General features: G+C 41.4%; 54 protein-coding genes, 2 tRNA genes and 2 rRNA genes. 4 read left to right on the top strand and 54 right to left on the bottom strand.

Annotation, left to right across the window (positions count from 1 at the left end; translation table 11 throughout):
* From JOC78_RS15880 to spoIIE, 16 genes are all read right to left on the bottom strand, one after another.
* A 16S ribosomal RNA gene (locus tag JOC78_RS15880) occupies positions 1-74 on the bottom strand; the annotation flags it as partial.
* Between the two features lie 326 nt (positions 75-400).
* Positions 401-1,888: a lysine--tRNA ligase gene (lysS, locus tag JOC78_RS15885; RefSeq protein ID WP_204557862.1), complete on the bottom strand. Its 1,488-nt coding sequence runs from the start codon at positions 1,886-1,888 to the stop codon at positions 401-403.
* Positions 1,889-1,925: 37 nt separating this feature from the next.
* A complete protein-coding gene (dusB, locus tag JOC78_RS15890; protein ID WP_204557863.1) occupies positions 1,926-2,924 on the bottom strand; it encodes a tRNA dihydrouridine synthase DusB in 999 nt (332 codons plus the stop codon).
* Positions 2,925-2,929: 5 nt separating this feature from the next.
* Positions 2,930-3,151, bottom strand: a complete 222-nt coding sequence (locus tag JOC78_RS15895; protein ID WP_204557866.1) for a helix-turn-helix domain-containing protein — start codon at positions 3,149-3,151, stop codon at positions 2,930-2,932.
* Entirely contained in the window at positions 3,103-3,633 is a 531-nt protein-coding gene (gene folK / locus JOC78_RS15900; RefSeq protein ID WP_204557869.1) for a 2-amino-4-hydroxy-6-hydroxymethyldihydropteridine diphosphokinase, read from the bottom strand. The genes JOC78_RS15895 and folK overlap by 49 nt, the downstream gene beginning before the upstream one ends.
* On the bottom strand, positions 3,620-3,994 hold the full coding sequence (gene folB / locus JOC78_RS15905) for a dihydroneopterin aldolase (RefSeq protein WP_204557872.1): 375 nt from the start codon (positions 3,992-3,994) through the stop codon (positions 3,620-3,622). Before folB ends, folK begins: the two co-directional genes overlap by 14 nt.
* Positions 3,987-4,814: a dihydropteroate synthase gene (gene folP, locus JOC78_RS15910; protein ID WP_204557876.1), complete on the bottom strand. Its 828-nt coding sequence runs from the start codon at positions 4,812-4,814 to the stop codon at positions 3,987-3,989. The genes folB and folP overlap by 8 nt, the downstream gene beginning before the upstream one ends.
* A 109-nt stretch (positions 4,815-4,923) precedes the next feature.
* Positions 4,924-5,850, bottom strand: coding sequence for a cysteine synthase A (gene cysK, locus JOC78_RS15915; protein ID WP_204557879.1), 927 nt, complete (start codon positions 5,848-5,850; stop codon positions 4,924-4,926).
* 160 nt (positions 5,851-6,010) lie between these two features.
* The gene (hslO, locus tag JOC78_RS15920) at positions 6,011-6,898 is read right to left on the bottom strand and encodes an Hsp33 family molecular chaperone HslO (RefSeq protein ID WP_204557881.1); all 888 of its coding nucleotides are present in this window, start codon (positions 6,896-6,898) and stop codon (positions 6,011-6,013) included.
* 13 nt (positions 6,899-6,911) lie between these two features.
* Positions 6,912-7,679: a type III pantothenate kinase gene (locus JOC78_RS15925; RefSeq protein ID WP_204557884.1), complete on the bottom strand. Its 768-nt coding sequence runs from the start codon at positions 7,677-7,679 to the stop codon at positions 6,912-6,914.
* A gap of 297 nt (positions 7,680-7,976) precedes the next feature.
* On the bottom strand, positions 7,977-9,953 hold the full coding sequence (gene ftsH / locus JOC78_RS15930; RefSeq protein WP_204557890.1) for an ATP-dependent zinc metalloprotease FtsH: 1,977 nt from the start codon (positions 9,951-9,953) through the stop codon (positions 7,977-7,979).
* 117 nt (positions 9,954-10,070) lie between these two features.
* Positions 10,071-10,625, bottom strand: a complete 555-nt coding sequence (gene hpt, locus JOC78_RS15935; RefSeq protein WP_204557893.1) for a hypoxanthine phosphoribosyltransferase — start codon at positions 10,623-10,625, stop codon at positions 10,071-10,073.
* On the bottom strand, positions 10,619-12,019 hold the full coding sequence (gene tilS / locus JOC78_RS15940) for a tRNA lysidine(34) synthetase TilS (protein WP_204557899.1): 1,401 nt from the start codon (positions 12,017-12,019) through the stop codon (positions 10,619-10,621). Before tilS ends, hpt begins: the two co-directional genes overlap by 7 nt.
* A gap of 82 nt (positions 12,020-12,101) precedes the next feature.
* Positions 12,102-13,058: a protein kinase domain-containing protein gene (locus tag JOC78_RS15945; RefSeq protein ID WP_204557903.1), complete on the bottom strand. Its 957-nt coding sequence runs from the start codon at positions 13,056-13,058 to the stop codon at positions 12,102-12,104.
* The gene (locus JOC78_RS15950) at positions 13,030-13,767 is read right to left on the bottom strand and encodes a VWA domain-containing protein (protein WP_204557906.1); all 738 of its coding nucleotides are present in this window, start codon (positions 13,765-13,767) and stop codon (positions 13,030-13,032) included. The genes JOC78_RS15945 and JOC78_RS15950 overlap by 29 nt, the downstream gene beginning before the upstream one ends.
* 85 nt (positions 13,768-13,852) lie before the next feature.
* Complete coding sequence (gene spoIIE, locus JOC78_RS15955; protein ID WP_204557915.1) at positions 13,853-16,348, bottom strand: stage II sporulation protein E; 2,496 nt, start codon at positions 16,346-16,348, stop codon at positions 13,853-13,855.
* 253 nt (positions 16,349-16,601) lie between these two features.
* Here spoIIE and JOC78_RS15960 point away from each other — a divergent pair.
* Positions 16,602-16,678, top strand: a tRNA-Met gene (locus JOC78_RS15960).
* A gap of 8 nt (positions 16,679-16,686) precedes the next feature.
* Positions 16,687-16,758 (top strand) — tRNA-Glu (locus JOC78_RS15965).
* A gap of 238 nt (positions 16,759-16,996) precedes the next feature.
* Here the strand turns inward: JOC78_RS15965 and JOC78_RS15970 are convergent.
* From JOC78_RS15970 to metG, 26 genes are all read right to left on the bottom strand, one after another.
* Positions 16,997-17,434: a S1 domain-containing RNA-binding protein gene (locus JOC78_RS15970; RefSeq protein ID WP_204557918.1), complete on the bottom strand. Its 438-nt coding sequence runs from the start codon at positions 17,432-17,434 to the stop codon at positions 16,997-16,999.
* 85 nt (positions 17,435-17,519) lie between these two features.
* Positions 17,520-17,918, bottom strand: coding sequence for an FtsB family cell division protein (locus JOC78_RS15975; protein ID WP_204557921.1), 399 nt, complete (start codon positions 17,916-17,918; stop codon positions 17,520-17,522).
* A gap of 13 nt (positions 17,919-17,931) precedes the next feature.
* Positions 17,932-18,546, bottom strand: coding sequence for a spore cortex biosynthesis protein YabQ (gene yabQ, locus JOC78_RS15980; protein ID WP_204557924.1), 615 nt, complete (start codon positions 18,544-18,546; stop codon positions 17,932-17,934).
* On the bottom strand, positions 18,543-18,785 hold the full coding sequence (gene yabP, locus JOC78_RS15985; protein WP_204558014.1) for a sporulation protein YabP: 243 nt from the start codon (positions 18,783-18,785) through the stop codon (positions 18,543-18,545). The genes yabQ and yabP overlap by 4 nt, the downstream gene beginning before the upstream one ends.
* Positions 18,786-18,965: 180 nt before the next feature.
* Entirely contained in the window at positions 18,966-19,229 is a 264-nt protein-coding gene (locus JOC78_RS15990) for an RNA-binding S4 domain-containing protein (protein ID WP_204558016.1), read from the bottom strand.
* 22 nt (positions 19,230-19,251) lie between these two features.
* Complete coding sequence (gene yabN, locus JOC78_RS15995) at positions 19,252-20,715, bottom strand: bifunctional methyltransferase/pyrophosphohydrolase YabN (protein WP_204557936.1); 1,464 nt, start codon at positions 20,713-20,715, stop codon at positions 19,252-19,254.
* Positions 20,716-20,757: 42 nt separating this feature from the next.
* Positions 20,758-22,353, bottom strand: coding sequence for a putative polysaccharide biosynthesis protein (locus JOC78_RS16000; protein WP_239587233.1), 1,596 nt, complete (start codon positions 22,351-22,353; stop codon positions 20,758-20,760).
* A 94-nt stretch (positions 22,354-22,447) separates the two neighbouring features.
* A complete protein-coding gene (gene spoVT, locus JOC78_RS16005; protein WP_204557939.1) occupies positions 22,448-22,981 on the bottom strand; it encodes a stage V sporulation protein T in 534 nt (177 codons plus the stop codon).
* A gap of 261 nt (positions 22,982-23,242) precedes the next feature.
* Positions 23,243-26,758 carry a transcription-repair coupling factor gene (gene mfd, locus JOC78_RS16010; RefSeq protein WP_204557941.1) on the bottom strand — a complete coding sequence of 1,172 codons (3,516 nt, stop codon included), beginning with the start codon at positions 26,756-26,758 and terminating at the stop codon, positions 23,243-23,245.
* A gap of 129 nt (positions 26,759-26,887) precedes the next feature.
* A complete protein-coding gene (locus JOC78_RS16015; protein ID WP_204557943.1) occupies positions 26,888-27,118 on the bottom strand; it encodes an anti-sigma-F factor Fin in 231 nt (76 codons plus the stop codon).
* Positions 27,119-27,188: 70 nt separating this feature from the next.
* A complete protein-coding gene (pth, locus tag JOC78_RS16020; protein WP_204557945.1) occupies positions 27,189-27,749 on the bottom strand; it encodes an aminoacyl-tRNA hydrolase in 561 nt (186 codons plus the stop codon).
* Between the two features lie 162 nt (positions 27,750-27,911).
* Complete coding sequence (locus JOC78_RS16025) at positions 27,912-28,556, bottom strand: 50S ribosomal protein L25/general stress protein Ctc (protein WP_204557947.1); 645 nt, start codon at positions 28,554-28,556, stop codon at positions 27,912-27,914.
* 176 nt (positions 28,557-28,732) lie between these two features.
* A complete protein-coding gene (locus tag JOC78_RS16030) occupies positions 28,733-29,692 on the bottom strand; it encodes a ribose-phosphate diphosphokinase (protein WP_204557949.1) in 960 nt (319 codons plus the stop codon).
* A gap of 35 nt (positions 29,693-29,727) precedes the next feature.
* On the bottom strand, positions 29,728-31,101 hold the full coding sequence (glmU, locus tag JOC78_RS16035; RefSeq protein WP_204557951.1) for a bifunctional UDP-N-acetylglucosamine diphosphorylase/glucosamine-1-phosphate N-acetyltransferase GlmU: 1,374 nt from the start codon (positions 31,099-31,101) through the stop codon (positions 29,728-29,730).
* Between the two features lie 192 nt (positions 31,102-31,293).
* The gene (spoVG, locus tag JOC78_RS16040; protein WP_204558027.1) at positions 31,294-31,587 is read right to left on the bottom strand and encodes a septation regulator SpoVG; all 294 of its coding nucleotides are present in this window, start codon (positions 31,585-31,587) and stop codon (positions 31,294-31,296) included.
* A gap of 256 nt (positions 31,588-31,843) precedes the next feature.
* Positions 31,844-32,218, bottom strand: coding sequence for a RidA family protein (locus JOC78_RS16045; RefSeq protein ID WP_204557952.1), 375 nt, complete (start codon positions 32,216-32,218; stop codon positions 31,844-31,846).
* Positions 32,219-32,230: 12 nt separating this feature from the next.
* A complete protein-coding gene (purR, locus tag JOC78_RS16050; RefSeq protein WP_204557953.1) occupies positions 32,231-33,064 on the bottom strand; it encodes a pur operon repressor in 834 nt (277 codons plus the stop codon).
* Between the two features lie 67 nt (positions 33,065-33,131).
* A complete protein-coding gene (gene ispE, locus JOC78_RS16055) occupies positions 33,132-34,007 on the bottom strand; it encodes a 4-(cytidine 5'-diphospho)-2-C-methyl-D-erythritol kinase (RefSeq protein WP_204557955.1) in 876 nt (291 codons plus the stop codon).
* A gap of 279 nt (positions 34,008-34,286) precedes the next feature.
* A complete protein-coding gene (locus tag JOC78_RS16060; protein ID WP_204557957.1) occupies positions 34,287-34,463 on the bottom strand; it encodes a small, acid-soluble spore protein, alpha/beta type in 177 nt (58 codons plus the stop codon).
* Between the two features lie 127 nt (positions 34,464-34,590).
* Positions 34,591-34,845: a biofilm formation stimulator Veg gene (veg, locus tag JOC78_RS16065; protein ID WP_204557959.1), complete on the bottom strand. Its 255-nt coding sequence runs from the start codon at positions 34,843-34,845 to the stop codon at positions 34,591-34,593.
* 192 nt (positions 34,846-35,037) lie between these two features.
* A complete protein-coding gene (gene yabG / locus JOC78_RS16070; protein WP_420829955.1) occupies positions 35,038-35,925 on the bottom strand; it encodes a sporulation peptidase YabG in 888 nt (295 codons plus the stop codon).
* 116 nt (positions 35,926-36,041) lie between these two features.
* Complete coding sequence (gene rsmA, locus JOC78_RS16075; protein ID WP_204557976.1) at positions 36,042-36,920, bottom strand: 16S rRNA (adenine(1518)-N(6)/adenine(1519)-N(6))-dimethyltransferase RsmA; 879 nt, start codon at positions 36,918-36,920, stop codon at positions 36,042-36,044.
* The gene (gene rnmV, locus JOC78_RS16080; protein WP_204557979.1) at positions 36,917-37,474 is read right to left on the bottom strand and encodes a ribonuclease M5; all 558 of its coding nucleotides are present in this window, start codon (positions 37,472-37,474) and stop codon (positions 36,917-36,919) included. The genes rsmA and rnmV overlap by 4 nt, the downstream gene beginning before the upstream one ends.
* A gap of 159 nt (positions 37,475-37,633) precedes the next feature.
* On the bottom strand, positions 37,634-38,806 hold the full coding sequence (locus JOC78_RS16085; RefSeq protein ID WP_239587235.1) for a G5 and 3D domain-containing protein: 1,173 nt from the start codon (positions 38,804-38,806) through the stop codon (positions 37,634-37,636).
* 226 nt (positions 38,807-39,032) lie between these two features.
* Positions 39,033-39,797 carry a TatD family hydrolase gene (locus tag JOC78_RS16090; RefSeq protein ID WP_204557990.1) on the bottom strand — a complete coding sequence of 255 codons (765 nt, stop codon included), beginning with the start codon at positions 39,795-39,797 and terminating at the stop codon, positions 39,033-39,035.
* Positions 39,798-39,879: 82 nt separating this feature from the next.
* A complete protein-coding gene (metG, locus tag JOC78_RS16095) occupies positions 39,880-41,874 on the bottom strand; it encodes a methionine--tRNA ligase (RefSeq protein WP_204557993.1) in 1,995 nt (664 codons plus the stop codon).
* 505 nt (positions 41,875-42,379) lie between these two features.
* Between metG and JOC78_RS16100 the strand changes: the two genes are divergently transcribed.
* Entirely contained in the window at positions 42,380-42,664 is a 285-nt protein-coding gene (locus JOC78_RS16100; RefSeq protein WP_204557996.1) for an AbrB/MazE/SpoVT family DNA-binding domain-containing protein, read from the top strand.
* A gap of 46 nt (positions 42,665-42,710) precedes the next feature.
* Here JOC78_RS16100 and rsmI read toward each other — a convergent pair whose 3' ends face one another.
* From rsmI to JOC78_RS16155, 11 genes are all read right to left on the bottom strand, one after another.
* Positions 42,711-43,589 (bottom strand): 16S rRNA (cytidine(1402)-2'-O)-methyltransferase, encoded by an 879-nt coding sequence (gene rsmI / locus JOC78_RS16105; protein ID WP_204558031.1) that lies wholly within the window; start codon positions 43,587-43,589, stop codon positions 42,711-42,713.
* Positions 43,585-43,857, bottom strand: a complete 273-nt coding sequence (locus tag JOC78_RS16110; RefSeq protein ID WP_204557998.1) for a GIY-YIG nuclease family protein — start codon at positions 43,855-43,857, stop codon at positions 43,585-43,587. The genes rsmI and JOC78_RS16110 overlap by 5 nt, the downstream gene beginning before the upstream one ends.
* Positions 43,841-44,587 (bottom strand): tRNA1(Val) (adenine(37)-N6)-methyltransferase, encoded by a 747-nt coding sequence (locus JOC78_RS16115; RefSeq protein ID WP_204557999.1) that lies wholly within the window; start codon positions 44,585-44,587, stop codon positions 43,841-43,843. Before JOC78_RS16115 ends, JOC78_RS16110 begins: the two co-directional genes overlap by 17 nt.
* Before the next feature lie 182 nt (positions 44,588-44,769).
* Positions 44,770-45,135: a DNA replication initiation control protein YabA gene (gene yabA / locus JOC78_RS16120; protein WP_204558000.1), complete on the bottom strand. Its 366-nt coding sequence runs from the start codon at positions 45,133-45,135 to the stop codon at positions 44,770-44,772.
* Positions 45,136-45,148: 13 nt separating this feature from the next.
* Complete coding sequence (locus tag JOC78_RS16125; RefSeq protein ID WP_204558001.1) at positions 45,149-45,976, bottom strand: PSP1 domain-containing protein; 828 nt, start codon at positions 45,974-45,976, stop codon at positions 45,149-45,151.
* Positions 45,969-46,976, bottom strand: a complete 1,008-nt coding sequence (holB, locus tag JOC78_RS16130) for a DNA polymerase III subunit delta' (RefSeq protein WP_204558002.1) — start codon at positions 46,974-46,976, stop codon at positions 45,969-45,971. The genes JOC78_RS16125 and holB overlap by 8 nt, the downstream gene beginning before the upstream one ends.
* Positions 46,977-46,988: 12 nt before the next feature.
* On the bottom strand, positions 46,989-47,429 hold the full coding sequence (locus tag JOC78_RS16135) for a YaaR family protein (protein WP_204558003.1): 441 nt from the start codon (positions 47,427-47,429) through the stop codon (positions 46,989-46,991).
* A 15-nt stretch (positions 47,430-47,444) separates the two neighbouring features.
* On the bottom strand, positions 47,445-47,774 hold the full coding sequence (locus JOC78_RS16140; protein ID WP_204558004.1) for a cyclic-di-AMP receptor: 330 nt from the start codon (positions 47,772-47,774) through the stop codon (positions 47,445-47,447).
* Between the two features lie 155 nt (positions 47,775-47,929).
* Entirely contained in the window at positions 47,930-48,562 is a 633-nt protein-coding gene (gene tmk, locus JOC78_RS16145) for a dTMP kinase (protein ID WP_204558006.1), read from the bottom strand.
* Positions 48,563-48,604: 42 nt separating this feature from the next.
* The gene (locus JOC78_RS17675) at positions 48,605-50,023 is read right to left on the bottom strand and encodes an aminotransferase class I/II-fold pyridoxal phosphate-dependent enzyme (protein ID WP_275582042.1); all 1,419 of its coding nucleotides are present in this window, start codon (positions 50,021-50,023) and stop codon (positions 48,605-48,607) included.
* Between the two features lie 62 nt (positions 50,024-50,085).
* Positions 50,086-50,277 carry a sigma factor G inhibitor Gin gene (locus tag JOC78_RS16155; RefSeq protein WP_204558008.1) on the bottom strand — a complete coding sequence of 64 codons (192 nt, stop codon included), beginning with the start codon at positions 50,275-50,277 and terminating at the stop codon, positions 50,086-50,088.
* Positions 50,278-50,406: 129 nt separating this feature from the next.
* Here JOC78_RS16155 and JOC78_RS16160 point away from each other — a divergent pair, with 129 nt between their 5' ends.
* Positions 50,407-51,258 carry a phosphotransferase family protein gene (locus JOC78_RS16160; protein WP_204558011.1) on the top strand — a complete coding sequence of 284 codons (852 nt, stop codon included), beginning with the start codon at positions 50,407-50,409 and terminating at the stop codon, positions 51,256-51,258.
* Positions 51,259-51,442: 184 nt separating this feature from the next.
* Here the strand turns inward: JOC78_RS16160 and rrf are convergent.
* Positions 51,443-51,537: ribosomal RNA gene (gene rrf, locus JOC78_RS16165) — 5S ribosomal RNA — on the bottom strand; the annotation flags it as partial.

The following is a 51,537-nucleotide window of genomic DNA, read 5'->3' on the forward strand; positions in this document are numbered from 1 at the left end:
CAAGTCCGCTCGACTTGCATGTATTAGGCACGCCGCCAGCGTTCGTCCTGAGCCAGGATCAAACTCTCCAAAAAGATGTTTGATTGCTCATTTTGGCAATTAAATTGCCGGTTGTTTCATTTAAACGTTGACGTTTATTTTGTTCAGTTTTCAAGGATCAATTTCCTCTTTGCCTCATTGGCGACTAGAACATCTTATCATGTTTTGTTTCTCGTTGTCAACAACTTTTTTCAAATTTGTTTTTTGTCATTTGATGTCGTCGTTAGCAACGAATATAAATATACCATCTCTTAATCTCTTATGCAAGCTATATTTAAAAGTTTTTTAAAAAACATTTAATCATCCTGTAACATCAAAAAAGAAGCCGCCCCTATGGACAGCTTCTCTTCATTAAAAACTACTATTCTTTATGTCTCATTAGCGGGAAAAGCAATACGTCCCGGATGGAAGGTGAGTTAGTTAACAGCATAACCACTCGGTCGATTCCAATTCCAAGACCGCCTGTAGGAGGCATTCCGTATTCAAGCGCTTCGATGAAATCATCATCCATTTCGTGCGCTTCATCGTTTCCTTGTTCTTTCTCTTTTAATTGTGCTTCAAATCTTTCGCGCTGATCAATTGGATCGTTTAACTCTGTGAAAGCATTCGCGTGTTCGCGACCCACAATAAATAATTCGAATCGATCAGTGAAACGAGGATCTTCTTCATTTTTCTTAGCCAACGGCGAAATCTCCACTGGGTGGCCATAAATGAATGTAGGCTGAATTAATTTATCTTCTACTTTTTGCTCAAAGAACTCATTAACAATATGACCATATTGCATCGTTTCTTTATATTCAATTCCGTGCTCTTTCGCCAACTGACGCGCTTCTTCATCAGACATCTCTGTCCAGAAGTCAACTCCAGTATATTCTTTTACGGCATCAACCATATGCAGACGAGTCCACTCAGGCTTTAGGTTTACTTCATATTCACCGTATTGAACTGTAGTCGAATCTAATACATCCTCGGCAATATGCGCAATTAAGTTCTCTGTCAGACGCATGATATCTTGATAGTCAGCATACGCTTCATATAATTCAATCATTGTAAATTCAGGGTTGTGACGTGTAGATACCCCTTCATTACGGAAGACGCGGCCAATCTCATATACTTTCTCCATTCCACCCACGATTAGACGCTTTAAGTGAAGCTCAATTGCAATTCGCATATAAAGCTCCATATCAAGAGTATTGTGGTGAGTAATGAACGGACGAGCAGAAGCTCCTCCAGCAATTGAATGCATCATTGGAGTTTCTACTTCTAAATAGCCATGATCGTCTAAGTATCTTCTCATAGATTGGATAATACGGCTGCGGCTGATAAACGTCTGCTGGCTGTCTGCGCTTGTAATTAGATCTAAATAACGCTGACGATAGCGCTGTTCTACATCTTTTAAACCATGGAATTTATCAGGAAGAGGACGAAGAGCTTTTGTTAAATACTCATACTTCGTGACTTTAATAGAAAGTTCCCCTACTTGTGTTTTGAAAACTGTTCCGCTAACACCAACTAAATCACCTAGATCGGTCATGTTAAATACTTCATAAGCTTCTTCGCCGATAGCATCTTTACGAACATAAATCTGAATTTGTCCAGTTAAATCTTTAATATGGGCAAATCCCGCTTTTCCTTTACCGCGCTTTGTCATTACACGTCCTGCGATAGTAACTTCCACTTTCTTTTCTTCTAATTCTTCTTTTGAAAAAGCATCATATTCAGCCACAACTTCTTTCGCTGTATGTGAACGCTCGAAACGTTTGCCGAATGGATCCATTCCTTTATCTTTTAGCGCTTGCAGCTTCTCTCTTCTCACAAGCAATTGGTCATTTAAATCTTCGTGACTCATCCTGTTCACTCCTATATAAATCTTTTTGTTATTAAAATTATCCAACTTGAATAGAGGATTCTTTCGCTTCCACTTCTGCAACAAAACCATATAGCAGGTTCACTACATCTTCTCTCGTTTCGCACAGATTGATCTCTTTGCGAACTAGGCCGTTTCCGCGAATTCCTTTTAAGTACCACGCCGCGTGTTTCCTCATTTCACGGACAGCGATGTGTTCATTCTTTAATGCGATTAAACGATCTAGGTGAAGAAGGCAGACGTCAATCTTCTCACGAGCCATAGGTTCGTCCGTTAATTCTCCTGTTTCCAGGTATTTAACCGTTCTATAGATCATCCATGGATTCCCTAGTGCGGCACGGCCAATCATGACACCGTCACACCCTGTTTCCTCAAGCATACGCTTAGCATCTTGCGGTGTTTCCACATCCCCATTTCCGATCACTGGAATATCCACTGACTGCTTCACTTCTTTAATGATATCCCAGTTTGCATGCCCTTCATACATTTGTACACGCGTCCGACCATGAAGAGCCACCGCTTTTCCGCCTGCTCTTTCTATAGCCCGGGCATTTTCAACTGCATAAATGTGGTCTTCGTCCCAACCCATTCGCATCTTAACGGTAACAGGCTTCTCCACTACATCTGTGACAGCCGAAACCATCTCGTATATTTTATTAGGGTCAAGAAGCCATTTAGCCCCCGCATCACATTTGGTGATCTTAGGAACGGGACATCCCATATTAATGTCTATAATATCTGCATTTGTATTTTTATCTACAAAGCTTGCCGCTTGAACCAAAGAGTCTTTTTCTCCGCCAAAAATCTGTAAACTCAATGGTTTTTCGCGCTCATCGATATAAAGCATGTCCATTGTTCTCTCATTTTTTAAAATGATGCCTTTGTCGCTGACCATTTCGGCACAAACTAAACCTGCACCAAACTCTTTAACCGTTAGACGAAAAGCAGAGTTACAGACACCGGCCATCGGAGCAAGAACAACTGGATTCTTCATTTCGATATTTCCGATTTTAAGCATACCTCTCACCTTTCTACTGTTTTATCTATAGGGGAAAGTTCGTCAATTGAAACATCAAGAATATTAGCAATTTCCTTTAGCAGTTCATCCGAAAGGGGACGGCTGCCTCTTTCCACTTCTCCTAAAACAGAAATAGATACACCTAGCTGCCGTGCAAGACCTTCTTGGGTATACCCTTTTAGTTTTCGAAAAGCCCGAATTCTCCGTCCCCATTGATCTGTTTCCACAGACGAACACCTTCTTTCCCTTGAATACTGCAGAGCGCCTCTTTTAATAAAGTCCCGTCTGCAGGAAAAATAATCGTTGAGTCTATTTCTAACAATGGAATAAGCACAAAAGCCCGTTCATGCATTCTCGGGTGCGGAATAATTAATGTCTCTGATTCAATATTGTCATGATTATACAATAAAATGTCAAGGTCTATTATTCTCGGTCCCCATTTAAATTCCCTGACCCTCCCAAGTTCACGCTCGACCCCGAGGCATCTGTCCAGCAGTTCTTCGGCAGATAAACCAGTAGCTACACAGACAGCCATATTTAAAAAAGGAGCTTGCTCGGTATAGCCAACCGGCTCTGTTTCATAAATAGAAGAAACTCTTTCTATTTGAACATCTTTGTCAGAATCCATCATCTTTAGAGCTCTCTGCAGATTGTCACCACGATCTCCTATATTCGTACCTAGCGAAAGATAAGCTTTATTTATTTTCATCTTCTCTGCCCCTTGTGATTTCAACCGCTACATGCTGATAGTGTCCAGGGATAGGCGGATCCGGTTTGATCACTTTAATTGTACATGCTTGCACCCGTGTAAACTTGTTTAAAAGAGAAGCTGCTATTTGTTCTGCTACCGTTTCAACTAACTGATACGGCTTCCCTTCTGCAATCTGTTGGCATACCTGATAGATTTCCGCATAGTTCACTGAGTACTCTAGTTGATCTGTTTCACCCGCTTGCCGCAATGACAGTTCTAATACAGCATCCACTTTGAAGCGCTGCCCTAATTTTGTTTCTTCAGGAAAAACGCCGTGATACCCATAAAACTCCATACCAGTGACATAGATTTTATCCATTGTGACACCCCTTCCCAGTTAACGCATCATACATTTTCGCCATCCGGCTAATTGGCTTAACATCATGCACTCGTAAAATATGACATCCTTTTTGAATGCCATAGCAGCAAGTCGCCCCTGTTCCTTCCATTCTTTCTTCTACCGGAAGATCCAGAACGTGCCCAATCACTCTTTTCTTAGACGTTCCTAACAAAATCGGAAAGCCTAATGCAGCTAATTGATCTAAATGTTTGATAACTGCTAAGTTTTGCTCCATATCTTTCGCAAACCCAACACCCGGATCCAATATAATCTGCTCATCATTCACTCCGGCTTTCTTGGCTATATTAATGCTTTCATATAAGTCTAATAGTACATCGCGCATGAAATTTTCATAGTTCATATTGTCACGATTATGCATCAATATAATCGGCACATTTTTTTCGGCGGCTACACGGCATATTTCGGGATCTTTTTTCCCTCCCCAAATATCATTGATGATCCAAGCACCTGCCTCAATTGCCTGGTTGGCTGTTTCTGCTTTATATGTATCAATTGAAATTGGCACATGAATTGTGGGAGCCACCGCTTGAATAACAGGTATCACCCGAGCAAGCTCTTCTTCTGCCGGAACTGGCAAGTGGCCTGGACGGGTCGATTCGCCACCAATGTCAATGATGTCCGCACCTGAATTCACCATTTCTTCCGCGTGCCTGACTGCCGAATCAAGGTGATTATACTTTCCTCCGTCTGAAAAAGAATCGGGTGTACTGTTTAAAATACCCATGATAAACGTTTTCTCATTAAAATCTAAAGTGTATGGCCCTGCTTCAACCTTCATAAGCGTTCTCCTTCCAATCTTCACTTTCTCTAGTTTACCACGATCGTTCTTTTTTAAAAAAAATACGGGCACATCAAAAAGACAGGCTATAGCAGCCTGCCTTCATTATTTATTCTTCATCAAATTGATATAGCGGAGTACTTAAATAACGCTCGCCGTTACTTGGAATGATCGCTAACACTTTTTTGCCTTTTCCAAGTTTAGCCGCTACCTGCAATGCCGCTGAAATGGCAGCCCCTGAAGAAATACCGCCTAAGATGCCCTCTTCTCTTGCTGCTTGACGCGCTGTTTCAAATGCATCTTCATTTTCGATTTTGATGATTTCATCGTATACTTTGGTATCGAGAACTCCCGGTACAAAACCTGCGCCAATACCCTGAATTTTATGAGGACCTGGTTTCCCTCCAGATAAAATGGGAGAGTCCGCTGGCTCTACGGCATAAATCTTTATTTCTGGAAACTTCTCTTTCAAAACTTGGCCTGCCCCAGTGATGGTTCCGCCAGTGCCAATTCCGGAGATGAAAGCATCCAGCTGATCCATTTGTTCAGCAATTTCTTTACCTGTGGTTCTGCGGTGTATTTCTGGATTCGCTTCGTTTTCGAATTGCTGAGGCATAAAGTATCCGTTTTGCTCTGCTAATTCCTTCGCTTTGCGAATCGCTCCGCCCATCCCCTCAGGGCCAGGAGTCAATACTAGATCTGCTCCATATGCACGAAGAAGATTGCGCCGTTCCATACTCATCGTTTCCGGCATCACAAGAATAGCCTTGTAGCCTTTCGCTGCCGCAATCATCGCTAAGCCGATTCCTGTATTACCACTTGTCGGCTCAATAATTGTTCCGCCTTTTGACAGGTTGCCTTTTTCTTCTGCAGCTTCAATCATAGCTAAAGCAATTCGGTCTTTCACACTGCTCCCCGGATTCATATACTCTAGCTTTAAATATACATCTGCACTATTTTCATCTACTACATTGTTTAATTTTACAATCGGTGTTTGGCCGACCAAGTCTGCCACTGAATTTGCGATACGTACCATTTTCTCCACCTCAATGCCGAGTATTTTTATTGGTTATATAGAATTTAACAATATTTTTAAGAAAAGTCAATCTTTTTACCCTGTTTATATTCACTGTTTTTACAAAGAAACCTGCAAAAAGTTTATTTCCTTCTGCAGGTTTCTTTAACTATATGCGTAATCAAGAAGCTGAATTCGCTTCTTCTTTCATCACTTCTAATTCGTTTTTATCAAATGTATAAGTATCATTGCAGAAATGGCACTGCGCTTCTGCTTTTCCATCCTCATCAATCATCTCTTGGATTTCTTGTTTTCCAAGCCCAATGATTGCATTTTTAAACCGATCTTTGGAACATGTGCATTTAAACTGTACAGGCATCTTTTCCAATACCTTTACATTTTCTTCGCCAAGAACATGAGAAAGAATTTCTTCCGGTGACAGCCCTTGCTCAATTAACTTAGATACCGGCGTCATGTTAGTTAATTGTTCTTCAATGCGTTCAATCGTCTCTTCTGCTGTTCCAGGCATTAATTGAATAATAAACCCGCCAGCTGCTTTAATAGAGTTATCTGGGTTTACCAGCACCCCTACTCCGACAGAAGAAGGTACTTGTTCAGACGAGGCGAAGTAATAGGTGAAATCTTCTCCTAGTTCTCCCGACACAATTGGCGTCTGTCCTGAGAAATGATCACGCAGCCCTAGATCCTTAACTACAGTCAATGTTCCATCGGTACCAACTGCACGACGGACATCCAGTTTTCCATGTTCATTCAAATCAAAATGCGTTTGAGGATTGGTTACATATCCGCGCACTTCACCTTTAGCGTTACTATCGACTAGAATAGCGCCGATCGGACCGCCGCCTTCCACTTTAATGGTTACCTTGTCCTCACCCTTCATCATGGCTCCCATCATGACACCTGCGGTCATCGCACGTCCTAAGGCAGCTGAAGCAGTCGGCCAAGTATAATGTTTCTTCTGTCCCTCACTGACCGTTTCTGTTGTATCTACAGCGTATGCCCGCACTTGACCGTCATACGCTAATGCTTTCACTAAGTAGTCTTTCATAGTAGCTCCTTTCTCAGCTCATGTTTCGTTTATAGATAAGGCAAAGGCCTTTTAATGTTAAAAATGGATCCACCACATCGACAATATCCGACTCATTGGAAATCAGCGGCGCTAATCCGCCGGTTGCAATGACGAGCGGCTCTTTTTTACTATGAGCTTTCATGCGGCTGACAATACCTTCAACTTGTCCAACATATCCGTATAAAATACCTGCCTGCATCGCTGAAACCGTATTTTTGCCCACAATATGATCCGGTCTCGAAATTTCAATTCTTGGCAGTTTAGCTGCTTTTGAATAAAGAGCTTCCGTTGAAATATTAATACCAGGCGCAATGGCTCCGCCCATATAATGGCCGCCTTCATCAATGTAACAATAGGTCGTTGCTGTACCAAAATCGACAATGATCAGCGGACTGTCATATTCGTGAATCGCTGCCACAGCATTGACTATTCGGTCTGCCCCGACTTCACGAGGGTTTTCATATTTTATATTTAGACCCGTTTTAATGCCTGGTCCTACAACAAGCGGTTTAAGCTGAAAATATTTTTTGCACATTCTTTCAAGCGAGAACATAATTGGAGGAACAACAGAAGATATGATAATACCGTCAATATCCTCAAAGGATAACCCTTCATGCTGAAAAAGATTCTTTATCATCATGCCGTATTCATCTTCCGTTTTATTCCGGCTTGTTTCAATGCGCCAATGATACTTTAATTCATCCTCTTGATATACACCTAAAACCGTATTAGTATTTCCAACATCCAGTACAAAAATCAACCTTCTCACCACACCCATATATTCTTTTACCTGCTGGCATTTATCATACCATATAAAGGATGAATCGGCATTAATCTCAACCCCGTATGGTATCTCTGATATAACTCTCGTATGGTATTAATCCATTCAGCGAACTGATTCTTTCTAATCGCGGCGGAATTCTTTCCAATATGCTCATTATTCTTTCTGTTTTCACCCTTATTCCTGCCGGTTTTGCTTTATTTCGGTCCGTTTCAACCAATACTCCTGCCGAAACCGTCAAAAAAAGATGCCGGCTTTAGCCGGCATCTTTATCAATTAACCTTTTGGATCGTGATCCGTCGTTGAAGGTGTATCATTCTCTTTTTTTGGTTCAGGAGAGAATGTATCCTCTTGTTTCTGCACATTTACCTTTACTTGATCCGTTGATAAAGTTTTCACTTCATCTGAATCAGAGTATTTACGTTCAGGCAATGTTCCGTGGTCTGCTAAATGCTTGATTTGACCCGCATCTAACGTCTCAATATCTAATAAGGTTGTCGCAATTAATTCTAACTTATCGCGGTTCTCTGTAAGAATTTCTTTCGCTCGCGCATAGCATTCTTTAATAATGCGCTGAATTTCTAGATCGATTTCATAGGCAATCGCATCTGAATAATTCGGTTCATTGTTAATGTCACGGCCTAAGAACACTTGACCGCCCGATGAAGAACCAAACTGCAGAGGACCTAATTTGTCACTCATACCAAATTCAGTCACCATACGGCGCGCAATGCCTGTCGCTCGCTGGAAGTCATTGTGTGCACCTGTAGATACATCACCAAAAATAATTTCCTCTGCGACACGGCCGCCTAACAGACCAGTAATCTTATCCAAAAGCTCCGGCTTCGTCATAAAGTAACGGTCTTCTTTCGGAAGCATAACGGCATATCCGCCAGCTTGGCCTCGTGGAACAATTGTTACTTTATGAACCATTTCCGCTTCATCAAGCACAAGCCCGATCACGGTATGTCCTGCTTCATGGAAAGCAACAATCTTTCTTTCCTTTTGTGAAATCACGCGGCTCTTTTTGGCAGGCCCTGCTATTACCCGGTCAGATGCCTCATCCAAGTCACGCATATCAATTTTTTTCTTGTTGGCACGAGCAGCAACAAGGGCTGCTTCATTTAACAAGTTTTCTAAGTCAGCTCCAGAGAAGCCAGGTGTTCTTTGCGCAATCGCTTTTAAATCTACTGTATCATCAAGCGGCTTATTGCGAGCATGTACGCGAAGTACTGCTTCACGGCCCGTAACATCCGGACGATCTACTGTGATTTGTCGGTCAAAACGACCCGGACGAAGCAAGGCAGGATCAAGAATATCCGCACGGTTTGTTGCTGCAACAATGATGATTCCTTCGTTCGCGCTAAAACCATCCATTTCTACAAGCAACTGATTCAGCGTTTGTTCACGCTCATCATGTCCGCCGCCGAGTCCTGCGCCACGCTGGCGCCCAACTGCGTCGATTTCATCGATAAAGATAATACATGGAGCATTTTTCTTCGCGTTTTCAAACAAGTCACGCACACGGGATGCACCGACCCCAACAAACATTTCTACGAAGTCTGAACCACTGATAGAGAAGAACGGAACGCCCGCTTCCCCTGCAGCTGCTCTAGCAAGCAACGTTTTACCCGTACCTGGAGGCCCCACCAGCAAGACACCTTTAGGGATTCTCGCTCCAAGTTCAGCAAACTTGCGAGGATCTTTCAAAAACTCAACTACCTCTACAAGCTCTTGTTTCTCTTCGTCCGCTCCCGCTACATCTTTAAAGCGAACTTTCTTCTTTTCATCGTTGTACAGCCGCGCTTTGCTTTTGCCGAAATTCATGACTCGGCTGCCGCCGCCCTGCGCTTGATTCAACAGGAAGAAGAACAGGATGAAAATGATTAAGAAAGGAATGATGGTTGTAAAGAAAGATACCCATCCGCTTGTTTCTTTAGCTGGAAGAATTTCCACTTTAGATGTACTTGCCGCTTGATCAATCCGACTCAAAAGAGCCTCGTTGTTCATCATCACATAAGTAAGGAAAAACTCTCCTTCTTTCGCACCCTTTAATTTCCCGCGCACTTCATAAACATTTCGCTCGGGCTGCATTGTAAATTCGTTTACTTGATCTTTCTCCAAGTAGGAAATGAATTGATTATACGTTATATTATTAGTCGGTTCATTATTGTTGTTGAAATAGCTCACAACTCCAATAATGACAAGAAATACTAGTAAATAAAATATGGTATAACGAAATATTCGGTTCATCCCTTACCTCCTCCCACGGTAAAAAATACTGTAGTCAATAATATCATAGAAAAACTTGGCTTTACAACTTTTTGGCATATGTCCCAGCGTATTCATATCAAACATTTAAACGCTTTCTCATTCCTCTTCAGCATTCGTATAAATTTCTGGTTTTAAAACGCCAATATACGGTAAATTACGATATTTCTCAGCATAATCCAAACCATACCCAACAACGAACTCATTAGGAACGATAAATCCAATGGTATCTGCTTTAATCTTCGCTTTACGCCCCGTCGGTTTATCAAGAAGCGTAACAATCTTAATGGATTTCGCTTTGCGGTGACGGAATAATTCCACCAAATAACTTAAAGTTAAACCGCTGTCAATGATATCTTCAATGATTAAAATATCTCTTCCTTCAACTGAAGTATCTAAATCTTTAACGATTTTTACTTCTCCAGATGAAACTGTTGAGCTTCCGTAGCTAGACACATCCATGAAATCCATTTCCAAATATGTATCCATACGTTTAATTAAGTCGGACATAAATGGCATGGCTCCTTTGAGCACACCGATCACTAGCGGAAAACGGTCTTTGTACTCCTCCGTCAGCTCCTTGCCGAGTTCTTTAACCTTTTCCTGAATTTCTTCTTCAGAAATCAGTACTTTTTCAATATCTTGATTTAACAATTTGTTTGCCCCCTAGAAGATGATTGCTTTATATAAACTAAAATTAGCGTGTTCCCGTCTTTGCTAGTCTTTTCAAGGCTGGATTTCTTTAACCCTGGAATCCATAACAGCTTTCCATGTCCATCGGTTACAATCGGCCACTGATCCCGTTCCGCTCTGGATACTTTTTCATTGATAAAGATATCCTTCAGCTTCTTTGAACCCTTCATGCCTTTTATAGACATTCGATCCCCCTCTTGTCTCGTACGGACAGTTAATGGCGGATCGATCAGAGTCCAATCCAGAAGAAAGTATTCTGCCCCTTTTGGAAGGTCATTCATAGTGTGCCATGAAAACGTTCCTCCGTTTGGCCAATCGAGCTCCTGTCCCACTTCTAGAGTAAAGGCATATTCCTTCTTCTCTTCCTTGTGGAAACCGAACAGACACTCATCATATTCTCTCCTGACTTTCAGCCCATGAGGAAGGTCTAGGCTTCCGGATGGGTGGACGGCTCTCAGCAATTGCAAAACCTGTTGAATATGTATGTAAGAAAACGCTGTATGACCTTTATAAAGATAGTTTAATATTAGATGAATCCCTCTTCTTTGTAAAGGCAAAGGCACCATATGGAACGCTTTGATTTTTACCCTGACCTCCTTCTCTTCCTTTTCCCATACTTTATTCATTTCTTGCTCTGTCAATTCCTTTAAAAGCTGTTCATCTTCTTCTATTTCTTCACTAAAACGCTGAAATTGTTCATGCACGCGCGGATTTTCGTCTTTTAAAAAAGGAAGCAGCGATTGCCGAAACCGATTGCGTGTGTAATCTGTTTTATCGTTACTGGGGTCATGTCTCGGATCTAGTTTAGAGTGATCGCAGTATTGGTGAATCATTTCTTTTGTCAGCCCCAATAAAGGGCGGATAATAGTGCCCTCGCCGAAAGGACGAAAAGCAGGAATGCCAGATTTCTTGGCCGCTCCTTTAGTCAGCTTCATAAGAATAGTTTCTACTTGATCGTCCCCATGGTGAGCAAGCGCCAGCTTATTAGCGGAAAAATGCTGCATTCCTTTTTGGTAAAATTCATAACGGACATGGCGTGCGGTTTCCTGAAGGTTCCCATTCTGTTCTTTCATTCGCTGTCCGACATCTATTTGTTCTGCCAGGACCGGAACATTTCTCTCTCTGCAAAAGTGTGTCACAAATTGAAGTTCTTCATTCGACTGCTCTCCTCTGAACATATGGTCCAAATGGAGCGCGTATACTTCAATCCCTAATTCTTGCTTATGCTGATGCAAGTAAAACAACAGCGATAAAGAGTCTGGACCTCCAGATACTCCGACCGCCACTTTGTCCCCTTTTTCAATTAAAGAATGTCTTTTGATAAACTGCCTTGTTCTTGTTTCATATTCCAGCATGTTTTCTCTTCCTGTCTCTTTTGATTATACGTTTTATCTTATCATTTTCTCCCCTATGGAAAAACAGACAAGGCAGTTCTGTTTACAACAGTTCTATGAATACATACACCATATAACACACTAAGACCGATAAAATAATGACAGCTGTCTCTAAGTGTTTTTGCTTTCGTTTTCGCTGTTTAGAGGCCGCTCTTCCTTTGACTGCTTCCTTATCGCTCCTGACAGGTACTCTCTTTGGTGAAACTGGAGATAGAGCGGTCAGCATTTCTTTTCGCATATCCAAAGCGGAATGGTATTTTCCTTTGATCGCTTTAATTAATACGCCCGCATACGGCTCAAGCTCTTTGCTTTGCCTAATCATTTTCACAAGCTGTTCCGGATCTCTTTCTTTTCTGGCAAACCTTTTAGGATAAACGAGGCTGACAGCCACCATCGCGGCAGCAAATAGATCATAGGACGGTTCGGCTTTGCGTGAGCCGGCACCCCAGTACCCTCGGTCAAAAAACTCGGTGTATTCTTTAATCGCTCTTCCTTGTTTAGTTGTTCCTCCAACATCGATACAGCGCAATGAGAAAGGCGTGCCTGTTACAATCAAGTTGTCTGGCTTAATATCACCGAACACCCAGCCCTCATTATGCAGCGCCTGCAAATTCTCTAAAAGCTGAAGCATGAGCACCCCAATCCATGAAGGCCCTCTTGATTGAATGAAAGTGGATAAAGTAGGGCCGTGAATATACTCCATTACATAAAATGAGAATAGTTGTCCTCGATCTTGCCAATCATCCGTATCTAACAAAGAAGGCCCTAGGGATGACCCTTGGACCTTGTCAAACGCCTTCAGCACATTCATTTCAGACGTAATAGATAATTGACTGCTGACTTTTAGCGCAGCTGAACCCTGCTGCCCTTTTACTAAATAAACGGTTCCTGTTGCGCCATATCCCAATTCTCTTTCGATAATGTACGTATGGTTATGCCATTTCCCGCGAATCACCGTCCCTCTAGGGATACTATATAGATTTTTCGATGTATTCATCATCTTGTGATAACCAGCCTTTAAAAGATCGCTTCTTCTTTTTAAATTGGGCAATAGCTTCACGAATCGCAGGTCCAGTCGGTGTTAATCCTCCCGGGGACAGCTTGGAAAAGATAGAAGTTAATGACTCAAGCTTAGGTGTCCAATCCAACAGACGCTCGACATCACTTTCTTTCCCGGGAAATACATACAGTGCGAACATATTTCCCCCCATTCTTGCATTCATGCTTAAAGACAAATCAAGCAATGCTTCTTTGACGGTCGGGAGCTTGCTCTTCATACTGGCACTCGTATCAACTAATATCAGAACCTCAAGTGCTGCGGTTTCCGAAAGCTCATCAACGACCTCCATTACTTCCCCGCGTTTTTCTGGAGGAAGCGATTCGATGGCTGATTCACTGTTAAAGATTTGTTTTAATTGCTGATTCACCACCCCTTGCAATGTTTGTGTCATCGCTTTTCTGGTAACCATCTGTACGGTATGTGACAGCTGCGTAGCATAAACGGCTTGGCTAATTCCCCCTCCGGAAGCAGCAATGTGGTCAATTTCTTGCACTCCCCTGTGATCAGCGGCTTCATTTTCCAGAATCCCAATTACATTGACTGTAATCCCTTGTTCTCTCGCCAATGCAGCCATAGCTGATGGATCTTCCCCGTGGTTTGAACAGCCATCGGTCAACAGCAAAATTTGTCTGATTGTCCCACTTTTCATTTCGTTCCCTCCAACCTGTCATAAGTTATTTCCATCCTTGCCCAATTTGATGGATTTTATACCTTTGAAGGCGCGAGGGAACATTTTATGAAATTTTCTTTTTCTTTTTCGATAGAGATAGATTCATCGGAATAGATGCCCATTTTGGCAGGTTATGCTCGACTTTAGCCACAACAACGGTCATATCATCTTCAATCTCTCCTGATCTTGTACGAATCACTTCCTCCATCAGCAAGTCGGCTACCATTTGCGGATCCTCGGTTTCTAGCTCGCTGATTTTTCTTTTCATCCATAGGTCCGTATTTTCAATATTTCTCGGTCCCTCAAATACTCCATCGCTCATCATAATAATGAGATCCCCTGATTTTAATTGTTCAGTTACCACATCTACTTCGAATTCCTGCAAAATGCCAATTGGCAAGTTGCTTGCTTCTACCTTAATAATCTTGTTGCCGCGTTTAATAAAGCTTGGTGTCGATCCAACTTTTAGAAAATTAGCGGCTGCGTCTTGCAGGTCAATAATCACTAAATCAAGTGTGGAGAAGATCTCATCTGTTGTCCGTAAAGACAAGATCGAGTTAACAGATTTAATCGCGACTTTTTCTTCAATACCTGATTTTAGAATTTGCTGAAGCAAACTGAGCGTTTCATGGCTTTCGTAATGGGCTCTTTCCCCATTGCCCATTCCGTCGCTAATGGCTACTGCATACTTTCCTGCTCCGAGTTCAATTGTGGAGTAACTGTCTCCTGATACAAGACCTCCTCCTTTGGCAGCATGAGCTGCTCCCGTTTCCACCACAAATGCTTTCGCCGACCTGAATGTGACTTGACAAACTCCAGCTGGACCGCCGCTGCACTCTTCTTTATGCACAATCACATTGTCTAGCAGTATATCTGATAGCATAGGGGCGATGAGCTTTTGGCATTCTCCATGACGGGTATTTGAATATGGGATCGTCATATCAATGTCTATACTGCCCTTTTGCAGATTGTAAATATCAATTTGTTCAATCTCCATGCCGTATGATTCAATGGCTTCAAAAATTTGCTCTTCCTGATTATGATGGTTTTCTCTTTCTCTCTGAATCTCATCAGCGAAGTCGCTCATCACTTCAGATACGCCTCTTAACTGTTCAGCGACTAGCTTTCTGCTATCATATACTTGCTTTTTTAATTTCTGGTTCGCTTGATAATAAGTCAGCTGCTGTGTGATCGCTTCTTCCACTTTCTTAGGACGATAGCAATGTTTGTCCAAGTCCTTTTTTAGCTTCGGGGAAAGTTCTCCTTTGCCGTCATCCAATTCATATAACACATCTTTCATTAAGTGATAGGTCTGGTTAAAGTTGTTTGCCCAGCACTGTTCTTTCTTAAAGCATGTTTGACACGTTTTTTCAGTGACATGACTTAAGAACATATCCAGTTCTCTCTCTTCGTAATCTTCTAATATATCGACATTGTATTGAGAGAAGCTGTTAGACAAAGCATCAAACACTTCAGAGAACTGCTCTACTCTGCTGGCTGTCACATCTCGGATCTTTCTTAAATACTGCTGCTGTTCACTTGAATGCTCCACCGTTCCAGGAATCAGCTTGGCCAGCTTATCGGTAAGGAGCTTAGGGGTTAGAAATAGAAGAATAATCGCGGCGATTGATTCATATAATGTAAGAGTGAGCGGCACACCGCTTTCGCCGTACATTCCCGCAAGCAAGGTAGCCACAAGTAATCCGGCTGCAGCTCCCGCCCTTTTCCATTCCTTTAATAAACCCCCTAACAGTCCCGAAAAAGCAAGAAGACTCATTTGATAAAAGCTGGCCACATTCGCCAGACTGAAGATCAATCCGGTTACGACCCCTACCGTAGAACCTACTGCTGCTCCAGAAATAAAGGCAAAAATGAGCACCAGGTATCTCGAGAATATATGCTCCATCGATAACCCGTAGACCGTCCAGCCAATGGTTCCGGAAGTAATCGAAGCCAGCATAATGACAAGGCTGATGATCTCTTCATTTTTTAATGATTTTATTCGTTTATTTAATGATAAAAAGGGGATGCTTTGCATAAAGATAAGTGTCAGGACAAAAGCAAGGGATGCTTCAACCACTCCCATTAGCAAATCATACGCAGCAAGCACTCCGCTTCCTTGAAAGTAGGCAAAGCCAGATTTCACCGCTAATACAGTAAAAAACACGTAGAACGGCAAAGATACGACATCTTCTTTATGAAAGTTCTTGAGCAGTCGATAAGAAATGAGAAAAATAAAAATGGTCACAAATGAATAGGTGATCTGATCCAGCGACAACGTCAGCGCACCAGCCAGTAATCCCACTAACGCAAGCGGCGCATGATCTCGCTTTAACATGAATACCGCAGCAAAGAATGGCAGGGCGAACGGTGTTAAATGCGAAAGAATTAATGCACGTCCAAGTAAAAAGCCAATCAGCAACAAAAGGAATCCTTTTTCAATTAACCATACCTGCGCGTGGTAGGAAAATTGCTTTACCCCCTTAAAGACCTCCATTTTTGTTCCCTCTAGATCTACATGGCTAACCGGCTCTATCATATTCCTTTCCACTCTCTCCATCGTTAACACTCCTATTCAGTTTCTTTGCTCATCATTATATAGGAGGCTTATTTCAAACTTTGTCAAAATCAGAGAGCAGAACCTAAAAAACGTTCGACGATTTTCTATCAGATTTTTCCGAAAATTAATCATTTTATTTATAACATGCGAGAGAAAACATACTTGCTCCCTAAAAATAATATTCTCATAAAAAAGTGTTGACTTCTTATCGAGATCTAGTTATTATATTCATTGTGCTTCAAATAATTTTTTTGGCGGTGTAGCTCAGCTGGCTAGAGCGTACGGTTCATACCCGTGAGGTCGGGGGTTCGATCCCCTCCGCCGCTACCATTTACTTAGGCCCGTTGGTCAAGCGGTTAAGACACCGCCCTTTCACGGCGGTAACACGGGTTCGAATCCCGTACGGGTCATGGCTTAAAAATCAGATTGTCGCAAATCCAAGCGGTTTGTTGATGGTCTGGTTTTTTTATATTTAATTTACTCCATAAAAGGGAGAACTCACTAAGAGCTACCCTGTTCTTTTCTTTACATACCACCTTTCCCGAATCTATATCTACAGAAAAAAGCTGTTTCCCATCGATGGGAAACAGCTTTTTATACTGCTTTAAAACATGTTAATCATAACGTTCACATTAAATAGGCAGCAGTTTAACCTCTTTTCGCGCCTCTTCCACCACGGCGTGATTCTGTTTGACGCTTCAAAGTAGATAGACGGTCTTCGCTGTCTTTTAGAAAGCGAGCCATCTTTTGCTCGAAGTTCTCTTTTGGAGGAGCGTAGTTTCCTCTAGGACCTTTAGAGCGATAATCATTGCTTTTTGGACGGGAACGATAGGACTGCTGTTGCTGCGGCTGGTCTTTAGCTTTACGGATGGATAAACCAATCTTACCATCGCTCTCTACATTAATGACTTTTACTTCGACCTGGTCGCCCACTTTTAAATGTTCGTTAATGTCTTTTACATAGTTATCTGCGACTTCACTAATGTGTACTAAACCAGTTGAGCCACCTGGCAGTTCAACAAACGCTCCGAATTTTGTGATCCCTGTTACTTTACCTTGTAACTTGCTGCCTACTTCGATTGACATAAAAAAATTGTTCCTCCTTAGAAATGATCGTGCTTTACTTTATATTATATTACGTAAAAAAAGAGTGTCAATAAGACAACCACTCTTATTGTTCATTCTTACGGTCCTTTTCGGCGTTTTCAGGGATGTTAAAAATGATTTCTCCCTGGTCAGACAGAAAGTATTTTTTCCTTGCCAGTTCCGCAATATACTCATCATGCTTGAGCCTTTCCAGCTCTTCTTCATACTTTACTTCATTCGTCTTTAACTCATCCAAAGCCGCTTCCGCGCGTTCTTTTTGCTCTATTTTCTCATCTAACCGAGCGGACTGGGAAACGAGAGTCGAGACCATCCCAGCCATAATTAACATGGCCACCACGGCAAAAGCTGATAATCGTCTAAATAATTTCGTTTTATGCTTTGCTAAAAATTTTTCTTTTTTTTCCTGACTGAAAATAAAAGCATTTTTCAAGGCAGTTACTTTTCTTTTGCTCGATTCACTCATTTCCCGTCCTCCCTTATTTATTTTTCCAGCGTTTGATTGTATTTAACAATTTATTCTTGAAAATAAGGAAATGTCCTGCTAATTTAGCATATAAATCATTCGCCTTTTTTCTCACTTTTTTAGGGAATAATCTCCAAATAATTGTGATTGGCCAAAAAATAACCTTTAATACAAATAATAATAGCTGATAGCCTACTTTGGCAAGCATCATCAGCATTTTACCTATGAATTGTACTATATTTATGACCACGGTTACAATTGTGCGTATCGGCCAGACAATAAAAATATGAATAAGTTTCTTTATTAACAAGAATATTTTTACAAAAAATAAGATGATCGTCTCCAGCAAGTTTTCATACAGCTTTTTGAATAATGCCTGATAAGCGGAAAAACCACATAATAAAGCGATGAAAAGATAAAAACGGATCTCACCATTGTTTACATGATATAAACAGTAGAATAGAAGACCGCCATACAGACACCAGAAGAAGATGTCCCAAATGAACGTCATCCATCTCGAGCGGACCGAGCGCTTCCAAAATCGCCGATATGTATCCAGCAGTGCGCCAAATACACATCCAAGGGCAATCATAGAAATCATTGTTTCAAATTGAACAGTTAAACTCATTTAAACAGTTTACTAAACATGCTTTTTGATTGATTTTTAGAAGTCTCGTCCGAGTAAACTAATTGATTGATCCGCCCTTTAATAGAAACGATGCCCTGATCGACGTCCAGATTTTTCATCTGCAGATTTTGACCTTGAACTGAAAGCACGCCCATTACAGTGATAAGCAAGAACTCTTCACTGTCAAAGCTCTCTACCTGCTTTACCCCTGTGATCTCAAGCACTTTTCTTCCTCTCATGATTACATCGTGGTCAGCGTTGTTTCTGTCATTCACTTCAAGATATTGACTCACCTAGTTTTCCCCCTTCACAAAGTACAAGCTTTGCCACTAAGTGTATGCGGACAAAGTGCAATCTATGAATGAAAGGGAGGATCTGTTCATTTATTTCACCGCTTCTAAAACCGATGAGGTTGACCGTTATTCGAGATTTAAGCGTTCTTCTTTAAGCAGCTCATACATTCCAGCGGCCTCTTCTTTTTTTGTCGTTTCTTGCAGCCGCTCCACACGCACTGTCAGAACCCGCTGTCCTAACCGAACCGTCAGTTCATCTCCGACTTTGACATTAGAACTCGCCTTTGCTTCTGTTCCATTGATCATAATTCTGCCTTGATCAGCTACTTCTTTCGCTAATGTTCTTCTTTTAATAATTCTTGATACTTTTAGAAATTTATCTAATCTCATTGTGCTCATTCTTATCTCTCCTTTATAACCCTAATGTTTTGGCTTCATTCCAAAAGGCATCAAGCTGTTCTAAATTAAATGCCTCAAATCCTTCGCCGCTTTCTCTTACTTTTTTCTCCACGTAGGCAAAACGGCGATAAAACTTTTCATTCACTGCCGTCAAGGCTTCCTCCGGATGAATCGAATAAAAACGAGCTACATTGACAAGGGCAAACAACACATCGCCAAACTCCTCTTGGCGGCGCAGTTCATTCCCGGTTTTCACTTCTTCTAGAAACTCCTGCCACTCTTCGACTACTTTCTCCATAGCTGCATCAGCTTCATCCCAATCGAAACCAACCTTCGCCGCCTTCTTTTGGAACTCGTGCGCCCGAAGAAGTGCAGGGAGCCCTTTCTCTACTTCATCTAAAAGAACAAGTTCCTTTTTACCTTTTTCAGCCGCTTTAATGTCTTGCCAATTCGCTACTACCTCCTCAGCACTTTCGACATGAACATCGCCAAATACATGAGGATGACGTCTGATCATTTTTTCAGTAATGGATTCGATGACGTCTTCAATGGCAAACATTCCTTCGTCTTCGCCAATCTGCGCATGAAGCATGACTTGCAATAAGACATCGCCCAGTTCTTCAATAATATGATCATCATCTTGACGGTCAATGGCATCTAGCAGCTCATACGTTTCTTCAATTAAGTATTTCTTTAATGATTCATGCGTTTGCTTCTGATCCCACGGACAGCCATTTGGACCGCGCAGCTGCGCAATGGTCTGGCGCAGAACAGAGAACTCTTTATATGTTTGTTCTTCCTTCTTAACTGGCGGAACATATAAAGATGTGAGATTGTTTAATTCTACTTGCCGATCCAGTTCGTAAAGCGGCACCTTTTTCACCACTTGTTCCGAGCTTCCGGCCGCAGTCACAATATAAACCTCAAATTCATCCGGATACTTCTCCATCAGCGTCAGCTTTACTTCAGAAGCGATAAAGGCATCGTATACTTGAGCAATAATGATATGCTGAAAAATGTGAATTTCCTCTTTTTTAAGCGCCGTTCCATCTAACAATTGAAATCCATCAATTGGATCGATCTTTACCGCGGTAAACAAATCATCGATAAAGCTTTGACCGCCGGCAATGGTTACTTTTAGCTCCTCAGATTCTTCTTTTTCGAGCAAAATCTGTACGGTTTTTTCAGCCACCATCGGATGTCCTGGCACCGCATAAACAATCTCGCTTTCCGATTCAGCTTTTTGGATTAATTCAGATGCAATCTCCTCATATACCGCTTCAAACTGATCGTGCTTTTCATACACCTCATCAAAACTGACAAATTGTACGCCTTCTTTCGTTAGATCCTCAATCACTGGATGAGCCATCGTTCGAACGTATACCGTGTTCATCTTCTTTAAAAGACGATATACACCGAAAGGAAGCTGATCCAAGTCACCTGCGCCAAGACCCACTACTGTGATTCTTTTATTCATTGCTTTCACTCACTTTCCACTTATTGAACGGGCTTTGACCTATCAGCGGATCTTCCTGCTGAGTTTCTCCAGTTTGCTGCCAAAAGGAATCTGCCGCAGTTCGTCATCTGTGAACAATTTTAACTTAACTATAACGTAGATAAAGACAAAAGCGCCGACAAAAACACTTGAACATGTAATCATAACCATTTGCAGTCGCTCATTGCCAATCATTCCTGTGATAAAAGAGGACGACAGGAGGATCCATATCCTCAATAACACAGTCATACAGCTGGCTGAAAAAAGAACTTTTGCCATAAAATATCCATGTAAATATTTTGTTTTTAATTTGATTCTGATCTTTAGCGCAAGAAATAGGGCAATGCCAGCCAGCGCAGCAACCGTTGAAACCGCTGCACCCATCGTTCCATATACAGGAATAAGGAGATAGTTGCCTGCCCACTTAAATAAAAGACCGGCAATGACCGCGATCGCTGGCGTAAAGTCTTCCCCTATTCCCTGCAAGATACCTGATAACGTTAAAATAACTGAACTAAAAATAATGGAAAGACAAAAAACAGATAGTACATCTGAGCCGTCATAGTTCTCAAACAGCATGGAATTAAGCGGCTTCATAATATTAATAATACCAACAGCAGCGGCGAAGCTAATCGTAAAACTGACTTTTAGAGCTAATTGAATCGCCTGATCAACTTCTTTTGGGAGCTGCTTCTTATAAGCAGCTGTAACAAGCGGCACTAGGGTTAAAGAAAGAGAAGCGGCTACTACCGTTCCAAGCTGCAGGAGCGGCTGTCCCCGGTCGTAAATACCTTTGGCCACTTTCGCTTCCCACTCATTTACGCCAGCATGAATTAATCCGCTATATAAATGAAATGAATCCATTAATTGCATAAGCACAAGCATCATACTTGCAAGACATATCGCAGTTCCTCTATAGACAAGCGAACGAATCAGTTCTTTTCGATTCACTTGAGCAGCTGCTGGCTCCTCTCTCGCGCCGAGCGGCCTTCTGCGCATATAAAGCCATAAAACAAAGATTCCCGCTAGACTTCCCATCAATGAACCGGCTAAAGCTCCAGCTCCTGTCACATAAAGCGAAAATTCATTTCTAATCAATATGTACGCAAACAGTAAAATAAAAACGACTCGAACCAACTGTTCACCAGACTGAGAGACAGCCGTTGGCACCATGTCGCCTAACCCTTGATAAGCACCTCGCCACACCGTTAAAAAAGGCATAAGCAAAAAAGAAAATGCCGATAGCTGTATGAGCGGTGCAAGCAAAGGATCACCCATGCCGTTTGCCATTCTTTCTGCCCCAAAGAATAGAAGAATAAAGAGAAATCCTCCTGCCGTACTAATTACATAAAAAGAAACTCGAATAATCTCTCGAAGGTCAGTAGGATGGCCTTTTCGTTCAGCTACTAACTTCGATATCATCACCGGAAAACCGTAAGTCGATAACGCAACGGAAATTCCGTAGAATGGGTAAACTTGCTGATAAATATAAAAGCCGACATCGCCCACAATATTTTGAAAGGGCACTCGATAAACAGCGCTTAACACTTTGACGAATATGGCTGCAACCGTGAGAATAACGGCTCCTCTCATAAAAGATTTCATATTGGGATCTGGCAACCTTCAACACCTTGCCTTCCTAAAACAAGCTACTACAAATTTAATGTATTTGAACACAAAAAGGAAGCAGCACTTTCCCTGCTTCCTTTTTGCTCTACTCCATTTGTTTCGCTAAAAAGCTTGCGGCGGTTTCAGCGGATTTCTTCTCCACCTCACCAAGTGTACGGTCTGTCGAGAAAATAACAACGACTCCAATTGGGTCTCCGCCAGACACAATTGGGGCAAGTGTATAAGATTGAATGCTCTCTTCACGGTTATCCACCAATGAAACGGAGCTTTGAGAAGTCGATAAGGTAGAAGAACGTTCGTCCATCGCCTGTTCAATCGTCTCTCCTACGCTTTTATTGAGATATTCTTTCTTTGATACACCTGCCGATGCAATGATCGTATCTCGGTCACAAATTAATACAGAACTGTTTAGGCTGTCATTCAATGCTTCCGCATATTCTTGTGCAAAGTCACCTAATTCACTAATCGGTGAGTATTTCTTCAAGATTACTTCTCCATCACGATCAACAAAAATCTCGAGAGGATCTCCCTCTCTAATTCTTAACGTTCGGCGAATTTCTTTTGGAATAACCACTCGCCCTAAATCATCAATACGACGAACTATACCAGTTGCTTTCATCTTATGTTGCCTCACTTTCATCAGATGATATATTAAAAAATGGCAATGAATAAGCGACAATCTGATCGATGTCATTACCTTTATGCTGTTATTATCTTTCATCTCGGAAGTTATATACATTTTGATTGAATTTTTCTAATTCAAGCACAGCTGCATCAAAAATATCTATTAGAAACATATACCCTCATTGCTATTTATTGAAACTAATGGTGACTTTCTAGCTGAGGCAACTGGTTAACTGATCATCATAAGGAAAGCAGCTTATTTTTTCGCCTTTTCAAGATTCTTGATAATATCGTACGCCGCCGCAAACCACGTATCAATGGAGACTTTTTTAATATCCATCGTAATAATCAGCTGATTATTTTCCATTCCAAGACCAACCATCCGGCCGTGTTTATTGCAAATATCGAATACTTTAGAGCCGTCAATTTCCTTCGTCCCTGCTTCACTCATTCTAATCGTAACGGTATCCTTCACTTGTTTAATCAGCTCTAGCTTCGTTCTTCTGGCGTACACTTTCATTTCCGCCACTTTGAACAAATCATCTACTTCTCGAGGATAATCGCCGAAACGGTCTGTCATTTCTTCTTTCAGTTCATCGATCTCTTCGACAGATTCAAGTGTGCGGAATCGCTTATACATCTCTATTTTTTGCTGGCTGTCTTTAATATACGTATCTGGAATATAGGCATCGATTGAAATTTCCACTTCAAATGATGGCATCTTCTCTTTTTGATCGCCGGCTTGCTTTTGCTCAATGGCTTCCTTAAGCATTTGTGAATACAAATCAAACCCGACAGAATCAATGAAGCCATGCTGCTGGGCGCCAAGCAGATTCCCCGCGCCGCGAATAGATAAATCTCTCATGGCAATCTTAAATCCAGAACCCAGCTCCGTGAATTCTTTAATGGCTTGCAGACGCTTTTCCGCTGTTTCAGACAGCACTTTATCTTTCCGGTAAAGGAAGTAAGCATAAGCTACCCGGTTTGAACGGCCGACACGTCCCCTGATCTGATAAAGCTGGGATAGACCCATTCGATCCGCGTCATGAACAAGAAGCGTATTGACGTTCGGTATATCCACGCCGGTCTCAATGATCGTCGTTGTCACTAACACATCTGTTTCACCTTCTAAAAAGGCGAGAATGACCGCTTCAAGTTCTGTTTCTGTCATTTGCCCATGGGCATAGGCGACTCGTGCATCCGGCACCAGCATAGAAATTTCTTCCGCTTTTCTCTCAATGTCTTCCACTCGGTTATAAAGATAGAATACCTGTCCATCCCGAGCTAGCTCCCTCTCGATCGCTTCTCTCACAAGTGCAGGATTATGCTCCATCACATAGGTTTGAACAGGGAAGCGGTTTTCTGGCGGAGTCTCAATGACTGAAAGATCACGCACGCCAAGCATGGACATGTGCAGCGTTCTTGGAATTGGTGTCGCCGTTAAAGTCAGTACGTCCACATTTGTTTTAAGCTGTTTAATTTTCTCTTTATGCGTTACCCCGAAACGCTGTTCTTCATCGACAATTAATAAGCCCAAGTCACTGTATTGCACATCTTTAGATAAGAGCCGGTGCGTGCCGATGACGATATCTACTGTACCGGCCTTTAAGCCTTTCAACGTTTCAGTCTGCTGTTTCCTCGTCCTAAACCGGCTTAATAAGCCCACTGTAATCGGAAAGTCCTGAAATCTTTCTTTAATCGTTTCATAATGCTGCTGGGCTAAAATGGTCGTCGGCACTAAGAAAGCTACCTGTTTTCCATCAGCAATTGCTTTAAAAGCCGCACGTATAGCTACTTCCGTTTTTCCGTATCCTACATCGCCGCACAGAAGCCGGTCCATCGGCTGCTCTTTCTCCATGTCAAATTTAATTTCCTGAATGGAACGCAATTGATCTTCTGTTTCTTCATATGGAAAAGCCGTTTCAAACTCCCGCTGCATGTCTCCATCCGGAGAATACGCATATCCTTTAGCCGCTTCTCGTTCAGCATACAGTTTAATTAAGTCATCCGCGATATCTTGAACAGAAGATTCAACCTTGCTCTTAACCCGTTTCCACTCTGTGCCCCCGAGCTTGTAAACTTTCGGCTCCTTACCTTCTGACCCTACGTACTTTTGTACAAGTTCAATTTGCTCGACTGGGACATACAGCTGATCAGTACCCTGATATTTAATATTTAGATAGTCTTTGTGAACTCCGTTAATATCGAGCGTCTCAATGCCTAAATATTTACCGATTCCGTGATTCACATGAACCACATAGTCGCCCACTTTTAACTCGGAGTAGCTCTTTATCCTCTCAGCATTGGACAGTTTTTGGCGGCGTTTGTTTTTCTTTGTTTTCTTATTAAATAGCTCCTGCTCCGTTACTATTGCCAGTTTCAATGAAGTAAATTCAAAACCTGCTGAAAGCGAACCGATTCCTACTTGTACCGTATTAGGCTCATAATGATTTTTAGAAGAAGAGACGTTTGCTTGAATCTCGTAATCTTCTAAAACTTGTTGAATTTTACTTAACCGATCTTCTGTATCTCCTAAGAAAATGACCGTCATACCCGCTTTTTTCCACCGTTCGATCTCTGTATGCAGGACATTCATTTGCCCATGAAAGCTCTGCATGGGCCGGCAAGAAAAGTTAACGACATTTTGCGGATTTGTATGCTCTACTTTGCGGATAAACAAAGAAAGGTACACGACTGGCCGGTTAATCGCTGACATGACATCAGAAAATGAGTAGGCCAGCTGAATGTCATGAACAATTTTTCCTTCTTCAAGTAAAGCTGTATACCATTCCGCTTCCTCTTGCTCTAAGGAATCATTGATCTCTCGAATTCGGCTGATTTCATCGAAGAACACTAACCCATCCTCTGAAAGATAATCCACTAAATTCATGGGATTCTCATACATCATTGCCGTATATTTAGACAGACCGTCAATCATTTGACCGTTTTTCATTCGCTCGATCTCTTGATTAATATTCTGGGACAAGATCTTTTGCGATTCTGCATTTTTTACTTTATCCAAAGAGTTTGATAACGCCGCCTCTAAACGCTGCGATAGTGTGACAAGCTCAGATGCTCCATAAGGTGTTTCAGACACAGGACTGATTAACACAGAAGATCTATTTTCTAGTGACCGCTGATTCTCTATGGAAAAAGAACGAATCGAATCAATCTCTGTATCAAATAATTCAATGCGAATCGGGTCAGAAAGAGTCAGCGGATAAATGTCTAAAATACCGCCTCGAAGACTAAATTCTCCAGGTGCGTAGACCATATCCGAACGCTGATATCCCATTTGCACAAGTTCGTTGATCGTCTCATCTAAATCAATTTCTTCTCCAGCAGTAAACGTTTTTTGCAAACTCTTCCACTGTGATTTAGGCGGCAATAATTTGCGTACACCGGAGATCGGCACAATGTAAATACCATTTTGGTGATTCACCATATGATTAAGCACTTCAATTCGCTGAGCACGAAGTTCAGGGCTCGCTATGCTCATTTCAGCCGCTATTAATTCATTGGCTGCGTATAAGTAGACATCATCTTCTGCAACAAATTGTAATAAATCATCGTAAAGCTTTTGTGCTTGCAACAAATTATATGTAATCACCATAATCGGCTTATTGGTTTGTTTATAAGCTGCCGCTATGAATAATGAGCGTGACGATCCAGAAAGTCCAGCAGCAAGCTGTTCTTTCAATCCTCCTGAAATCCCGTTTAAAATCGATTGAGTATCCTCATTTTGCAAGAGAATATCTTGTAGAGTATCCAAATACTGTTCCTCCTTGTCATCCCATATTCCCTTTTAATTAAGACCTAATGGATCTCTTTCTATCAGATCTTCTTTTATTCAGGCTACAAAAAAATAGAAAAATGCTTTGGACTTTTATCCAAAGCTGAATTAATGTATAAAATAATCGTATTGATGAAAATCTGGGTTTCTTTCTAACGATTCTTGGCAATCTTCACAAATCGTTTTGATAGATATATTCCCATTTGGCTGATAATGAATCATGTCTTTTCTTTCATGCTCGGTTAATGTATGAATGCCAAGCCTGTGCGAGGAGATCACGGGATCACTTAAACTGCCCACTTGAACTCCGCAGTGGCGGCAATGATACTGAATCGCCATTGGCTTCCTCCTTAGAAATGCCTTTTTCATTTTACTTAGTATAGGCAAAGAGAAAGCCGGTTATTCACCCCTATTTATTAAAGTCATTCATCACTTCTAAAAATGATTTTTCCATCCATTGCTCACAAGCATCTGCACTTAAGGAAACCGCTTCCTTCATTTGCTGCTGCTCATCCGGTGTGAACTTGCCTAATACATAATCCGCTACCTTAATCGGACTTTTAGGGCGATCGATCCCAATACGGATCCGATTAAATTCCTGTGTGCCGATATGAGCAATCGTTGATTTAATTCCATTATGCCCGCCTGCGCTTCCCTTTTGCCGCAAACGAATCTTACCTGTTGGCAAATCTAAATCATCGTAGATCACGAGCAAGTCACTTGGCTCTAATTGATAATACCTCATCACTTCACCGATACTCTCGCCAGATAAATTCATGTAAGTAAGCGGCTTAAGTAAAATCGCTTTTTCAGTTCCTTTCCGAATAACTGAATATACTCCTTTATGCTTCGCTTCTGTTAGCGGAGCTTGAAACCGGTTCGCCAGTTCATCAATCACGTGAAACCCTATATTATGCCTTGTATCTGCGTATTTAGCTCCCGGATTTCCAAGGCCAACTATTAACTTCATCTTTTACACCTCAAATTCCTTCTTTTCAATGCACATTCATTTAAAACGATAGGTTAAGTATAACGCAGCTCGTCTCTAAATTATATTATCGGTCTACAAATTTGTTCAACTTTTCATTACATATTGAAAAAGCGCAGCTCATGGCTGCGCTTTTCGATAGGATTATTCTTCTTTTTGATCTTCAGAAGATTCGTCCGTATTTTCTTCGCTTGTTTCTGCTTCTTCACTGCCTTCGCCTTCTTCTTCTGGCTCTTCTTCCACTCTTGGAGCAAGTACAGAAACAACCGTCTCGTCATCCTCGTGGTTAATTTCAAATGAATGACTGCTGCGGATATCTCCGACTGTAATGGAATCGCCAATTTCAAGGGCAGATACATCAACTGACAGCGATTCTGGGAATTCACTTACTTTAGCCGTAACTGTCAGTTCAAATAGCGGCTGCTGAACGACTCCGCCTTCTTTTGAACCAGCGGCCTCGCCTTCTAGTTCCACACGAACTTCAGATGTAATTTCTTTAGACAAATCAACAGCGAAGAAGTCTGCATGAACAATGTGGTTTTTAATTGGATCCTGCTGATAATCGTGCAGAATCACGTTATGGCTTTTTCCATCAATATTTAAGGAAATGACACCATTGCGTCCTACTTCTTTAATCACTTTTAAGAAGTCGCCTTCACTTAAATAGATAGCTTCCGAATCTACACCTTTTCCATAAACTATAGCTGGGAAGTTACCTTCACCTCGTAATTGTGTCAATGCAGAACGTTGAAAACTATCACGTTTTTTCACTTCTAATAAAGAACTCATAGAGATATTCACCTTTCCCATCTAATTATTTTATCTAAGCTGTAATTGTATAAAATATAGTTTCCCTCATTATGGAGATTTTAAACCTTTATTATGTAATGGGGCTTTTTTGCGCAAAAAAAAAAGCCGAACCGCCTAAATCAGATATACTGATTTAAAACGGTTCAGCTTTATGATCAATCAAATAATGTACTTACAGATTGCTCTTCGTGAACGCGGATGATCGCCTCACCAATAAGCGGAGCAACTGATAATTCTACAATCTTATCAGTCTTCTTCTCATCTGCTAGAGCAATAGAGTTCGTCACAACAAGTTCTTTAATATTTGAGCTTTGAATACGCTCAATCGCAGGTCCTGATAATACTGGGTGCGTACAGCAAGCATAGACTTCTTTCGCACCATTTTCGACAAGGGCATTGGCCGCAAGAGTAATCGTACCAGCTGTATCAATGATATCATCAATCAGAATAGCGATTTTCCCTTCAATGTTACCAACGATATTCATGACTTCTGCCACATTCGGACGCGGACGGCGTTTATCAATAATCGCAATTGGTGCTTTTAAGCGATCTGCCATTTTACGTGCACGCGTCACCCCGCCGTGGTCAGGGGATACAATGACGATGTCTTCGTTAGTGAAGTTCTTCTCTTTGAAATAATCAGCTAAGATCGGCACACCCATTAAGTGGTCGATTGGAATATCAAAGAAGCCTTGGATTTGCGGTGCGTGTAAATCTAGCGTGATCACGCGAGTAGCTCCAGCTGTTTCAAACAAGTTTGCAACTAGTTTAGCAGTGATCGGTTCACGGGCACGAGCTTTACGATCCTGACGTGCATAGCCATAGTAAGGAAGAACAATGTTGATCGTTTTGGCCGATGCACGCTTTAATGCATCAATCATAATCAATACTTCCATCAAGTTCTGGTTAACTGGGGCGCTTGTTGATTGAACAACATACACATCACAGCCACGAATACTTTCTTCAATATTAATTTGGATTTCTCCGTCGCTAAAACGCTTAACAGAACACTTCCCTAATTCAACACCAATAAAATTAGCAATTTCATTCGCAAGAACGGGATTGGAATTAAGAGCAAAAATTTTTAAGTTAGGATCTAGATACTGGTTACCCATGTTGGACCTCCGCTTTTTGTTTGTTTTTTCATTTATTATTTATCTGAATGAATGTTTTGAACATAGTTTTCTTTGTTGACCTGGCGAGCACGGGCGATAGACAAGGCTTCGCCTGGCACATCGTTTGTGATCGTTGAACCAGCTGCAACATAAGCACCTTTGCCCACTGTAACAGGAGCGACTAAGTTAGAATTGCATCCAATAAACACACCGTCTTCAATTTTCGTCAAAAACTTCTTTTTCCCATCATAATTCACAGTGATGGATCCGCAGCCTATATTTACATCGCTGCCAACTTCAGCATCACCAATGTAGCTTAAATGAGATGCTTTGCTGCCTTTGCCGAAAACAGTTTTCTTAATTTCAACAAAGTTGCCGATTTTCACTTCATCATGAATGTCTGAATCCGGTCGAATATGAGCAAACGGACCAATGTTAACATCAGAGCCAATTTGGCTTTGATGCACCACTGATTGTCGAATCAATGTACGCTCTCCGACTTTAGAATCCTTAATTTCACTGTTCGGTCCGATTTCGCAATCGCTGCCAATTTCAGTCTTTCCAGAGATCACTGTCCCAGGAAATAATACCGTATCTGAACCTATGATGACATCCGGTCCAATGTAAGTATTTTCAGGGTTAATAATGGTTACGCCACCGCGCATATGTTTTTCATTAATCCGGGCACGCATTGTTTTTTCAGCCTGGCTCAATGCCACACGGTCATTTACACCTAATGTTTCATCAAAATCATTTGTCTGATACGCAGCTACCGTTTCGCCTGCAGACTTTAATATTTCAATGACGTCAGGCAAGTAATATTCACCTTGGACGTTGTTATTAGAGACCTTTTTAAGTGTGTCAAACAACATGCGGTTGTCGAAACAATACGTACCTGTATTAATCTCTTTTACTTTGCGTTCCTCTTCACTTGCATCTTTATGTTCAACAATTCTTTCCACTGTTCCTTGTTCACTGCGGATAATTCTTCCGTATCCATCAGGGGATTCAGTGGCGCCTGTTAAAATCGTCGCTTTCGCCTTTTGTTCTAGGTGATAAGCCACAAGCGCTTCCATTGTTTCAGGCTTGATTAAAGGTGTATCTCCGCACACTACAAGTGTACACCCTTCTTCTTGACCCAAGATATCTTCTGCCTGCATAACAGCATGAGCGGTTCCAAGCTGTTCTTCCTGCAAAGCAAATTCACTGCGGCCTTCTAAGTGAGATTTCACTTTTTCAGCACCATGACCGACAATCGTTACTATTTTATTGGTTTGTAAACCAGATATATGATCAATTACATGCTCTACCATTGGTTTGCCGCATACAGGGTGCAACACTTTATAAAGCTTTGACTTCATTCGTGTTCCCTGTCCTGCTGCAAGAATGACAGCATAGATATTCGTCATTTAGGGTCCCCCTATAACCTTTAGTCCCTATTGAATATATCTTAAAAAGGCTTTCATTTCAAGGTAACTGAAAAAATGACAAAGTTTTGTCAAGAGATTCCTTTGTGAAATTATTCCTTTAAAATAAAGAGGGGAAAAATAGACAAAAAAAAGAGCCCTACCTTAGAAGTAGGCTCTCGTTGCACTTGTTTCTTATGAAGCTCCTGCTTCCTCTAATTCCACTTCTTCCAATTCCCCTAAACGGTGATATTCTGCTAATACAGCATCCTGGATTTTACCGCGTGTGTTGGAGTTGATTGGATGAGCAATGTCGCGAAACTCACCATCTGGTGTACGCTTGCTTGGCATTGCTACGAATAAACCATTGTTGCCGTCAATCACCCGAATATCATGAATAACAAATTCATTATCTAGTGTAATTGAAGCAATTGCTCTCATTCGTCCATCCGTATGGACACGTCTTAATCTCACATCAGTTACTTCCACTTTATTCACCACCCTTTTCCCCTAATAAAAAAACATAAACTAATAATTCAATAATATTTACAATATTCCTTCTTTTTTAGGAAAATTTTTTAAAAAATCCATTCTTTTTTCCCATATTGACCATCGATAGCCTTTGAATAGAGATGACAGGACAAGCATTTCAACAGGGTTAATGCCTTTCACCTCTTCGGACAATGAAGGTCAGATCAATGTCCCTGTGTTTGAAACAGCTTTTGCATAAAAAAAACACTCGTGATTACTTCACGAGTGCAATAACTTCAATTTCAACTTTAGCATCTTTCGGCAAGCGGGAAACTTCCACGCAAGAACGAGCTGGTTTATGATCAGCGAAGTAATGGCTGTATACTTCATTCACAGAAGCGAAATCTTCCATATCCGCTAGAAACACAGTCGCTTTTACCACTGTTTCAAGGGAAGCGCCTGCCGCTTTTAGAACAGCCTTTAAATTACTGAATACTTGATGTGCCTGCTCAGCTGCATCTCCCTCAACCATCTGACCTTCTGGTGTTAAAGGAATCTGGCCTGAACTGTAAAATAAATTATTAATTAAAATACCTTGTGAATAAGGGCCGATAGCAGCCGGGGCTTCATTTGTCGATACAGTTCTCATCTCAAACTCTCCTTATGAAAAATCAATATTTTTAGAGAAATAATTTCCTTCTACCGCTGAAATCGTCGATTCTCTGATGTTCACATTTTCAAGTTTGACTAGCGATATATAATCTTCAATCAAGCGTTCTTCTTCATGTTCTGCTTCCACTAAAACCGCAATTCCGGCAACAGAAGCATTAAATTCTGCCAGAAGGCTAACCATTCCATTGATTGTACCGCCAGCTTTCATGAAGTCATCAACAAGCAGCACCTTGGATCCTTCTTTTAAACTTCGTTTCGCGAGCACCATTGTCTGGATTCGCTTGGAAGATCCTGATACGTAGTTGATACTTACGGTTGGGCCTTCTGTCACTTTGCTGTCTCTGCGCACCACAACCACCGGTACATTTAAATGAGCGGCAATTGCCTGAGCAATAGGAATACCTTTTGTGGCAACCGTCATCACGACATCAATGTTCTGTCCTGCGTATACAGACGCCAAAAGCTTTCCTACTTTATGAATGAATTGCGGATGTCCAAGTAAATCCATCATATATAAATAACCGCCCGGAAGCAAACGCTCCGGCTTCTCTATTTGTTCGCACAATTCAGCCATAAACTCCCGTGCTTCTGCTTCACTGATTTTCGAAAAAAACTTTACACCGCCAGCTGCTCCAGGGACCGTTTGCAGGGTGCCGATGCCTCGCTGTTCGAATGTTTCTTTCACAATGGCCAAGTCTTCACTGATCGATGATTTAGCTGAACCATACCGATCGGCAAAGAAGGTCAGCGGAACAAGCTGCCGTGGATGTTCCAATAAATAATGGGTCATGTCAATCAAACGTTCACTTCGACGGAACTTCATGTTTACTTTTGCCCTCCTAAGGAGTAAAACCGAATATTTACTTTTAAATATATCTTAATATACGGCTTTAAGCAATAGGTTCCCCTTCACCTTCACCCAGCAGTCGGACAGCATATACTTGCTCGCAAAAGCCTCTTAACCCGTTGTATACGCGGTGCATTCTTGAATCATGCTGGATTAGTCCAAAAACAGTCGGCCCGCTTCCGCTCATTAAGACAGCATCCGCTCCGAATCGCTCCATTTGCTCTTTAATTTGGGCGACTTCTGGATAAAGCTTTAATGTAACAGACTCAAGTACATTTCCCATACTTGCACACATTTGTTCATAATCTTGGTTTTTGATCGCTTCAATCATAGCGGCGGTGTCAGGATGATTAATTCCCTGCAGCTTAAGGTTTTTATACACTTCTGCAGTGGACACGCCAATCGTCGGTTTAGCTAAGACTACCCAGCAATTGGGCGGAGGAGGAAGCTTTTGAATCTTCTCTCCTCTTCCCTTAGCCAAGGCCGTACCTCCATATACACAGAAAGAAACATCCGAACCAATTTCAGCGCCCAGCTCAGCTAGTTCATCCAGACTTAATCCTATATCCCAAAGACGGTTCAGTCCTTTTAAAGTCGCGGCTGCATCACTGCTTCCACCTGCTAATCCAGCGGCCACCGGAATCACTTTCTCAATAGTAATAGAGACGCCTGACTTTATTTGATAACGGTCTTTTAGCAGCTTAGCGGCTTGGTACGCTAAATTCCGGCTGTCATCTGGAACGAATCGATTATGTGATAGAATCCGAATTTCATCTTTAGGAAGCATTTCAAGTTCTATCCGGTCTGCCAAGTCGACATTCGTCATAATCATTTCTACTTCGTGAAATCCATCTGGTCTTTTATTTAACACGTCCAATGTTAAATTAATTTTTGCTGGTGCTTTCATCATTATCTTCACAATAGCTCACCTACTTTGCGCACTTTCAAGTTTGTCTTATTTTATCATAAAATATTTCTCTTCGTTCAATGAAAAAAGAAGCGATAAAAAGATTGCCGAATGACAAATGTTCATCCTGGTCTTTTTTTCTGCAGCCAATGTACTATTTTATCTTAAAAATGGATTTTTTTGTTCATCTCTTTATTATTCCCTCTTTTATAGAAAATCAACTTGATCACGCAAAAAAGAACCGGAGCAAGCTCCGGTTCTGGCGGCTAATTAATGATGTGAGTAAAAGTATTAACGCTTGTTTGCAAGTTGGTTTTCAGCAAGTTCAATCGCACGTTTAACCATGTTTCCAGCATCGCGGGTCGTAATGCCGCCCCAGCCTTCTTTTTGAACCGTGTCATAAAATCCTAACTCTTTCGCAAGCTCCTCTTTTAACTGGTCAGACATGATACCTTTTCTTCTGCCCATTGGTCTCCTCCTTTTGCCGCCGTATAAATAGCTTATCCTAACGGCTAGAGGATCATTAGCGGAAACGAATGGAATAAGCCGAAATTAAACAAAATAAAAAGCAGTAAACGTAGTGTCCACTGCCGGCTTAAACTGCACTTCCTGCTGCATCTTCAAATGTTAATTGTACTGTTTCAGTCAGTACATCGGCATAGCTGTAAGAAACTCTTTCAAACGCATTTTCGTCTTGATCTAACTCAACGACGAACACTGATGGATATGTCTCAGCTAAAACGCCGCAACGCTCAATTGTTTTTCGGCGTCCTCCGTTCGCTTTTAGCATCAGTCTTTTACCCAAATTAGAATCAAGAGACCTTTTAATGTCGGCTAATGTTTTAGGCATCCGCTTCCACCTCACTATAATTAGTGTACCACACATTTAAAACCAAGTCAAATAAATTTATAATTTTATCAATGTTTCACTTCCGTTGTCAACATTTTTCGCTTTGCAAAATGTTACTTTTTTCAACAATATTAGCTTCCCCTCTTTTTTGGCAACTATGTAAAAAAGCTGTAATTTATTTTACTTACAGCTTTACTCGTCCTCCGGGTATTGAAATGGCATACCTAAACGAAGCAGGCCTTTTGTTTCAATTCCGCCAAGACCCTTATCTCCTGTTAAGGTATTTCTTAAGACTTCTCTTACATTTACTAGTTCATTAAAAGGGGTATAGCCGATTTTTGATGAGATATAGACGGGATCAAGAGCATGGATATTTACGCGCAAAGGCGAACTGGCAAAATTAGCTCCGGCTCTGATCAGCGATTCAAAATGAGATTGGCATGCTCCGGCAAATATAATTAACTGATCCAGATTCGGCACCTTTTTTCTGGCTGCTTTTACTGCTTCTGCAAAATGCTTCGAGTGTCTGTATGCGTTTATATCTGATTTACTTCCTTTTACTTTTGAATAAGCATCATGCCCTGTGATGACTAAAATATCGGGGCGGTGCCGGTCAATTAAATCGGGTACTTTTTCAGGCATCTCCTTTTCTAGACAATGCACACCATGAACTGGCAAGCCTATCGTTTCATAAGCGGTTAAACATTTTTTTAGATATAGGGGATCCCCATCTAGATGCAGCACTCTCCCTGGAATTTGAAACACATCATTCTCTTCACGATAGCAGCTCGTCGCCCGATATTCCTGCCGCTCCTTATTGAGTTCAAGTTCTTGGCGAAACAGCTGCAGAGACTGTTCTTCGCGCTTTTTAGTGCTCTGGCTGATCCGCTCCTGCTGATCGGAATCAACTTCTACTAAATCGGATAGCGGAGCATCCGCTTCTAAACGGTAATACTGTCCAAATAGAATCGCCTGAAGACCGTCCTTTGTTTCCCGAATATCTGTTACACGAAAAATTATGTCATGGCCGTAAGAAATCCGGCTGACAATAGAACCAATGCGAATTGTCACATTCATCATCCCCGATGCAAGATTATCTTCCCGGTATTATATGCAAGGGCCCTGACAATTGCTCATAAATATAGAAAGATACATAAAAAAACATCTAAAGACAAACGTCCTCAGATGTTTTTTAACTAAGATTTCATTGTTTTTAGAAGGGCATTCGATAAATCAGCAAATTCTTGTAAAGACAAAGACTCTCCACGGCGAGAAGGCTCGATCCCTGCTTCTGACAAAGCGGATAGAATTTGTTCCTTCTTCTCTTTCCCTAAAGGAAGCTGGTTGGTTAAGTTGTTTAAAATCGTTTTTCTGCGCTGAGCGAATGAAGACCTTGTCACAGTAAAGAAGAAGTTCTCATCTTCTACTTCTACGGCAGGCTTTTCACGCTTTAATAACCGAATGACAGCTGAATCAACGTTCGGCTGCGGCATGAACACGGTTTTAGGAACGATGAAAGCCACTTCCGACTCCATATAATACTGAATAGCAATCGATAAAGAGCCATATTCTTTCGTCCCTGGTTTAGCAGCAATTCGATCAGCTACTTCCTTTTGCAGCATAACAACTAACCCTCTTATGGCGATCTTTTCCTCTAAAAGCTTCATGATAATGGGGGTCGTTACGTAATACGGCAGATTAGCTACGACCATTATGTCGTCAAGACCTTGAAACTCCTGTTCAATAATCGGTGCAACCTCCGCTTTTAAAATGTCCTCATGAATCACTTTCACATTATCATATGGAGATAAGGTGTCGCCTAAGATAGGAAGCAGACGCTGGTCAATTTCAAATGCGACCACTTTCCCTGATGTGCGGGCTAAGTGCTCGGTTAAAGCACCGATTCCCGGTCCCACTTCAATGACACCTGTTTCCTTCGTCAGGCCTGCTGCTTCAGTGATCTTTTGTAAAATATTAGGGTCGATTAAAAAGTTTTGTCCTAAGCTTTTTTTGAAAGAAAATCCATACTTCGTGAGAATTTCCTTCGTACGCGTAGGAGTAGCGATATCTTTCATTGGTTTTCCTCCTGTAACACTTCTATTAAAGCATCTCTGAATTGTTCTCTGGTGATTTGAAACATCAGCAGCCGTTTGTGAAGCTGCTTTCCATTTGTATAGCCGATTTTTAGTTTTTCTCCGAGACTTTCTCTGCGTTCTTTTGCCTTAGATCCGCCAATCAGTCCGGCATCAACAAGGTCTTCTTTAGAGATTTGTTCGGCTGCTTCCGTCTCCATTAACTGTGCCTCTTTTAACGCTTCCCGAATCGATTCAATGGAAGCATGTTCTACACCGACACCTTTTCCTCGCTTATGAAGAGCTTGGTGTTTCGGGAGAAAAGCGTGCTTGCAGTTAGGTACATGATCCGAAATAATCTTGCGAATTCTTTCGCCAGGGTAATCGGGATCAGTGAAAACAATGACTCCTCTTTTTTGCTGGGCTAGCTTTATTCTTTCAATGGTTGCAGGGCTGATGGCAGATCCATTCGTCTCTAGCGTATCTGCTTCGACCGCTCTTTTCACAGTCACTGTATCATCTTTGCCTTCAACGACAATAATTTCTTTTATTTTCATGCGATTCCTCCGGTTTATTCACGTGCTTGAATGTCCTGACTTCGTATTTACAAAAAAATATGCCCTTTTCATAACGAAGACAGTCATTTTTCATAGCGTATTCTCTATTATAAACGAATAAAAGCAAAAAAGCAGAGGTTTCCCCTGCTTTTGCTTTGGTTAGTTCAATACTTTAATTCTCACTTGCTTCCGCCCCCAGCTCTTAGCACCGGATTGACTAGGAATGAAGACATCAATTTTATGACCTTTGATCGCTCCGCCTGTATCACCAGCAACCGCATAGCCATAACCTTCTACATACACTTTTGATCCAAGAGGGATAATGGATGGATCAACAGCTATTACCTTCATGCCAGGATTGGCAATCAAGTTCAATCCTGTGGCTGTAATTCCTGAACAGCCGCTGCAATGAGCGGTATAGGCTGTGCTTGTAACCACTAGTTCTCTCCCTGGACCAGGGGCTGCTGCGGCAACCGAACTCTCTTCTTTTGTCCCCACTGCGACAATTTGTTCTTCGCTTTCTTTCAGTGTCGTCTCAGCCAATAACTTTCTCGACACTTCCTGGCCATTTTTACGTGTGATCTCGTAGCGCTTAGAAGCTAGTCCCTCTTTCCCCGCTTTTATGATCTTTTCTTTGCCTTTTGGCATGGTGCTATCTTTTCTTTCAACTACAGGAAATGGCTTTGGCTCTTCCACTACATCGGTGACTTTTTCAATACGGGTAATGGCAAAATAGTCATTGGGCTGCAATACCCGGTCTTGTTTAAGTGAGAGGATATCTAAAGGTCCCACTGTGAGGTTCTGTTTGTTTAAAAAGTCAGCGACGGTAATCGAAGTTGTCCAAACCGGGCGCTTTTTTCCGCCATCATCTAACGTCAGAAGGAAAGCTTTATTGATGGTTACTTTTGTTCCATTTTTTAATGGAGCGGAGTAATCCGGTTTAATTTCATCATGCTTTCCAAGAAAGAGGTTCTCTTGTTTCAAAAGTGTTTGAACCGTATCCGCTGTTGTCCATACTTTGTTTGTCTTTCCATCAATGGATAATTCGATTTTATGAGCTTCTTTCCAAACAATCGTCATTCGGTCTTTTAATTTACTTTCTTTCGAATGGGATAGATCATCTGCTGCTTTCACATTGATTTGTTGTTCCGCCAGCAATTCTTCCACCGTCTTAGCATGTGTACTGATCTCCTCCTGGATTCCATTGCTATCAAGAGTCACTGTCTTTTTAGATTCTTCATAAGCAAACCCTGCAACGAATAAAAAAGCAGTTGCTGTTATAAGGATCACCCATTTATTCTTACTCATTATTCTTTTTTGTTTGGCCGTCAAAAATAGCTCCTCCTCCTTCATATCTACAGGCTAATTGTTGCCCTGTTTCTCTTCTCACTGGACACGATTAGCCTATGAGGCGAACGGAGGAATGATGAATTATGCAGATCAATTGTAATATTTGTAATAAAATCACAAAAAAGCTGACCTGTATTAGATCAGCTTTAAATGGTTGATATATCAATATTTATTGCCGCTTGGCATTTTCCTTTTTATGCGAATTATTTCAAATGTTAAAAAGACGCAGAGCATTGTCAGTTGTTGCTTTTGCCACTTCTTCATAGCTGATTCCTTTTAACTCAGCAATCTCTTCTGCTACTAATTGAACATAAGCTGGCTCATTTCTTTTGCCGCGGTACGGGTGAGGTGCAAGGTATGGGCAGTCTGTTTCAATCAATAGCTTATCTAATGGAACAGATACCGCTACTTCCTTTGGCTTTTTCGCATTTTTAAATGTCACTGGACCACCTAAGGAAATATAGAAGTTCATCTCTATGCATTCACGGGCGATTTCCGCACTTCCGCTGAAACAATGCATAATTCCTCCGACCGTGCTTGCTTCTTCCTCCCTTAAAATATCTACAATATCCTGTGTCGCTTCGCGGTTATGAATAACAATCGGCAGCTTTACTTTTTTCGCGAGGCGAATCTGCTTTCTAAACACTTCTTTTTGAATATCATGAGGCGACTTGTCCCAATGATAATCCAGCCCCATTTCACCTAAAGCGACCACCTTCGGATGATTAGCCAGTTCCTCTAGCCACTCTAGATCTTCGTCTGTCATATCAATGGCATCTACAGGGTGCCAGCCGACACTTGCATACAAGAAATCATAGGTTTCGACAAGTTCCATCGCTTTTTGAATGGTTGATCGGTCAAATCCCACGACGACCATGCGGCTGACACCGGCTTCTTGTGCACGCTGAATGACCTCTTCTACATCTTCACTATATTGATCTGCATTTAAATGGACATGTGTATCGAATAACAATCCTATTCACCCTTTCGTAAAAGAAAAACATAGAAGTTCACGCCGAAATCGTTTCACGCGGAACATTCTATGTTTTTTTGCATTATTTTACTTTCGCACCATTTGGCAGTTTTTCAGCTATTTCTGTTAAAGCTAACACGCCATCTTTTGAACCGGCAAGAATCATTCCTTGAGATAGTTCTCCGCGCAGCTTCACAGGTTTTAAGTTCGCTACTACAACGACTTTTCGTCCAACCAGCTCTTCAGGCTTATAGAATTCAGCAATTCCAGAAACGACCTGGCGCTTCTCGAAGCCAAGATCAAGCTGAAGCTTCATCAATTTATTTGTTTTCTTAACAGGCTCCGCTTCTAGCACCGTGGCTGCCCGCAAGTCCACTTTCATAAAGTCATCAATGGTAATCTCTTCGCCAACCTCAGCATACTCTTCTGTTTCTGTTTTTTCTTCTTGAGGTGCCGCTGGGCCTTGCATTTTTTCTTTAATAAATTCGATTTCTTCTTTCAAGTCTAAACGAGGGAAGATCGGCTCGCCCTTAGCAACCACTTTCGTTCCTTCTGGAATCTGAGCAAATTCAGATAGACTTTCCCAGCTTTTCAACTGGTCTTCTTGAACGTTAAGCTGCTCAAAGATCTTTTCTGGTGTTTTCGTTAAGAACGGCTTTAAAAGAACAGCGGCTCTGCGCAAGGATTCAGCTAAATGAACCATGACAGATCCCAGTTCTTCTTTATTTCCTTCCTTCGCCAGCACCCAAGGCTGTGTCTCGTCGATATATTTATTCGTCCGGCTGATCAGCTGCCAAATCGTTGACAGCGCCACAGAGAATTCCATATTCTCCATCGCTTCTTCATATTTCTCTACCGCAGACTGATTTAATTCAAGCAACTGCTGATCGAATGTTCCGTTCGACCCTTTATATGCAGGAATTTCCCCGTCAAAGTACTTATTAATCATCGCCACTGTCCGGTTTAATAAATTCCCTAGATCGTTAGCTAAATCGAAGTTGATGCGCTCGACAAAACCTTCTGGAGTAAAGACCCCATCAGAACCAAACGGCACTTCACGAAGCAAGTAGTAACGAAGGGCATCTAATCCATAGCGGTCAATTAATGTCACAGGGTCTACTACGTTTCCTTTAGATTTCGACATTTTCCCGTCTTTCATTAAGAGCCACCCATGGGCAAATACCTTTTTAGGCAATGGCAAGTCCAGCGCCATCAGCATGATTGGCCAATAAATCGTATGGAAACGAACAATTTCCTTTCCTACTAGGTGCACATTCGCCGGCCAGAACTTTTGGTACTTCGCTTCATTTTCTGAACCGTAGCCGAGCGCCGTAATATAGTTAGAAAGTGCATCAATCCATACATAGATGACATGCTTCGGATCTCCAGGCACCTTCACGCCCCAGTTAAACGTTGTTCTAGAAACAGCCAAATCTTCAAGACCAGGCTTAATGAAGTTGTTGATCATTTCATTTTTACGGGATTCCGGCTGAATAAACTCCGGATTCTCTTCATAATACTTCATTAATCGATCGGCATATTTTCCGATACGGAAGAAATAAGATTCTTCTCTCACCTTTTCTACCGGATGTCCGCTGTCAGGGCTCTTGCCTCCAATTACTTTTCCATCAGCATCTAACTCTTTGTCGACTAACTGTGTTTCTGTGTAGAATGTTTCATCAGGAATGGAATACCAGCCTTCGTATTCTCCTAGATAGATATCCCCTTGGTCTAATAATTGTTTAAAAATCTTTTCTACTGTTTCTTTATGTCTGCTTTCCGTTGTGCGGATGAAATCATCGTACGAAATATCTAAATCCTGCCATAGTTTTTGAATACCGGAAACAATTTGATCCACATATTCTTGCGGAGTGACATTCGACTCTTCCGCTTTTTGCTGGATTTTTTGACCATGCTCGTCCGTTCCGGTTAAATACATGACGTCAAATCCGCGCATTCTTTTATAGCGCGCCATCGCATCTCCTGCGACAGTAGTGTAAGCATGACCGATGTGAAGGTTTCCGCTTGGATAATAAATAGGTGTCGTAATATAAAATGTTTTTGACTGATCCTTCAATTCCTAAACCTCCTAATAACCTTTTACTTCAATATGTAGAAAAGCCCTGACCCAACGGTCGAGAGCTTCTATTTCAACACTGCCATTATTGGGCATTCTTTAGACATTTTTACTGACATTTTAACTATTCTATTTAAAAAATATACCTTAATAAACATAATTGTCGCAACTAAAAGGCAGTACCTTTATTTTCTCTTATTCCAGCACAATTGTAAATATTGAATCTTATATTCTCAGAATCATTTTGTCGAATTCGACAAATACAAATTAATTATTCGACAAAGTTTTTGATGATTATTTTTACATTTATTAACTAATATACCGAAAACGTTGATGTATCAAGGTTTCATCCACCTTACAATAAATAGAAAAATTACATTTTCTTGTTGACGTTTTTCCCATTCGCTGGTATGATAGAGTCACAAATAAGAAATATGTCGAAAATTGACGAGTTAAATTTTGGGATTGATTTTACTATATACACAATTTGAGAGGAGAATGAACAATGAAATCAACAGGTATCGTACGTAAAGTTGACGAATTAGGACGCGTAGTTATTCCAATTGAACTTCGCCGCACACTAGGAATTGCAGAAAAAGACGCATTAGAAATTTATGTAGACGACGACAAGATCATCTTAAAGAAATACAAACCAAGCATGACTTGCCAAGTAACTGGGGAAGTTTCTGATAACAACGTGAAACTTGCTGGCGGAAAATTAATTCTTAGCCGTGAAGGTGCTGAGCAATTAATGAAAGAAATTGCTTCTTCATTTGAAACAGTAAAATAATTAATAAGAGCTGCCCTTTGGCAGCTCTTTTTTGATTTGTGCTCACTCATGATTCCACATGATACTCTTGGTACACATCTCTTTTACTCATTTGACGATCGACAGCTGCTTGCTTAATGGCTTCTTTTGAAGAGAAAGATTTCTCTTGAATGTAGAAATCAACGTGTTCAGCTATAGATAGTGACTCCCACCAATTTTCTGACTCCAGTTCTTCTACTGCCTGATTGCCTTCAACGATTAAACAGAATTCACCGAGAATGTTTTCTTCCTTCGACCAGACCAGCGCCTCTTCAATTGTGCCGCGCAAAAATTCTTCAAACTTCTTCGTCAGCTCCCGGCAAAGAACGATTTTCCGATCACTTCCCAATACGTCAGCCATAGCGGCCAGTGCTTCTTTCAGCCTGTGCGGCGACTCATATAAGATAAATGTATCCTCTAAGCGATTCAGCTTTGATAATTGCTCTTTTCTTTCCTTTTTATTGCGGCTTAAAAAGCCATAAAAATAAAAAGGCTGAGGCGCAAGACCCGAGGCAATTAAAGCCGTCAAAGCTGCATTGGCGCCTGGAAGCGGGACTACACAAATGTTCTCTTCTACCGCTTTTACGACCAATTCATATCCTGGATCGGATATGGATGGCATTCCCGCATCACTTACTAAAGCAATATCTTCTCCTCTATGAATTCTTTCTATGAGCTGACTGCCGCTTTTCTCTTTATTATGTTCATGGTAGCTGATAATGGGTGTCTGGATGTCAAAGTAATTGCACAGCTTCTTTGTATTTCGCGTATCTTCCGCAGCAATCACATTCGCCTCTTTCATGATGCGAATCGCTCGAAACGTCATATCTTCGAGGTTGCCAATAGGTGTGGGCACTAAATAAAGCGTTCCTTTCTCTGATGGCTCAAAGCTTTTCTGTTTACTAATCAATGAGCGTTCCCTCCTCTTCTAAATAGGCAATTTTTTTCTTTCGGGGCAATTGCTTAAACGCATACTCTGCCTGCATCGCCGCTGTTTTCGTAGGATATGATTTTGAATAAATCAGTTCTACCGGTCTTCGGCCTCGGGTATATTTCGCTCCCTTACCGGCATTATGCGTTTGAATTCGTTTCTCTAAATGATTGGTATAGCCGCCGTACAGCGTTCCATCTTTGCACTTTACTACGTAAAAATAATGACTATTGCTTATCTCCATATAACATCTCTCTTACTTCTTCTGTATATTCCCCTGCCTCATCATACACATACAACGGAGGAAGAATCTTCATATCTGAAGCTCCGTCCTTAATTCCTTCAATCAGCACCGTATTGGCCTCTTTTCCTGGTTTTGGATAAACAAATCGAAGCCGCTTTGGCTCTAACCGGTATTTCCGCATGAGGGTGACTAAATCAAGAAGTCTTCCTGGCCGATGAACAAACGCTGCTTTACCACCTTGTTTCAGCAACTGACTGCTTGTCCGAATACAATCTTCAAGGGTACAAAGGATTTCATGTCTAGCGATCGCCAAGTGTTCATTCATATTGATTTCTCTATTAGATGGAGTGATAAAATAAGGAGGGTTGCAAGTGACCACATTGTGCTTTTCAAATCCTAATAAAGAAGGACTGTCTTTTAAATCCCCATGAATCATCCGGATTTGGTGATTCAGCTGATTATAGGCAATGCTGCGTTCTGCCATATCATGCAAGCGTTCCTGTATCTCTACACCTGTAATCGGCACATCCGTTCTCGAGCTCAGCAGCAGCGGAACGACTCCGTTTCCCGAACACAAATCAATGATGGATCCTTTCTTTTTAGGGACATAAGCAAACCGAGCCAGCAGAACAGCATCCAGTGAAAAGGAAAAAACAGACGGACTTTGAATAATTCTTAAATCCTCCGCCAGCAAATAATCCAACCTCTCATCTCCAGTTAAATCGACCATAACCATTTCCTCCAAATTAAATAAGTGAACCTAAAAGCCAGGTATGTACTCATTAGCTAAACAACAGCTCTCTCTATTTATTGCTCTGTATAATCAAATTAACATATTGCCAGCTGGCTTTAATAAAAGTAAAATCTCATAAAACAACCTTCCTCTTTCAAGGAAGGTATTATTTACTATAGTTATTTTTTATTTAAAAACGATAAACAAAACAAGCAATCATCTTTACGCGGGCTGCCAAAATGAACATTGCATATATGGAATCCTTCTTGATAGAGCCGCGCTAGATTATCGTAGCCTTCACCAATATCCATCAATCTTTGAGAACTTGAGTTGAATTTCTCTCCATTTATTGTTTGTTCCGGCTGGCTGCGGGATAATTCCAGCTGCTCCAGCCGTCTTCGTAAATTCTCATTTTCTAGCTTTAAAGAATTGTTCTCCTCCAGCATTTCTGCCAGATTCTTTTTTAAGTCGCCAAGCTGTTTATACAACTGTCCAATTTGCGTCTCCATATGGCTGACTGAATCAAAAAACTCTTTTTTATCCACTCATCCCACCCCATTACTCCGTGGCTTGTGCTGAAATGGCACCTTCTTTTGTTATTTCGTCTATCGTAAATTCAAGCACCCGTTCAAGATTAAATACATTTACTTGAAGGATTCGTTCTAAAATATTCAGCCCCACCACTTTACCTGAACCTTCTGGTGTCGTTACGATCTCACCTACATCAGGCATGACTTCCTTGGCTGCTTCATATTCGTCATTTTCGTACTTTAAGCAGCACATTAATCGTCCGCATAGTCCAGAAATCTTCGTGGGGTTTAAAGAAAGATTTTGATCTTTAGCCATTTTAATAGAGACGGGTTCAAAGTCCCCTAAAAACGTTGAACAGCAAAGCATTCTTCCACATGGACCAATTCCGCCAAGCATCTTTGCTTCATCACGAACACCGATCTGACGAAGTTCAATTCTTGTTCTGAAAATGGCTGCGAGATCTTTCACCAGCTCACGGAAATCGACTCGTCCATCCGCGGTAAAGTAAAAGATCACCTTATTGCGGTCAAACGTGTATTCCACATCGACCAGCTTCATATCCAGTTTATGAGTACTGATCTTTTCACAGCATACCTCAAACGCTTCTAAGGCCGCTGTATGATTTTCCTCAACGATCAGCCGGTCTTTCTGGTCTGCGATTCGAATGACCTTCTTTAAAGGAAGAACGATATCATTCTCATCGACTTGCTTTGGCCCAACGACGACTTGGCCATGCTCTACTCCTCTGACTGTTTCCACAATCACATGGCTGTCTTTCTCAATCTCCAAATCCATTGGATCAAAATAATATATTTTACCCGCTTTTTTAAAGCGTACTCCTACTACATTATACAAAGGAAGCTCCCCCCTGTAAATTCAACACAAGCTGCTCCATCAACAGTTGTGGATTCATATTGGCATCAAGCTTGCGCTTCGCTTCTAATATAGCTGTCATCTGTTCTGTTATCCTTTTAGCTGAAGACTGTAGAACAGTATTCTTGAAAGAAGCAAGCTTGTCAGGAAAAGCCAAACCTTGTTCTTCGCCGGTTTGCAAAGATAACAGATCTTTATATAGCAATAGCAAGAGGTCTAGCGCGAGATTGACTTGTTGTTTATCTTTAAAGTGCCCATTAAAATCCTCTTGTAATTTCACCATTGCTTCCAACGGATTTTTTTCAAGGACTTCATACAATTTTAACACTATTTTACGCGACTGTGCAAACCACTCATCATTACTTAATTCTAATGCTTCATGAAAATTGTTGGTTAATCTTGAAACGAGTGAAGCGAGCGGAACAGACACGCCTTCTTCTACTAATTTCTCTTTCAAAACGGCATGCGGCAAAGGCTTAAATGATAATAGCTGACACCTTGAAAGAATGGTAGGAAGCATTCTTTGTGATTGCTCGGTCATTAAGAGGGCGACAGTATCCGATTTAGGTTCTTCTAAGAATTTCAGCAAGCTATTAGCTGCACTTGCTGTCATCTTATCTGCATGGCTGATCAGGTAGATTTTTTTGCTCGATTCTACCGCTGTCTTGCTAAATTCCTGCTGCAAATCATAAATTTGCTGTTTTTTAATCGACAGGCCGTCCGGCTCAATGACATGAATATCCGGATGGTTTCCACTGTCAATCCGCCGGCAATTAATGCACGTTTCACACGGCATCACTTCATCTATCGGTGAAAGACAAAACAAACTTTTAGCAAAAAGGAGAGCGGTCTTCTTTTTGCCGGTGCCAGGATCTCCTTCGAAAATATACGCATGGGCAACACGGCCTTTTTTTATGCTGTTGGTCAACATTCTCAGCACAATCGGCTGCATTTCATTCATTTCGTTCCACGCTTGTGACACTTCGATCCCCGCCTATATGTGTAAATTTATAAGTAATCCTTTAATTTCACCAATTTGTCCAAGAAGATCAATCGATTTCTTCTCCTCATTCATGACATCTTCCGATAACTCGATCAGCTTTTCATCAATCGTTTCAACAATTTTGAGCTGGCGATTTTCTCCGAATTGGTTCCACGTCTGAGAATTCTTCAAGTTCATTCCGAATTCCACTGTTTCCCGGATAAAACGGCGAACGAGGGTTTTATACTTCGCCAGTTCATGGAAAGTACGAGAACGCGCTAATCGTTCTCCCGCTCCTTCAATATCCGACAGCAGTTTCGTGATTTGTTCGGTCTTCATCTGCTGTCCGTGCTGCTGGACGAAACTCGAAAATTTGGATTGCGCTAATGGGCCGGACTTCTGATCATTCCTCAACTTATCTACATTAAAAGGCATATCTTTGTTGATCTTCATTTCAGAGTTCCTCCATTAAAATTGATGAAATTGTTCAACCGGCAAGACAAACACCGTTGCTCCGCCGACAGGCACTTCAACCGGGTAAGGAACATATGTGTCCGCATTTCCTCCCATCGGTGATACAGGAGCCACCATTTGATCTCTGGATTGGCAATTTTCTTTTATAATGCTTAACGCTTTATCTAAACGAATATCATCGGTTCCGATAATAAAAGTTGTATTTCCTGCTTTTAAAAATCCGCCTGTCGAAGCAAGTTTTGTTGCTCTGAAATTATGGTCAATCAGAGATTGCGACAGCCGATGACTGTCCTGGTCCTGCACGACGGCTAAAATTAATTTCATTGGATTACCCATCCCCTTTCATCTATCCTCTTATTTACATTATACCAAGAAAAAGAAAGCCTCGCATAATTGCCCCGTATATAAAAATAAGCTGTCCTTATGTCCCTTTTCATCTCAGGCAGAAATTTGCAGGGAACAGTAAGTCAGCTAGGAATTTATTTACTCATTTTGCTTAATATACAGCTTATACTTTCATTATATACGTCATCGAAAGGTTTTTCCGCATTAATTTGAACGATGCGCTCGGAAAACTTTTCAGCTAGAAGTAAATAGCCTTCTCTTACTTTTTGATGAAAGTTGAGGCTTTCAAGATCCAGGCGATTCACTTCCCGTTCTTGATGTGCTTGAATGCGTGCTAATCCAACTTCTGGACGTACATCAAATAATAAGGTTAATTCAGGCATGACTTCATTAATAGCAAATTGATTGATCTCATAGACTTCCTCTATGCCAAGGCCTCTCGCATGGCCTTGATATGCAAGAGAACTGTCAATGAAGCGGTCACAAAGCACGATCTCACCTGCATCAAGAGCCGGAACTACCTTTTCGACTAAGTGCTGCCTTCTCGCAGCCGCATATAATAAAGCCTCTGTCCGTCCATCCATCTCCGTATTCTCTTTATTTAATATTACTTCGCGAATCTGTTCAGATATGGATATGCCGCCGGGCTCGCGTGTTGCCGTCACCCGATATCCTTTTTCTTTTAATGTATATGCAATCTTTTGAATGACACTTGTTTTACCAGCCCCTTCAGGCCCTTCAATCGTAATAAACATCCCTTTACTCATTCTCTACCTCCGTACCTATGCTAGCTTCTATTTTACGTGTTTTCACACTGAAAAAACAGTGATCTTTTTTTCGTCAAGCAACCGGCCGCCGTGAAAGTGAGTGCCTGCATCCATTAGCTTCTCTAAAGCACCTATCGTTTCTTCCGTCAGCCGTTCGCCCGACATGATCAGCGGTATTCCTGGAGGATAGGGAATGACCATTTCAGCAGCAATTCTTCCGGCTGCTTCTTTTAAACTGATGGTTTCCTTGCTGCATTTGCTTTGTTCTTGATAGGTAAGAGACAAAGTGGATACTTTTTTATGAGTGACTTTCATAGAATGGGAATTCTCTGCATGATCTTTGTCAGGAATCGATAAATCCGCGAACTTTTCCTCTGCTGCCTTCATGTATTCTATTTCGCCTGCTTTAAGAAGCGGCAGTGTACATAACACTTGAACAGGGTCTGCTAATTCAGTAAAAATTCCGGCTGCTTCAAGCTCCTGCTGCAATTCAAACCCACTATACCCGGTTTTTCTAATGATTAGTTTCATAGGATCCCGCGGAGATACTACTTCTAGCCCCTTAGCTTTGAATAAAGAAATGGTTCTCCCTCTGGCTTCTAGCGTCTTAGTTTGGTCTTCTTTCGTAAAAGATGCGGCATAAGCCCGTGCCATATCAAGGGAAGCCATAATCGGATAGGATGGGCTGCTCGATTGAAGCGCCTGCAAATAAAATTCTAAGCGGCTGACCGACACTCGATCAGAATTCACATGCAAATAAGAGCCCATCGTCATCGCCGGCAGCACTTTATGCGCAGAATGAACAACGACATCAGCCCCCATTGTTAATGAACTGGCTGGCATCATTCCTCCTGCTATAAAGTGAGGGCCATGTGCTTCATCGACTAACACAAGAGAATGATGGCTTTTGGCTTCAGCAATAATGTCTTCAATTGATTCCGCTCCGCCATAATAGGTTGGATACGTTAAAATTAATGCCTTGGCTTTCGGGTATTGCCGGTAAGCCATTCGCACGGTTTCAAGATTGACTCCACCTGCCGCTTGTAAATATGTATCGTATTCCGGTTCTAAAAAAACAGGCGCGAGTTTCGCTATCTGCAAAGCATGAAGAATCGACTTATGGCAATTCCTCTGAACAAATACCGTGTCACCTTCTTCGCAAGCTGCCATAATCATAGTTAAATTTCCAACTGTGCTGCCGTTAATGAGAAGATAACTTTTTTTCGTTCGATATAAATCAGCTAATAGCGCTTCCGCCTCCATGATACAGCCTTCAGGCGAATGAAGATCATCGAGTCCCGAAAGCTCTGTCAGGTCATAAGCTAAGAAGCGCTTCATTGCTGAAGGAAAACTATCTAACATGGCTAATCCGTTTTTGTGGCCTGGCACATGATAAGAAAGCGGTTGTTTATTTATAAAATGTTCTAAAGCCTCTACGATAGGCATTCTTGACTGGTTCAATATCGATCCATTCCTTTTTTATTTTATCTGCTATTAGCCTATCATATATTCCTTTATCATGTTTAAGAGTAAACGGTAGGTTTGCCTATTTTCTTTAATTTATCTATATAATAGCGATAAGCCTCATCAGCAGGATCTGCCTCTACCATTTCCTGTTGACATTCATGGCAAACAAAAGACGTATAGATATAGATCCCCTCCGCTTTTTCTTGATCGCAAATAATGCATGAACTCTTAACCTCTTGTTTTTCCATCTCATTCACCTCCTACTGTTAGTCTGTCCATTGTTCCTTAAATTATACGAAACTAGTGAAATGTTTTTTTTCAGTGAACCATTACCTTTATAATAGATAAAAGAATGGCATGAGGAAGGGAAGATTTGAATGGATATCCAAAAGGTAATAGAAGAGCTTATTCATAAGCAGAAGATTGAAGCTGGCTTTAATGATCTTCAAGTCCTGAACGGCGGGACCGCCAGCCAATTATATGCTGTTTATTACGGGGAGGTTCCTCGCTATGTCATTAAAAGTAATAAAGCGGAAATTGTAAAGTCAGAAGCAAATTTCCTGAGAGCCTATCAACATATCAAATTAGTCCCACAGCTGATATATGTGGATCTATCACACCCTTTCTTGCTGTACTCTTTTGTAAAGGGACAGACAGATGTATCAAATGTTAATAAAAAGAGCAGCTTACAAACGTTAGTGCAAGAATTAATCAATCAATATCAGCCTGTTACCTCTGATAGTGGGTGGGGATGGTGGGATGAGCCGTCCGATTCATGGAAGGAATTCTTATTAGCCAGCGTTTTTACATCGAAGCAAATAATTGGAACTGTACTAAATGCAGAAGATACCGAGGCTGTTATCCATTTACTTCAGGAAAAAACTTGGTCATCAATGGAACAACCCTATTTATTGCACGGAGATTGCGGATTTCATAACTTTGTTTACATCGATAAGGAACTAAACGGAGTCATTGATCCCATTCCTGTTTTAGGTGACCCGATATATGATTTAGTCTATGCATACTGTTCTTCTCCTGTAGATTTGACGAAAGAGACTATTTTATCAGCGTACCGGTATTTAACGATCAGTAATCATTCAGAACAAGAAGTATGGGAGTCAGTGGTCATTGGATTATATTTGCGAATCGCGGCATGCATAAAACACCATCCTGAGGATTTAGAGAAGTATTTAGAAGCTTGGGGTTATTGGAGAAAGATAGCGTTATAGACTATAGGTTGATCGGGGGATGCTTTTCATATGCTCTCTTTGTCATTGCTTAAGCACCCCGTTATTCTCCAAATGCACACAAATACGCTCTAGTTGAGGAGTTTATTCAGGAATTTTCTTTTAAAGAAGCCAAAGCATAAAAGCGCACAAAAAAAGAACAGTCTCTCAACTGTTCTTCGTTGTCGCTTGGCGGCGTCCTACTCTCACAGGGGGAAACCCCCAACTACCATCGGCGCTGAAGAGCTTAACTGCCGTGTTCGGGATGGGAACGGGTGTGAC

Origin of the sequence: Bacillus ectoiniformans, assembly GCF_016908875.1 — a bacterium.
Classification (GTDB): Bacteria; Bacillota; Bacilli; order Bacillales; family Domibacillaceae; genus Bacillus_BX; species Bacillus_BX ectoiniformans.

Excerpts from the sequence above, each read along its gene's own strand:
- JOC78_RS16155 (WP_204558008.1), bottom strand. The coding sequence starts at position 50,277 with ATGGAAAAACAAGAGGTTAAGAGTTCATGCATTATTTGCGATCAAGAA.
- JOC78_RS16135 (WP_204558003.1), bottom strand. The coding sequence starts at position 47,429 with ATGAAGATCAACAAAGATATGCCTTTTAATGTAGATAAGTTGAGGAAT.
- yabP (WP_204558014.1), bottom strand. The coding sequence starts at position 18,785 with ATGAGAGGAAGAAAAGTGCTTGAGATCACAGGGGTAAAGCAGGTAGAG.
- spoIIE (WP_204557915.1), bottom strand. The coding sequence starts at position 16,348 with ATGGAGAGAGTGGAAAGGAATATGATAGAGCCGGTTAGCCATGTAGAT.
- yabN (WP_204557936.1), bottom strand. The coding sequence starts at position 20,715 with ATGAATAAAAGAATCACAGTAGTGGGTCTTGGCGCAGGTGACTTGGAT.
- JOC78_RS16025 (WP_204557947.1), bottom strand. The coding sequence starts at position 28,556 with ATGAGTTCTTTATTAGAAGTGAAAAAACGTGATAGTTTTCAACGTTCT.
- JOC78_RS16160 (WP_204558011.1), top strand. The coding sequence starts at position 50,407 with ATGGATATCCAAAAGGTAATAGAAGAGCTTATTCATAAGCAGAAGATT.
- hslO (WP_204557881.1), bottom strand. The coding sequence starts at position 6,898 with ATGAAAGACTACTTAGTGAAAGCATTAGCGTATGACGGTCAAGTGCGG.
- JOC78_RS15945 (WP_204557903.1), bottom strand. The coding sequence starts at position 13,058 with ATGATGAATACATCGAAAAATCTATATAGTATCCCTAGAGGGACGGTG.
- JOC78_RS15975 (WP_204557921.1), bottom strand. The coding sequence starts at position 17,918 with ATGAGTGAATCGAGCAAAAGAAAAGTAACTGCCTTGAAAAATGCTTTT.
- dusB (WP_204557863.1), bottom strand. The coding sequence starts at position 2,924 with ATGCTTAAAATCGGAAATATCGAAATGAAGAATCCAGTTGTTCTTGCT.
- JOC78_RS16100 (WP_204557996.1), top strand. The coding sequence starts at position 42,380 with ATGAAATCAACAGGTATCGTACGTAAAGTTGACGAATTAGGACGCGTA.
- ftsH (WP_204557890.1), bottom strand. The coding sequence starts at position 9,953 with ATGAACCGAATATTTCGTTATACCATATTTTATTTACTAGTATTTCTT.
- JOC78_RS15970 (WP_204557918.1), bottom strand. The coding sequence starts at position 17,434 with ATGTCAATCGAAGTAGGCAGCAAGTTACAAGGTAAAGTAACAGGGATC.
- JOC78_RS16060 (WP_204557957.1), bottom strand. The coding sequence starts at position 34,463 with ATGGGCAGAAGAAAAGGTATCATGTCTGACCAGTTAAAAGAGGAGCTT.
- JOC78_RS16115 (WP_204557999.1), bottom strand. The coding sequence starts at position 44,587 with ATGGTCGATTTAACTGGAGATGAGAGGTTGGATTATTTGCTGGCGGAG.
- JOC78_RS16110 (WP_204557998.1), bottom strand. The coding sequence starts at position 43,857 with ATGGAGATAAGCAATAGTCATTATTTTTACGTAGTAAAGTGCAAAGAT.
- lysS (WP_204557862.1), bottom strand. The coding sequence starts at position 1,888 with ATGAGTCACGAAGATTTAAATGACCAATTGCTTGTGAGAAGAGAGAAG.
- pth (WP_204557945.1), bottom strand. The coding sequence starts at position 27,749 with ATGAAGTTAATAGTTGGCCTTGGAAATCCGGGAGCTAAATACGCAGAT.
- folK (WP_204557869.1), bottom strand. The coding sequence starts at position 3,633 with ATGAAAATAAATAAAGCTTATCTTTCGCTAGGTACGAATATAGGAGAT.
- folP (WP_204557876.1), bottom strand. The coding sequence starts at position 4,814 with ATGAAGGTTGAAGCAGGGCCATACACTTTAGATTTTAATGAGAAAACG.
- JOC78_RS16045 (WP_204557952.1), bottom strand. The coding sequence starts at position 32,218 with ATGAGAACTGTATCGACAAATGAAGCCCCGGCTGCTATCGGCCCTTAT.
- JOC78_RS16015 (WP_204557943.1), bottom strand. The coding sequence starts at position 27,118 with ATGGCGATTCAGTATCATTGCCGCCACTGCGGAGTTCAAGTGGGCAGT.
- folB (WP_204557872.1), bottom strand. The coding sequence starts at position 3,994 with ATGGATAAAATCTATGTCACTGGTATGGAGTTTTATGGGTATCACGGC.
- spoVT (WP_204557939.1), bottom strand. The coding sequence starts at position 22,981 with ATGAAAGCAACTGGTATAGTTCGTCGTATTGATGATTTAGGGCGAGTG.
- cysK (WP_204557879.1), bottom strand. The coding sequence starts at position 5,850 with ATGGTACGTATCGCAAATTCAGTGGCAGACTTGGTCGGCCAAACACCG.
- JOC78_RS16140 (WP_204558004.1), bottom strand. The coding sequence starts at position 47,774 with ATGAAATTAATTTTAGCCGTCGTGCAGGACCAGGACAGTCATCGGCTG.
- rsmA (WP_204557976.1), bottom strand. The coding sequence starts at position 36,920 with ATGAAAGATATCGCTACTCCTACGCGTACGAAGGAAATTCTCACGAAG.
- veg (WP_204557959.1), bottom strand. The coding sequence starts at position 34,845 with ATGCCTAAAACATTAGCCGACATTAAAAGGTCTCTTGATTCTAATTTG.
- JOC78_RS16030 (WP_204557949.1), bottom strand. The coding sequence starts at position 29,692 with ATGGGTAACCAGTATCTAGATCCTAACTTAAAAATTTTTGCTCTTAAT.
- glmU (WP_204557951.1), bottom strand. The coding sequence starts at position 31,101 with ATGACGAATATCTATGCTGTCATTCTTGCAGCAGGACAGGGAACACGA.
- yabG (WP_420829955.1), bottom strand. The coding sequence starts at position 35,925 with ATGATGAATGTGACAATTCGCATTGGTTCTATTGTCAGCCGGATTTCT.
- JOC78_RS15950 (WP_204557906.1), bottom strand. The coding sequence starts at position 13,767 with ATGAAAAGTGGGACAATCAGACAAATTTTGCTGTTGACCGATGGCTGT.
- rnmV (WP_204557979.1), bottom strand. The coding sequence starts at position 37,474 with ATGAAAATAAAAGAAATTATTGTCGTTGAAGGCAAAGATGATACAGTG.
- yabQ (WP_204557924.1), bottom strand. The coding sequence starts at position 18,546 with ATGAGTTTAACTGTTCAATTTGAAACAATGATTTCTATGATTGCCCTT.
- JOC78_RS15990 (WP_204558016.1), bottom strand. The coding sequence starts at position 19,229 with ATGAGATTAGATAAATTTCTAAAAGTATCAAGAATTATTAAAAGAAGA.
- purR (WP_204557953.1), bottom strand. The coding sequence starts at position 33,064 with ATGAAGTTCCGTCGAAGTGAACGTTTGATTGACATGACCCATTATTTA.
- tilS (WP_204557899.1), bottom strand. The coding sequence starts at position 12,019 with ATGCTGGAATATGAAACAAGAACAAGGCAGTTTATCAAAAGACATTCT.
- tmk (WP_204558006.1), bottom strand. The coding sequence starts at position 48,562 with ATGAGTAAAGGGATGTTTATTACGATTGAAGGGCCTGAAGGGGCTGGT.